This is a genomic window from Streptomyces aculeolatus (assembly GCF_020400605.1).
Lineage (GTDB): Bacteria > Actinomycetota > Actinomycetes > Streptomycetales > Streptomycetaceae > Streptomyces > Streptomyces aculeolatus.
Genome location: NZ_JAINRD010000037.1, coordinates 1 through 57671 on the forward strand (window position 1 = coordinate 1; position 57671 = coordinate 57671).

40 protein-coding genes and 2 pseudogenes (1 of these 42 running past the window's edge) are annotated in these 57671 nt (G+C 74.4%); 21 read left to right on the forward strand and 21 right to left on the reverse strand.

The annotated features are described in order from the left end of the window. Window positions 1-307: pseudogene (locus LG396_RS36675) on the forward strand (hypothetical protein); the annotation flags it as partial. 111 nt (window positions 308-418) lie between these two features. Here the strand turns inward: LG396_RS36675 and LG396_RS36680 are convergent. Next, the gene (locus tag LG396_RS36680; RefSeq protein WP_225798022.1) at window positions 419-1840 is read right to left on the reverse strand and encodes an NAD(P)/FAD-dependent oxidoreductase; all 1422 of its coding nucleotides are present in this window, start codon (window positions 1838-1840) and stop codon (window positions 419-421) included. Window positions 1841-2027: 187 nt separating this feature from the next. Here LG396_RS36680 and LG396_RS36685 point away from each other — a divergent pair, with 187 nt between their 5' ends. From LG396_RS36685 to LG396_RS36710, 6 genes are all read left to right on the forward strand, one after another. Next, complete coding sequence (locus tag LG396_RS36685) at window positions 2028-2279, forward strand: ferredoxin (RefSeq protein WP_225798023.1); 252 nt, start codon at window positions 2028-2030, stop codon at window positions 2277-2279. 104 nt (window positions 2280-2383) lie between these two features. Beyond that, on the forward strand, window positions 2384-3586 hold the full coding sequence (locus tag LG396_RS36690; RefSeq protein ID WP_145897961.1) for a cytochrome P450: 1203 nt from the start codon (window positions 2384-2386) through the stop codon (window positions 3584-3586). A gap of 4 nt (window positions 3587-3590) precedes the next feature. Then, the gene (locus LG396_RS36695) at window positions 3591-4631 is read left to right on the forward strand and encodes a 3-oxoacyl-ACP synthase III family protein (protein WP_225798024.1); all 1041 of its coding nucleotides are present in this window, start codon (window positions 3591-3593) and stop codon (window positions 4629-4631) included. A 293-nt stretch (window positions 4632-4924) separates the two neighbouring features. After that, window positions 4925-6826, forward strand: a complete 1902-nt coding sequence (locus LG396_RS36700) for an HAD-IIIC family phosphatase (protein WP_225798025.1) — start codon at window positions 4925-4927, stop codon at window positions 6824-6826. Next, the gene (locus LG396_RS36705; protein WP_225798026.1) at window positions 6823-7860 is read left to right on the forward strand and encodes an alpha/beta fold hydrolase; all 1038 of its coding nucleotides are present in this window, start codon (window positions 6823-6825) and stop codon (window positions 7858-7860) included. The genes LG396_RS36700 and LG396_RS36705 overlap by 4 nt, the downstream gene beginning before the upstream one ends. Window positions 7861-8317: 457 nt before the next feature. Further along, the gene (locus LG396_RS36710) at window positions 8318-9088 is read left to right on the forward strand and encodes an AfsR/SARP family transcriptional regulator (RefSeq protein WP_018837736.1); all 771 of its coding nucleotides are present in this window, start codon (window positions 8318-8320) and stop codon (window positions 9086-9088) included. 139 nt (window positions 9089-9227) lie between these two features. Here the strand turns inward: LG396_RS36710 and LG396_RS36715 are convergent, their stop codons facing one another. Further along, entirely contained in the window at window positions 9228-13754 is a 4527-nt protein-coding gene (locus tag LG396_RS36715) for a beta-ketoacyl synthase N-terminal-like domain-containing protein (RefSeq protein WP_225798027.1), read from the reverse strand. Between the two features lie 30 nt (window positions 13755-13784). After that, the gene (gene fabD, locus LG396_RS36730; RefSeq protein ID WP_308190156.1) at window positions 13785-21251 is read right to left on the reverse strand and encodes an ACP S-malonyltransferase; all 7467 of its coding nucleotides are present in this window, start codon (window positions 21249-21251) and stop codon (window positions 13785-13787) included. Between the two features lie 259 nt (window positions 21252-21510). On the opposite strand from fabD, the gene LG396_RS36735 reads away from it, so the two are divergent. After that, window positions 21511-23265, forward strand: coding sequence for a fatty acyl-AMP ligase (locus LG396_RS36735; protein WP_225798028.1), 1755 nt, complete (start codon window positions 21511-21513; stop codon window positions 23263-23265). Between the two features lie 40 nt (window positions 23266-23305). Here the strand turns inward: LG396_RS36735 and LG396_RS36740 are convergent, their stop codons facing one another. Together LG396_RS36740 and LG396_RS36745 are read right to left on the reverse strand one after the other, a co-directional pair. Further along, the gene (locus tag LG396_RS36740) at window positions 23306-24004 is read right to left on the reverse strand and encodes a TetR/AcrR family transcriptional regulator (protein WP_130455215.1); all 699 of its coding nucleotides are present in this window, start codon (window positions 24002-24004) and stop codon (window positions 23306-23308) included. Then, window positions 24004-25101, reverse strand: a complete 1098-nt coding sequence (locus tag LG396_RS36745) for an ABC-2 transporter permease (RefSeq protein ID WP_225798029.1) — start codon at window positions 25099-25101, stop codon at window positions 24004-24006. The genes LG396_RS36740 and LG396_RS36745 overlap by 1 nt, the downstream gene beginning before the upstream one ends. A 259-nt stretch (window positions 25102-25360) precedes the next feature. Here LG396_RS36745 and LG396_RS36750 point away from each other — a divergent pair. The 5 genes and pseudogenes from LG396_RS36750 to LG396_RS36770 form a co-directional block, all read left to right on the forward strand. Then, a pseudogene (locus tag LG396_RS36750) lies at window positions 25361-26233 on the forward strand (metallophosphoesterase family protein); the annotation flags it as partial. 168 nt (window positions 26234-26401) lie between these two features. Further along, window positions 26402-26953 (forward strand): 4'-phosphopantetheinyl transferase family protein, encoded by a 552-nt coding sequence (locus LG396_RS36755; protein WP_308190157.1) that lies wholly within the window; start codon window positions 26402-26404, stop codon window positions 26951-26953. 101 nt (window positions 26954-27054) lie between these two features. After that, entirely contained in the window at window positions 27055-28302 is a 1248-nt protein-coding gene (locus LG396_RS36760; protein WP_225798030.1) for an ATP-grasp domain-containing protein, read from the forward strand. A 101-nt stretch (window positions 28303-28403) separates the two neighbouring features. Beyond that, complete coding sequence (locus LG396_RS36765; protein WP_372483636.1) at window positions 28404-30404, forward strand: hypothetical protein; 2001 nt, start codon at window positions 28404-28406, stop codon at window positions 30402-30404. Window positions 30405-30489: 85 nt separating this feature from the next. Beyond that, window positions 30490-31197, forward strand: coding sequence for a hypothetical protein (locus LG396_RS36770; RefSeq protein ID WP_225798032.1), 708 nt, complete (start codon window positions 30490-30492; stop codon window positions 31195-31197). A 68-nt stretch (window positions 31198-31265) separates the two neighbouring features. On the opposite strand, the gene LG396_RS36775 is transcribed toward LG396_RS36770, so the two are convergent. Together LG396_RS36775 and LG396_RS36780 are read right to left on the reverse strand one after the other, a co-directional pair. Continuing rightward, on the reverse strand, window positions 31266-32294 hold the full coding sequence (locus tag LG396_RS36775; protein WP_372483637.1) for a chitinase: 1029 nt from the start codon (window positions 32292-32294) through the stop codon (window positions 31266-31268). A 236-nt stretch (window positions 32295-32530) separates the two neighbouring features. Beyond that, complete coding sequence (locus LG396_RS36780; RefSeq protein WP_225798033.1) at window positions 32531-33823, reverse strand: ricin-type beta-trefoil lectin domain protein; 1293 nt, start codon at window positions 33821-33823, stop codon at window positions 32531-32533. A 261-nt stretch (window positions 33824-34084) separates the two neighbouring features. On the opposite strand from LG396_RS36780, the gene LG396_RS36785 reads away from it, so the two are divergent. Further along, window positions 34085-35086: a glycoside hydrolase family 64 protein gene (locus tag LG396_RS36785; protein WP_225798034.1), complete on the forward strand. Its 1002-nt coding sequence runs from the start codon at window positions 34085-34087 to the stop codon at window positions 35084-35086. Window positions 35087-35135: 49 nt separating this feature from the next. Here LG396_RS36785 and LG396_RS36790 read toward each other — a convergent pair whose 3' ends face one another. Further along, window positions 35136-35990: an alpha/beta fold hydrolase gene (locus tag LG396_RS36790; RefSeq protein ID WP_037741249.1), complete on the reverse strand. Its 855-nt coding sequence runs from the start codon at window positions 35988-35990 to the stop codon at window positions 35136-35138. 196 nt (window positions 35991-36186) lie between these two features. Further along, entirely contained in the window at window positions 36187-36756 is a 570-nt protein-coding gene (locus tag LG396_RS36795; RefSeq protein ID WP_026276400.1) for a snapalysin family zinc-dependent metalloprotease, read from the reverse strand. A 383-nt stretch (window positions 36757-37139) separates the two neighbouring features. Here LG396_RS36795 and LG396_RS36800 point away from each other — a divergent pair, with 383 nt between their 5' ends. After that, window positions 37140-37853, forward strand: a complete 714-nt coding sequence (locus LG396_RS36800) for a response regulator (RefSeq protein WP_037741252.1) — start codon at window positions 37140-37142, stop codon at window positions 37851-37853. A 142-nt stretch (window positions 37854-37995) separates the two neighbouring features. After that, window positions 37996-38838: an alpha/beta fold hydrolase gene (locus tag LG396_RS36805; RefSeq protein WP_225798036.1), complete on the forward strand. Its 843-nt coding sequence runs from the start codon at window positions 37996-37998 to the stop codon at window positions 38836-38838. Between the two features lie 22 nt (window positions 38839-38860). Here LG396_RS36805 and LG396_RS36810 read toward each other — a convergent pair whose 3' ends face one another. Continuing rightward, entirely contained in the window at window positions 38861-42073 is a 3213-nt protein-coding gene (locus tag LG396_RS36810; RefSeq protein WP_225798037.1) for a glycosyl hydrolase 115 family protein, read from the reverse strand. Between the two features lie 132 nt (window positions 42074-42205). Between LG396_RS36810 and LG396_RS36815 the strand changes: the two genes are divergently transcribed. Further along, the gene (locus tag LG396_RS36815) at window positions 42206-43267 is read left to right on the forward strand and encodes a LacI family DNA-binding transcriptional regulator (protein ID WP_165440272.1); all 1062 of its coding nucleotides are present in this window, start codon (window positions 42206-42208) and stop codon (window positions 43265-43267) included. A gap of 55 nt (window positions 43268-43322) precedes the next feature. Here the strand turns inward: LG396_RS36815 and LG396_RS36820 are convergent, their stop codons facing one another. Next, window positions 43323-44198, reverse strand: a complete 876-nt coding sequence (locus tag LG396_RS36820; protein WP_100303231.1) for a hypothetical protein — start codon at window positions 44196-44198, stop codon at window positions 43323-43325. A gap of 259 nt (window positions 44199-44457) precedes the next feature. On the opposite strand from LG396_RS36820, the gene LG396_RS36825 reads away from it, so the two are divergent. Then, window positions 44458-44640, forward strand: a complete 183-nt coding sequence (locus tag LG396_RS36825; protein WP_225798048.1) for a hypothetical protein — start codon at window positions 44458-44460, stop codon at window positions 44638-44640. Between the two features lie 21 nt (window positions 44641-44661). Here LG396_RS36825 and LG396_RS36830 read toward each other — a convergent pair whose 3' ends face one another. From LG396_RS36830 to LG396_RS36850, 5 genes are all read right to left on the reverse strand, one after another. Next, window positions 44662-44832 (reverse strand): hypothetical protein, encoded by a 171-nt coding sequence (locus LG396_RS36830; protein WP_018837756.1) that lies wholly within the window; start codon window positions 44830-44832, stop codon window positions 44662-44664. A 118-nt stretch (window positions 44833-44950) separates the two neighbouring features. Then, entirely contained in the window at window positions 44951-45886 is a 936-nt protein-coding gene (locus LG396_RS36835; protein WP_225798038.1) for a cytochrome c oxidase assembly protein, read from the reverse strand. A gap of 108 nt (window positions 45887-45994) precedes the next feature. Further along, window positions 45995-46723, reverse strand: a complete 729-nt coding sequence (locus LG396_RS36840) for a type 1 glutamine amidotransferase (RefSeq protein WP_018837758.1) — start codon at window positions 46721-46723, stop codon at window positions 45995-45997. A 28-nt stretch (window positions 46724-46751) separates the two neighbouring features. Beyond that, entirely contained in the window at window positions 46752-47990 is a 1239-nt protein-coding gene (locus LG396_RS36845; RefSeq protein WP_018837759.1) for a MurT ligase domain-containing protein, read from the reverse strand. 181 nt (window positions 47991-48171) lie between these two features. Next, window positions 48172-48846 carry a TetR/AcrR family transcriptional regulator gene (locus LG396_RS36850; protein WP_037741276.1) on the reverse strand — a complete coding sequence of 225 codons (675 nt, stop codon included), beginning with the start codon at window positions 48844-48846 and terminating at the stop codon, window positions 48172-48174. 159 nt (window positions 48847-49005) lie between these two features. On the opposite strand from LG396_RS36850, the gene LG396_RS36855 reads away from it, so the two are divergent. From LG396_RS36855 to LG396_RS36865, 3 genes are all read left to right on the forward strand, one after another. Beyond that, a complete protein-coding gene (locus tag LG396_RS36855) occupies window positions 49006-50232 on the forward strand; it encodes an acyl-CoA dehydrogenase family protein (RefSeq protein ID WP_018837761.1) in 1227 nt (408 codons plus the stop codon). Window positions 50233-50319: 87 nt separating this feature from the next. Further along, a complete protein-coding gene (locus LG396_RS36860) occupies window positions 50320-51027 on the forward strand; it encodes a lysophospholipid acyltransferase family protein (RefSeq protein ID WP_018837762.1) in 708 nt (235 codons plus the stop codon). Window positions 51028-51055: 28 nt separating this feature from the next. After that, window positions 51056-51997, forward strand: a complete 942-nt coding sequence (locus LG396_RS36865) for a TIGR02452 family protein (RefSeq protein WP_225798039.1) — start codon at window positions 51056-51058, stop codon at window positions 51995-51997. Between the two features lie 78 nt (window positions 51998-52075). Here the strand turns inward: LG396_RS36865 and LG396_RS36870 are convergent, their stop codons facing one another. From LG396_RS36870 to LG396_RS36890, 5 genes are all read right to left on the reverse strand, one after another. Then, window positions 52076-52768 (reverse strand): response regulator transcription factor, encoded by a 693-nt coding sequence (locus LG396_RS36870; protein WP_037741282.1) that lies wholly within the window; start codon window positions 52766-52768, stop codon window positions 52076-52078. After that, window positions 52765-54048, reverse strand: a complete 1284-nt coding sequence (locus LG396_RS36875) for a sensor histidine kinase (protein ID WP_225798040.1) — start codon at window positions 54046-54048, stop codon at window positions 52765-52767. Before LG396_RS36875 ends, LG396_RS36870 begins: the two co-directional genes overlap by 4 nt. A gap of 7 nt (window positions 54049-54055) precedes the next feature. After that, window positions 54056-56293 (reverse strand): MMPL family transporter, encoded by a 2238-nt coding sequence (locus LG396_RS36880; RefSeq protein ID WP_225798041.1) that lies wholly within the window; start codon window positions 56291-56293, stop codon window positions 54056-54058. A gap of 192 nt (window positions 56294-56485) precedes the next feature. Further along, on the reverse strand, window positions 56486-57013 hold the full coding sequence (locus LG396_RS36885; protein ID WP_225798042.1) for a cupin domain-containing protein: 528 nt from the start codon (window positions 57011-57013) through the stop codon (window positions 56486-56488). A gap of 120 nt (window positions 57014-57133) precedes the next feature. Next, a protein-coding gene (locus LG396_RS36890; protein WP_225798043.1) for an NAD(P)-dependent alcohol dehydrogenase crosses the window boundary here: on the reverse strand, window positions 57134-57671 show its 3' portion. It continues 506 nt past the right edge of the window; only the last 538 of its 1044 coding nucleotides appear in the window; the start codon falls outside the window, past its right edge; it ends in the stop codon at window positions 57134-57136.

Sequence of the window (57671 nt, forward strand, 5' to 3'; positions counted from 1 at the left end):
CGCGATGGCCGCCCGGATCCTGGCGGACCTGATGCCGGAGGCGGTCAGCCCGTCGCGGCGGGTGATCGCCGATCTGGACGCGCTGGAGCTGGAGTTGAAGCAGCTGGCGGCGGACGAGGCGGAGCGGTCCCGGATCACATTGCGGCTGCAGACGCTGCTGTCGAACTGGAACGACGCGCGGCCGGTCCCGGCCGAGGACGTGAGCAACAAGATCCAGGAGTCGTCCACGGAGGAGATCTTCGACTTCATCGACCGGCAGCTCGGTCGTACGGACGGAGACGAGGCGCCTTCGGCGCCCGCCCGGTGACGGGCCGGTGAAAGCAGAACCGCCCGCCGTGGGAACGGCGGGCGGTTCTCTTGTCGGTCCTGTCTCGCGCGGGTTGTCTCTCCCGGATCGTTCTCGCCGGCGTCGCCTTCCCTACTTCGCCGCCCGCAGCACCGCGGCCTCCGCGTCCTTCAGCGGCGCCGCGGTCAGCGGCGGCCGGGCCGGCTGCCGCATCGCCGCGAGGAACTCGGGCGTCTCCAGGCTGCCCAGCGGTGCGGTGAGCGTGGTGACGGCCGTGAGGGCGTCGCAGACGCGCTCGTTGACGAGGGAGGCGCTGGTGACCATGTCGGCGAACCCCTGCCGCTGCGCGGCCTGGGTGGTCAGGCGCGGGTCGCTGACGGCGGCCTTGTTGTCGGGGTAGCACAGGTCCTGTGAGGCGGAGAGCAGCCACGGCGCGTCGGCGGCGGCGGCGATGGCCTGCTGCGCCGTGCGGGCCAGGCCGGGCTTCAGGCCGCCGGCGCGGCTCAGGCAGGCCTCCAGGGCCCTGGCGGACCGGGCGGCGACGCTCATGCCGTGGCCGTGGATGGGGTTGAGGGACACCACGCAGTCGCCGAGCGCGACGAGCCCTTCGGGGCGGTCGTCGAGGCGGTCGAGGTGCATGCGGCGGTTGAGGGTGCTGCGGGTGGTGCGCACCGGCGTCAACGGCTCGGCGGCCTCGATCAGGTCGGCGATGATCGGGTCGCGCAGGCCGCGGGCGAAGGTGGCGAAGCGCTCCTCGTCGGCCGTCGGCTCGCCGCCGCGGGTGCCGGAGAGGGTGATGATCCAGCGGCCGTCCTCGATGGGCAGGAGCAGGCCGTTGCGTCCCGGTTCGCCGCTGCGGTGGTCGGCGTAGACGCTGACGACGGGGAAGGCCCCGGGGGCGCCGGCGGGGGCGCGGAAGACGCGGGTGGCGTAGGTGAGGCCGGTGTCGACGCTCTCCTCGGCGGCGGGCGGCAGGCCGAGGTCGGTGAGCCAGTGCCGCAGCCGGGAGCCGCGGCCGGTGGCGTCGACGACGATGTCGGCGGGCAGCTCGCGCGTGGCGCCGTCGGAGGTGCGTACGCGTACGCCCGTGACGCTCGTGCGGTCGCCGAGCAGCCCGTGCGCCTCGGTCCGCGTCAGCACCTCGGTGTCCGGGTGGTCCAGCGCGGCCTCGCGGACCGTCCGGTCGAGGAGGGGGCGGCTGCAGGTGAGCGCGTAGTGGGAGCCGGGGAAGCGGTGCTGCCAGCCGTAGGCGCTGTAGAGGACCATGTCCTCCTTGACGCCGATGCGGTGGGCGCCGGCGGCGCGCAGCCGGTCCAGGGTGCCGGGGAGCAACTCCTCGATGGCCTCGGCGCCGCCGGACCAGAGGATGTGCGCGTGGCGGCCCTGCGGGACGCCCTTGCGGGGCTCGGTCAGATCCGGGTAGGTGTCGCGTTCGACCACGGTGACGTGGTCGACGTGGTCCCGCAGGGCCCGGGCGGCGAGCACGCCGGCGAGCCCGCCCCCGAGTACGACTCCGTGAACTCGGGTGTTCGGGCCACGGGTTGCTTCCGCCATTGCTGTTCCGCCCTTTCCGCATGGTCCGGTCCGGGCGGTTGCCGTATGCCGCCCGGCTCACCATGCGGGCTCCGGCTTGGGGGTGACTTGCCGGTTTCTAAAGTCTTTTCCGGCTACGAACGCGGCCGTGAATGGCCGTACGCTACGGGCCGGTTGAACGGATCCGAGTTTCCGGAAGGATGCCCTCATGCGGGATTCCTCCATGCAGGTCGAGACCGAGATCGAGCGGTGCGTGGCATCTGGCATGTGCACGCTCCTGGCGCCGGAGGTCTTCGACCAGGATGAGGTGACAGGTCAGGTCGTGGTGCTGGTGAAGCGCCCGGCCGAGGAGCAGTGGGAGGCGGTGGACGAGGCCGTGCGCTCCTGCCCGGGCCAGGTGGTCCGGTTCGAGGAGGCGGCCGAGCCGGCCGGCGCGGCCGAGCCCGCCGACGCGCCTTAAGCACGCCCAAGTCCGCCTTAAGGCGCGGCCCCGAGGGTGGGCGGAAAGGCGTGGACCGGCTGTGCCGGGCCCGCGGCTTCGCATGCGGAGGAAGGAAACGCGTCATGTCGGACACGCTGTCCACGCCGCCCCGGCGGTTGCCGACCGAGCGCCCGCGCCCGCTGGACCCGCCGGAAGAGCTGGGCCGGCTGCGTGCCGAGGAGCCGGTCAGCCCGCTGCTGTACCCGGACGGGCACGTGGGCTGGCTGGTGACGAGCCACGCCGCGGCCCGGAAGGTGCTCAGCGACCAGCGGTTCAGCGCCCGGGGCGACATCAAAAAGGTGCCGTTCGAGCTGCCCTCCGGCGGCCGGCCGTGGGAGAAGGTGCCGCCCGGCTTCTTCATGCACATGGACCCGCCGGACCACACCCGCTACCGGCGGCTGCTCACCGGCCAGTTCACGGTACGGCGGATGAAGGCGCTGGAGCCGCGGATCGAGCAGATCACCGAGGAGCACCTGGACGAGATGGAGCGGCAGGGTCCGCCCACGGACCTGGTTCCCTCGTTCGCGCTGCCGATCCCCTCGCTGGCCATCTGCGAGCTGCTGGGCGTTCCGTACGGCGAGCGCCAGCGCTTCCAGGACCACTCGACGACCGTGATGCGCATCGGCTCGACCGGCGAGGAGGTGGCGGCGGCCTTCGCCGCGATCTACGGGCTGATCCACGAGCTGGTGCAGCTCAAGCACAAGGAGCCCGAGGACGACCTGCTCAGCGGGCTGATCGCCACCGGCGAGCTGGACGACGCGGAGCTGACCGGCATCGGGATGCTGCTGCTGATGGCGGGGCACGAGACGACCGCCAGCATGCTGTCGCTCGGCACGTACGCGCTGCTGCGCCACCCCGGCGAGGTCAAGCGGCTGCGCGAGGACCCGAAGCTGTTCGCCAACGCGGTCGAGGAGCTGATGCGGTATCTGACGATCGCCCAGTTCGGCGTGCCGCGTACCGCGCTGGAGGACGTCGAGCTGGAGGGCAAGCTCATCAAGGCCGGCGACGGCGTGACGGTGTCCCTGGCGGCGGCCAACCGCGACCCGGGGCGCTTCGAGGACGCGGACGGCTTCGACGTCAGCCGCTCCACCTCCGGGCACATGGCGTTCAGCTACGGCATCCACCAGTGCCTGGGCCAGCAGCTGGCCCGGGTGGAGATGCGGATCGCGTACTCGGCGCTCTTCCGCCGGTTCCCCGAGCTGCGGCTCGCGGTCGACGCGGACGAGGTGCCGCTGCGCGCGGAGGCGACGATGTACGCCGCGAGTTCCCTCCCGGTGGCCTGGTGATCACGTGCTCGTTCTGAACCCGGAGCAGGACCTGCGGGTCGCCGGCCTCGGCACGGCGTCGCCGGGACCGCAGATCGACAACGCGACGCTGGGCCGCCGCATGGGCCTCGGCCCGATGTGGGAGCAGTGGGCGGAGGCGTTCGTCGGCACCAAGTACCGCCATCTCGCGGTGGATCTGGAGACCGGCGAGCCGCGGTTCTCGCTCGCCGACCTCGGCGAGACCGCCGGCCGGCGGGCGCTGGCCGCGGCGGGCATGGAGCCGTCGGACGTCGACCTGATCGTGATGGGCACGGCGATGCCCGACATGCTGATGCCGACGACGGTGAACGTCGTCGCGGACCGGCTGGGCATCGACCAGGTGCCCACGTACCAGCTGCAGTCCGGGTGCTCGGGCGCGGTGCAGGCGCTGTCGGTGGCGGCGGGGCTGCTGCTGTCCGGCAGCCACCGCACGGCGCTGGTGCTCGGCGGCGACGTCTCGGCGAAGCTCGTCGACCCGGACATGGACGCCGCCGCGCTGCCGCCCGCGCAGCTGGTGAACCTCATGCTGTTCGGCGACGGCGCCGGCGCGCTGGTGCTGACGGCGGAGCCGTCGCCCGGGCCGGCGCTGCGGGCGGTCTTCACCAAGCTGGTGGGGCTGGGCCGTCAGCCCGGGCAGACGCTCGACTGGTACGGCGCGAGCCGCCGGTTCGACGGCCCGCCGGTGAGCGAGGACTACAAGGCGATCGAGGCGGCCGTGCCGGAGATGGCCGCCGAGTCGGCCGAGGAACTCCTGGGCGGGCTGGACTGGAAGGCGGACGAGCTGGCGTACGTGCTGCCGCCGCAGCTCTCGGGCCGGATGACGGCGCTGATCCGGGAGCGGATGGGTGCGCCCGGGGCCCAGGAGGTCTCCTGCGTCGACGAGACCGGCAACAACGGCAACGCGCTGGTCTTCTTCCAGCTGGCGCGGCTGCTGCCGAAGCTCACCGCGGGCGATCGCGCGCTGGGGGTCGCCATCGAGTCGAGCAAGTGGATCAAGTCGGGCTTCGCGCTGGAGGCGACCGCCTGACGGATCGCCCACGTCGGTACGGCCGCCGTGCACCGCTGTCCACGCAGCGGTGCGCGGCGGCCGTGGCGTACCCGCGACCGGTGTCCCGGGGCGGGCACGCGGCCGGCGGGCCCCGGCCCTCCCCCGGGCCGCCGCGCCGCGGGCCCGGCCGCGACCGCTTCGTACGACCGCTTTAGCCGCCTCCAAGGCCCCGTCAAGCTCCGCTGGCGAGCCTGATGGCGGTCCGCCCGCGTCCCCTCCCGTCGCGCCGCCCGGCGGTCCGCCGCGCTGGTCCACCAGGAGGTGTGAGTTCCGTGTCCGCTGCCCCCGCTCCCCCGCCCGCCGCTCCGGATCCCGTCGCGGAGCTGCACCGGTCCGGCAGCCTGGTCGCGGAGTACCCGAGACTCCCCGCGCTGCTCCGGGACCTCGGCGAGGACGAACGGCAGCGCGCCGGGCGGCTGCTGTCCCGCCTGTCCCCCGACGAGGTGCTCGCGGCCCACCCCGGCATCCCGACGGTGTCCGTCGCGGTCACCGGGCACGGCACGGTCGCCGGCCTCGTGCCGCCGCTCACCATGGAGCTGGCCCGGCACGGCATGCTGCTGCGCCCCCACGTCGCGGACTTCGGCGGCTGGCTCTTCGACCTCGCGGACCCTGCCAGCGAGGTCTACGCCGCCGGCACCGACCTCGTGGTATGCCTCCCGGCCGCCGGGATCGTCTTCGACGAGGTGCCGCGTCCGTGGCGGCCCGAGGACGTCGAGCGGGTGCTGACCGAGAAGGTGCACCTCCTCGGCAAGCTCGCCGCCACCCACGGCACTTCGGGCTCCGGCACCCTCGTCTACACCACGATGCCGCTCCCCCGGGAGTTCACCTCCCAGCTCGTGGACCACCGCTCCCGCGCCCGGCTCGGCGCCGTGTGGCGCGAGGGCAACGCGCGGCTGCTCGGGCTCATGGACGAGCACCCCGGTCTCGTCGTCCTCGACCTCGACCCGGTCCTCTCCGGGCGCGCGGCCCTCGCCGAGCCCCGCCTGGAGACCTACGCCGGCACGCCCTTCGCCGCGGAGCTGACCGCCGCCGTCGCGCGCGAGGTCGCGCACCTCGCGCGCGGCCGGTCCGGGCGGGCGAAGAAGGTGCTCGCGGTCGACCTGGACAACACCCTGTGGGGAGGCGTGCTCGGCGACGACGGCCCGGAGGGCATCGAGGTCGCCGACGGCCGTACGGGGCGCGCGTTCCAGCGCATGCAGCGCGTGGTCAAGCAGCTCGCCTCGCGCGGGGTGCTCGTGGCCGCCGTCAGCAAGAACGACCTGGAGCCCGTGCGCGAGGTGCTCCGCGAGCACCAGGAGATGACGCTGCGCGAGGACGACTTCGTCCGGGTGGTCGCCAACTGGGCACCCAAGCACGACAACCTGCGCGCGCTCGCCGAGGACCTCAACGTCGGCCTCGACTCGTTCGTCTTCGCCGACGACAGCCCGTACGAGTGCGGCCTGGTGGCCAGTGAGCTCCCCGAGGTCACCGTGCTCCACCTCGACGGCGACCCGGCGCTGCACGCCGAACGGCTACTGGCCGACGGCTGGTTCGACGTGCGCGACCTCACCGACGACGACGTCCGCCGCCCCGAGCGCTACCGCGAGGAGCTGGTCCGCAAGGACTTCCTCGACTCCTTCTCGTCGCTCGACGACTACCTGCGGGAGCTGGACGTACGGGTCGAGCTGAGCGCCGCCGCGGAGGCCGACGTGCCGCGCGTGGCCCAGCTCACCCAGCGCACCAACCAGTTCAACCTGACTACACGGCGGCTCCAGCAGGACGAGGTCGCCTCCCTGGCCGGCTCGCCGGGGAACATGGTGCTGGCCATCCGCTGCGGCGACCGCTTCGGGGACAACGGACTGGTCGGTGCGGTGTTCGTACGGACCGACGGGCCCGTGTGGCACGTCGACAACTTCCTGCTGAGCTGCCGGGTCTTCGCCCGCGGCATCGAGCAGGGCTGCCTCGCCGCGCTGCTGGAGCACGCCCGGGCCGAGGGGGCCGAGGCCGTGACGGCGCGGTACGTGCCGTCGACGAAGAACGGCAAGGTCAGGGACTTCTATCCACGGAACGGCTTCGACGCCCGCGGGCAGTCCGAGGACGGGACGGCCGACTTCCGGCACGAGCTGCTGGAGATCGGCGCGGTGCCCGGCCACCTCGATCTGACGGTGCGCTGGGAGCAGGAGGGAACACGATGAACGACGTCACCGAGCTCAAGGAGTTCGCGCGCGTCCACGCCAAGGCGCTGCAACTGCCCGCCGAGCGGTACGACGAGGTGCTCGCCGGCATCACCAGCGACGAGGACGGCGCCCCCGGCTCGTGGACGGCCCAGTGGTCGGCGATGGCCGGGGAGCTGGAGGACGCCGGAGAGCTGCTGCCGGCGTTCCTCTGCTACACCCTGGCCCGCTTCCCCGTCGTCGACGGGCCGGCGCGGCAGGCGGCGTACCGGAAGTGCCGGTCGGTGTTCGACCGCTGGCGCGCCGGCCAGCCGGACATCCAGCGGGTCACGGCGTCGCCGGCCGGCGGCGAGGTGGTGGCCTGGGCCGGCGGGCTGTCGGCCGCGGAGCCCAAGCCGGTGCTGATGGTGGCGGGCGGCATCGTGAGCCTCAAGGAGCAGTGGGCGCCGGTGACGCTCCAGGCCACGGCGCTGGGGATGGCCGTCGTGGTCACCGAGCTGCCCGGCGTGGGCGAGAACACCCTCCCGTACGACCGGGAGAGCTGGCGGATGCTGCCCGCCCTGCTGGACGCGGTCGCGGACCGGGCGGACGTGTCCGACACGTACGCCCTCGCGAACAGCTTCGGCGGGCACCTGGCGCTGCGCTGGGCCGGGCACGACGCCCGGGTGCGCGGCATCGTGTCGTCGGGTGCGCCGGTCAGCGGGTTCTTCGGTGACGCCGACTGGCTGCGCGGCGTGCCGGGCATCACCCGGCACACGCTGGCCCGGCTGGCGGGTGCGCCCGAGGGGGACGACGACGCGCTGCACAAGAAGATCGCCGACTGGGCGCTGACGCCCGCGGAGCTGGCCGGGCTGGAGATCCCGGTCCGCTACAGGACCAGCCTGCGCGACGAGATCATTCCGGCCGGGGAAGCGGCGTTCCTCCAGCAGCACGTGAAGGATCTCGGCCTGAACGAGATCGACGACGTGCACGGCGCGCCGGCGCACGTGCAGCAGACCGTGGACTGGACGTTCGGCTCGCTGCTGGCGATGCGTCAGGGCCTCGCCCCCAGCTGACGCCGCCCGGCCCCTCCCGCCCGCGCGGGAGAGTCTGCCGGAGCCCCCGTGACGGCCGCTGCCGGTCTCCCTGGTACACCAGGGGGGCCGGCAGCGGCCGTTGGTCACGGCGAATTCCGCCGGCGGCGGGCGCCGCCCGTAAATCGGGCAGCGGATACGTGGCGGGAATACCGGGCATTTGCGAGAACGGCGGATGATCACGACGCCTCGCGCGGGGGCGCGAATGCGTCCCACACGCCCCTGTGCAGACTGCGCAATACCCGGGGCAGCACCTAGGGGGGACTTAGGGGTGGGTAGGGGTTTCGGCACCCCCTACCTCCTCCATAGCCTGCAAAGGTCTGTACAGCATCGCCGCGTGACATACAAGCTCCCCTGCCTGTAGCGGCAAGAGAAATTGAACAAAAGTGCCATAAAACCTGAGCACTTCGGCCTAGAAAAATTCATCGGGGGTTGAAAAGTGCAGTACGAAATACTCGGACCCGTCCGGGTCGTGGACAACCGCGGCAGCAGATTCGTGAGCGCCAAGAAGATGCAGGTGCTTCTCGTCCTGTTACTGATTCGCGCCCGGCAGGTGGTCTCGATCGATGAGGCCATAGCCGAGATCTGGGGGCAGAACCCGCCTCGCCGAGCGACTGCGGGCATCCACGTCTACATCTCGCAGCTCCGCAAGTTCCTCGGCGAGCCCGGCAGCCGGAACAACCCGATCCTCACCCGCCCGCCCGGCTACCTCCTGCACCTGGAGGACGACGAGTTCGACGTGGACCGCTTCCAGGAGCTGCTGCACCGGGGGCGGCTGCACCTGAAGGAGGGCCGGCCCGAGCAGGCCGTGATCGCCTTCGAGGACGGGTTGTCCCTGTGGCGCGGTCCGGTCCTCGGGGACCTCTGCGACGGGCCGATCATCGCGGGCTTCGCCACGTGGCTGGAGGAGACCCGGCTGGAGTACCTGGAGTGGCTGATGGAGGCGCGGTTGAGCCTCGGGCTGCACCGGGAGCTGATCGGCCGGCTGTCCGCGCTGACGGCGGAGTATCCACTGCGGGAGACGTTCTACCGCCAGTTGATGCTGGCCCTGTGCCGCTCGGAGCGGCAGGCCGACGCGCTGCGTACGTACCAGCAGGCCAGGAACCGGCTCAACGAGGAACTCGGCCTGGAGCCCTGCCGGGCGCTGCGTGATCTGCAGCAGGCCATCCTCGTCGCCGACGAGCGGCTGGAGCTGCCCGCGGCGGTGTGACCGGCACCCGGATCGGCGTACGACGAGGGGCGGGCGAAGCCACCGGCTTCGCCCGCCCCTTCGGCGTGCCTGTCGCGGGCCGGCCCGCGGGTCGGCCCGGGCCGGCTCCAGGCACGCACCGGATTCAGCCGCGGAGGGTTCAGGCGCGTACGGGCTGGCGCAGCCGCGCGGCCATCTCCGCCAGCACCCGCGGCCCGCTCTGGTCGCCGTGGACGAAGAAGTGGTCGCCCGGCACGACCAGCAGCTCGTACCCGCCGGCCGTCAACGGCCGCCACCCGTCGGCGTCCTGCTCGGCGACCACCGGGTCGGCCGCGCCGTGGAACGCGGTGACCGGCACCTGCAGCGGCACCTCCGCCGGGTCGTGCCGGTAGCTCTGCACCACCCGCAGGTCCGAGTAGCCGGCGCCGTCCATGGCCACGTCGGCCTTGCCCGCCAGGTGCTCGCCCAGCTCCGCGCGCAGCGCCGTGTCGTAGAGCCGCGGCTGCGTGCTGCGTACCCGGGCCAGCTCCTCGTGCTCCGGCATCTGCTCGAAGCCGAGCCGCTGGGTCACCGACCGCAGCCGGGCGCCGAGCGGGTTCTCCCCGCCGGTCGGCGCGCTGAAGGCGCCGACGAACAGGTGGCGCAGCAGCTCTCCGTACTCGGCGCCCAGCCGGTGGGCGAGGCGGTACGCGAGGAGGGCGCCCATGCTGTGCCCGTAGAAGGCGAACGGCCGGTCCAGGTAGGGCTTGAGCGCCTGCGCGACGGCGTCCACGGCCTCGTCGGCGTCGACGAGGCAGCGCTCGTCGGAGCGCTCCTCCCGGCCCGGCAGCTGCACGGGGACCACCTCGACACCGGCGGGCGCGCTGCCCGGCCAGTCCCGGTAGAGGGAGGCGCCGCGGCCGCCGTAAGGCAGGCAGAACAGCCGTACGGCGGCGTCGTCCTGCGGCGTGGCGGGCAGCCAGAGCCTGCCGTCGACGTCGTACGGGCGGGGCGCGGCGGGCCCTTCGCCCGCGACGGATCCGCAGAGGCGCTCCACCACCTCGTCCAGCGACGGCCCGGCGATGAGCAGGTCGACCGGCAGGTCGACGCCGGTCTCGGCGCGTACCCGCTGGCGCAGCTCCAGGGCGGCGAGGGAGTCGAGGCCCGTCTCGGCGAGCGGACGGCTGCTCGGCACCTCGGCGGGCGTCAGCTGCAGCAGCTCCGCGACCATCCCGGTGAGCAGGTCCCGCAGCGCGGCGGCACCGTCCGCGCCGCGCCAGCGCTGCTGTGCGGCACCGTCGCGTACGTCGTCGGCGGGTGCCTCGTACGTGCCGGAGCCCGGGCTGATGACGCGGATCTCGGTGCCGCGGCCCCAGCCGACCGCCGCGCCGTCCTCGGCGCACAGCAGGTGTTCGCCCACCAGCAGGTCGCCTACCGGCGCGGTCAGCCGCACGTGGCACCACAGGGTGCCCTCCGCGGGGGCGCCGAAGCCGACGTCGCCGAGACGGGCGGTCATGAACAGGTCCCGTTCGGCGAGCTGCGGGCCGGCGGCGAGTGCGTAAAGCTGGACGCAGGCGTCCAGCATGCCGGCGGGCACGGGAAGTTCGCGGTCCGGGCGGCCGGCGGCGGCGGCCGCCTCGGTGGGCGTCGGCAGGCGGAACCTCGCCAGCACCTCGCCCTCGCCGAGCCACACCTCGTCGACCCACTCGACGGACGGGCCCAGGGGCACGCCGCGTTCGGCCATCTGCCGGTAGAACTCGGCGCCTTCGAAGCGTACGGGGCAGCGCTCGCGGATCTCCGCCCGCGCCGCCTCGGGCAGCGTCGCCTCGGGCGGCACGTCACCCTCCGCTCCGCCGCCGTCGGGGCGCAGCCGGCCGGCGGCGTGCCGGTGCCAGCCCTCGTCGCCCGGCTGCTCCGCGGGCGCGCCGCCGGCGTCCCGGCTGTGTACGGAGAACTCCGCCCAGCCGTCGCCGTCCGCGGGGCCGACGGCCAGGTGCACGGTGCGCTCCTGGCCTCGGGAGAGCGTCAGGGCCCGTTCGAACCGTACGTCGTCCAGGCGCAGTCCGGCGCCCCTGCGCGCGGCGGCGGCCAGCAGTTCCTGGTAGTAGCCGACGTGCAGCACGCCGGCGGTGTCGCCGAGTTCCGGCAGGACGGCGCGGCTGACGGCGGTCGTGTACTGCCGCTGCGCGAGCGGGGACGCGACCTGCCGCAGCCCGAGGGTCCCCACGGGCGCACCGGCCGCGGACGCCGCGGGAGCGGCCTCCAGTGCCGCGGCGTCCGGGCGGTGCGTACGGCGTCGGAACGTCTGGCCCGGCAGGTCCAGCCGGGTCCGCTCGTAGCCGTCGTCGCAGGCGGACCAGTCGACGTCCTGCCCGGAGACGTGCCGGTCGGCGAGCCAGCCGAGGAGTTCGTGCCAGATGTCGTCGCCGGGCAGCCCCCGGATCTCGCCGTCGGCGGCCGTCGCCGGGGCGCCGCCGAGGTGGACGAGGGTGTCGTAGCCGTGCGCGGCGAGCGCCGCCGCGGCGGCCTCCGGCCGTACGCCGGTGCCGGGGTGCAGCCAGAACCCGGGGTCGGCCGCCTCCGCCCCGCCGGCCTCGCCGGCGTCGGATCCGTGCAGCAGCCGCAGCGTGCGCGGCCGCTGCGGCGGCGCGGCCGGCGGGGCCGCGGCACCGTGGCGGGCGGCGAGCAGGGCGCCGGCGGTGGGAGCGTCGAGGGCGCCGCTGAGGACGGCGGCGGCGAGGTCCCCCGGTGCGGCGCCGCCCGCGACGGCGCCGGCGGCGATGCCCCAGTCGGCGAGCGTGCGCACCAGCGCGACCTGGCAGGCCACGGTGCGTACGTCGGCGGCGAGGGCGGGGCTGTGCGGGACGTCCGGCTCGGCGGCCGGGGGCCGCAGTTCGGCGGTGCACCGGTCGAGGTGCGCGCGGAAGCCCGGGTGGGTGGCGGACAGCGTCGCGGCGATGCGTTCCGCGGCGGGCGCGGTGGCATCGAGGAGGAAGGCCACCGGCGGCGCGGGCGCCCTGTCGCGGGCGCCGACCGCCTCGGCCGCCGCGGTCTGCCGCCGGACCGCGGCCGGCCCGGCCCCCTCGCCCGAGGCGAGCGCCGCGAGCCGGCGCGCCAGGTCCTCGCGCGAGGCGGTGACGAACGCGGCGCGGTGGGCGAAGTGCCCGCGGCGCGCGGTGGCGGTGTGGCAGAAGTCGGCGAGGGCCGCGTCGGGGTGGGTGGCGAGCCACCGGCCGTGCCGGGCGGCGGACTCGCGCAGGCCCTCGGGGTCGCGGGCGGAGAGCGCGAAGACGTGCGCGGGGCGCTCCGGCCCCCCGGTACGCGGCGGTTCGGCGTCCGGCTCGGTGAGGACGACGTGCACGTTGGTGCCGGAGAAGCCGAAGGAGCTGACGCCCGCGGTACGCGGCCGGCCGTCGCCCCGGCGCGGCCACGTCGCCGTGCGGTCGCACAGCGCCACCGGCAGCCGCTCGACGCCGAGGCGCGGGTTGGGCTTGTTCAGGTGCAGCCCACCGGGGATCTCGCCGTGGCGCAGCGCGAGCACGGTCTTGATGAGGCCCGCCACTCCGGCGGCGGCCTCCAGGTGCCCGATGTTGGACTTGACGGCGCCGATGCGCAGCGGCGCCTCGGGGTCGCGGCCGGCGCACAGGACGTCGGCGGCGGCGCGCACCTCGATCGGGTCGCCCAGCGAGGTGCCGGTGCCGTGCGCCTCCAGGTAGTCCACGGCCCGCGGCTCGACCCCTGCCGCGGCCACGGCGTCGGCGATCAGCTCGCGCTGCGCGCGGCCGTTGGGCACGGTCAGGCCGCTGGTGCGGCCGTCGTGGTTGACGGCGGAGCCGCGGATCAGGGCGAGGACCGGGGCGCGCAGGGCGGCGGCGTCCGAGGCGCGCATGAGGGCGACCATGCCGCTGCCCTCGGAGCGTACGTAGCCGTCGGCGGCGGCGTCGAAGACCTTGCACTTGCCGTCCTCGGCCAGCGCCTCCATCCGGCACAGCGCGACCATCACGGCGGGCGACATCATGGCGCTGACCCCGCCGGCCAGCGCGGCGTCGCACTCGCCGCGGCGCAGGCTCTCGGCGGCCAGGTGCACCGCGAGCAGCGACGACGAGCACGCCGTGTCGACGGCGAGGGCCGGTCCGCGCAGCCCGAAGGTGTGCGCCACGCGGCCCGCCGCGACGCTGATCGCGGAGCCGGTCGCGGTGTACGGACCCGCGTCGCGCGGCGAGCGGGGCAGCAGGGTGTTCTCCGAACCGGAGACGCCGACGAAGACGCCGACGCGCCGTTCCGCGGCGGTGCCCGACAGCAGCCCTGCGCTCTCCAGCGCCTGCCAGCTCGTCTCCAGCAGCAGCCGGTGCTGCGGGTCCATGTCGCGGGCCTCGGCGTCGGTGATGCCGAAGAACCCGGCGTCGAACGCGTGGGCGCCCTCGGCGAGGAACCCGCCGCGGCGGGTGTACGAGGTGCCGGGCTCGCTCCGGTCGGAGGAGTACCAGCCCTCGGTGGGCCACCGGTCCTGCGGTACGTCCACGACGCCGTCGCGGCCCTCGCGCAGCAGCTCCCAGAACCGCTCCGGGCCGTCCGCGCCGCCCGGGAAGCGGCAGCCGAGGCCCACGACGGCGATGGGCTCCGCGGCCCGCGCGCGCAGCTCGTCGACCTGCTCGCGCAGGCTGCGTACGGCTTCCAGGGAACGCCTGAGCAGTGCCTTGTCCGTCATCGCCGTCTTCCTCTCCCCCGCGTCCGGGTGCTAGAGCCCCAGCTCGGCCAGGACGCCCTTCAGCTCGATCTCGACCGTCGAATCGCCCTTCGCCGGGGCGGACTTGCCGCCGCCGGTCCCGGTGGCCGCCGCGGCGGACGACTCCGCGGGGTCCGTCTCCGCTTCCTTCGTCCGCGCGGCGTCCGCCTGCGCGGCCCCGGCCGCCGGCGGCTCGATCCGCAGCACCCGCTGCAGCTTGTCCCGTTCGGCGTGCACCACGCCGAACTCCGGTGCGGCGTGGTGCAGTGCCGCGTCGAACGCCGCCACGCCGACCGCGTTCTCCAGCGGCGTCAGCCCCAGCCGGCGGCGCACGAAGCCTTCCGTGGCGTCGTCGACGCGCATGCCGCCGTCGCGCCAGAACGGCCAGACCAGCGCGATGCTCGCGCCGGACCGCCCGCCCGCGGCGCGCAGTTCCTCGCGGCGGCGGCTGAAGGCGTTCAGGAAGCGGCTGGCGAAGGCGTAGTCGACCTGGCCCGGGTTGCCCGCGAGCGCGGCCAGCGAGGAGAAGACCATGAAGAAGTCCAGGTCGTCGCCCGCGGTCGCCGCGTCGAAGTGGACGGCGCCGTCGACCTTGCCCGCGAGGACCAGGTCGATCTCGTCGGCGTTCTTGTTGGGCAGCAGCCCGTCGCGCAGCACGCCGGCGGAGTGGACGATGCCGTGCACGCTGCCCCAGCGGTCGCGGGCGGCGGCCAGGATCCATTCGACGTCGCCGCGGTCGGCGACGTCGGCGCGCTCGTAGCGGACGTCGGCGCCGAGGGCGCGGATCCGCTCCAGCGCCTCCCGGCGTTCCGCGGTGAGCGCGGAACGGCCGACGAGGAGCAGGTTCACCCGCGCCTGGCGGGCGAGGTGTTCGGCGAAGAGCAGGCCGAGGCCGCCTCCGCCGCCGGTGATCACGTACGTGCCGCCCGGCCGGACCGCGACGCCGGCCGGCGCCTCGGCGCGTACCGCGGGCAGCTCGCGGAGCCTGCGCACCCGGCGGCCGTCCACGTCGTGGCGGACCTCGGCGTCGGCGCGGGCGTCCGCGGCGAGTTCGGCCTCGCAGGCGCGCAGCAGGGCGTCCGCGTGCTCCTCGCCGGCGGCGGTGCGCACGGTCACGGCCTGCTGGACGAGCCGCGGGTTCTCGTGGTCGACGCTGCGGGCGAAGCCGCCGAACGCCTCCGCGAGGGGATCGGGTCCGCCCTCGGCGTGGGCGTGCACGCGCAGCAGCCTCACGGGTGCGCGCAGTCCCTGCCGCAGGAGCGCCTGGCTGAGGTGGAAGACCGAGGTGAGCGCGGTGCGCGGGTCGCTCCAGGCGTGCAGCACGGTCACGGGCGGGGCGTCGAGGCCGGCGAGGAGCGCGGCGTGGTCCTGTCCGGACTCAACCCGTACGGTACGGCCGTCGCCGGCCACCTCGTACGCCTCGCCGGGCCGGACGCCGACGACGGGTGCGCCGCCGGTGTGCCGGGCGCGTACGCGCTCGGTGAGGGCGCCGTCGTCGTCGAAGACCAGCACGGGGCCGGTGAGCCAGGAGGCGGGGCCCTCCGGGGCGGCGGCCGGCTCCCAGCCCGCGGTGTAGTGCACGACCTGGAGGTCGTCGGCGGGCGCGGGCTCCGGCGTCTGCGCGGCGGGCGCGGGGGCGGCCGGGGCGGGGGCGTCGTCGAGGCTCAACTCGTCCAGCAGGTACGTGGCGAGGTCGTCGATGCTCGGGTAGTCGAAGACCACCCCGGCGTACAGGACGAGGCCCAGCGCCTCTTCGAGCAGGTTGCCGAGGCGTACGGCCATCACCGAGTCCATGCCCAGCTCGAAGAAGCCGCGCTGCCGGTCCGGCGGGCTGCCGGGCGGGAACTCCAGCAGCTCGCCGAGCGTGCGCTGCATCCGCGTGGCCAGCGCGGTGTGGCGTTCGCTCGCGGGGGCGGCGGCCAGCGACGCGAGCAGGTCCGTCGCGGTGTCCGCCTCCCGCGCCGCGGGAGCCGCCGCGGAGGCCGTCGCCTCCGGGGAGGTCCGCGGCGCGGGGACGGGGGTCGGCACGGCCGGTGCGGTCGGCCGTGCCGGGTTCGTGGCGCTCGGCTCCAGCCAGTAGCGCTCCTGGGAGAAGGGGTACGTCGGCAGCGAGACCCGGCGGCCACCGGTGGGCCGGGCCGCCCAGTCCGCGTCGCCGCCCGCGGCCCACAGCGCGGCGGCCCGCTCCGGCGCGGCGTCGGCGGGCACCGCGGGGGCGGCGCCGGAGCGGCCGGGGCGGCGGCCGATGCTGACCTGCCCGTCCGCGTCGCCGCCGGCGGCCAGGTGCGCGAAGCGCTCCGCGGCCTCGGGGAGGGTGCGGGCCGCGAACGCGGCGCGGTGCTCCATCGCCTCCCTGCCGTGCTGCAGGGTGTACGCGACGTCGGCGGCGCGCGGCGCCTCCGGGTCGTCGGCGCCGGGCTCGGCGGGCAGCTCCCGCAGGAACGCCGCCATGCGGGCCGCGTACGCGCGCAGGTTCTCCGGCGTACGGGCCGACAGCGGGAACACCAGCGGCCGGCCGGCGCCGGCGGCCGGGGCGGGGCGGGCCGGGGCCTCCTCCAGGATCAGGTGGACGTTGACGCCGCCCGCGCCGAAGGAGCTGACCCCGGCGCGGCGCGGACCGGCCGCGCCGCCGGAGCCGGGCAGTGCGGGCCGCTCCCAGGGTGCGGACGCGCGCTGCACGGCGAACGGCGTGCTGTCGAGGTCGAGGTTCGGGTTGAGTTCGGGGGTGTGCAGCAGCGAGGGCACGAGCGTGCCGTGGCGCAGTTGCAGGACGACCTTGGTGACCTGGGCGATGCCGGCGGCCGCCTCGGCGTGGCCCATGGTGGCCTTCACCGAGCCGATGGCGCACGCCGGCCGCCCGTCGCGGCGGTGCGGGGCGGCGGCGTCCGCGTACGCCTCGGTGAGGCCGCGGACCTCGATGGGGTCGCCGAGGCTGGTGCCGGTGCCGTGCGCCTCGACGTAGCCGATGGAGCCGGCGTCGACACCGGCGTCGGCGAGTGCGGCGCGGACCAGCTCGGCCTGTGCGACGGGGTTGGGGACGCCGTAACCGTAGGTGCGGCCGTCGCTGTTGACCGCCGAGCCCTTGACGACGGCGTGGATCCGGTCCCCGTCGGCCAGCGCCCGGTCCAGCGGCTTGAGGAGCACCGCGCCGACCGCCTCGGCCGGTACGTAGCCGGTGCCGCCCTCGGCGAAGGCGCGGCACCGGCCGTCCTCGGCGAGGAACCCGGCCTCGGCGAGCATCACGTACTTGCTCGGGTGCAGCGACAGGTTCACCCCGCCGGCCAGCGCCATGGCGCACTCGCCGCGGCGGATGGCGGCGACGGCCAGGTGGATGGCGTAGAGGGAGGAGGAGCAGGCGGTGTCCAGGGTCAGGCTGGGGCCGCCGAGGTTGAGCAGGTGGGAGATGCGGTTGGCGACGGAGAAGGTCTGCGAGCCGACGATGCGCCAGACGCCCTCGTCGAGGTCGCCGCCCGCGAACATCTGGTAGTTGTTGTACGTCACCCCGGCGAAGACGCCCACCGAGCCGCGCTCGTCGCCGAGTTCGGGGTCCGCCAGCGATGCGGGGGTGTAGCCGGCGTCCTCCAGCGTCTCCCACGCGGTGGTGAGGAAGAGCCGCTCCTGCGGGTCGAGCAGCCGGGCGTCGCGCGGCGAGATGTGGAAGAACTGCGGGTCGAAGGCGTCCACGTCATCCAGGAAGCCGCCCCAGCGGGGCCACTGGTCGCCGAACTTCTCGCGCGCCAGCTCCGCGTAGCGGCGGTAGCCGGGGCGGTCGAGGGGTATCTCGTCCACGCAGTCGTCGCCGGCCAGCAGCCGGTCCCAGAAGTCGGCCAGCGTGGGGGCCTTGGGGTAGCGGCCGCTGATGCCGACGATGGCGATGTCCGCGGTGCCGGCACCCGCAGGGGCGGGCGGGACGGCGGCAGACGGGACGACTGCGGGCAGGACGGCGGCCGCCGGTACGGGCGCCGTCACCGCGGGCAGGGTGCGTACCCGGCCGGTCATGTGACGGGCGAGCGCGTCGAGGTTCTTGTACGTGAAGAGCGTGGCGCTGTCGACCGGCCCGTAGTGCTCCTCCAGCCGCCGGCGCAGCTTCTCCACCAGTAGCGAGCTGAGGCCCAGGTCGTCGAAGCCGGCCCGCGGGTCGATCTCCTCCGGCCGCCACTTCAGCTCCTCGGCGAACAGCCGCACCAGGTCCGCCAGTACGTCGTCCTGCGTGGCGCCCGCACCGCTGGGCAGCGCGGCCGGCGCCGCCGCGGCGGCGAGGGCAGCGGGCACCGGCGCGGCGGCGAGGGACGGCTGCGCCAGGCCGGGGGCGAGCAGGACGTGCGGGACGAGGTCCTGCGGGCGGATGCGGCGGCGCTCGAAGGGGTACGTCGGCAGGGGCGTGCGGCGTACGGGCCTGCCGCCGCGCAGCAGCGCCCAGTCGAAGTCCGCGCCGGCCGCCCAGAGCCGGGCCAGGGCCGCGGTCTTGCCGGCGGTGGCGAGCGCGTCGAGGTAGGTGTTGCCCTCGGGGCCGGCGAGCAGCGCGCGCGAGAGGTCCGCGGCGCCGGCGGCCTGCCCGCTCCACCAGGTGTCGCCCTGGTCCTCGCCGCGCAGGAACTGCACGAGCGCGTCGTACAGTTCGTCGACGTCCTCGGCGACGACCGCAAGCCGCGCCTCCATCGGCTCCCGGCCGAGCTGGAGGGTGTCGGCGAGCGCGGTGAGCGCGAAGTCGGCGCCGCCCTCGGCGGGCGCGTGCAGGTCGAGGTGGCGGACCAGTTGGCGGGCGTAGCCGCGCAGCGCCTCGGGCGTACGGGCGGAGAGCGGGATCAGCAGCGGGGCGCTCGGCGCCTCGTCGGCGGCGGGCTCGCGCTCGTACTCCTCCAGTACGACGTGCGCGTTGCTGCCGCCGAAGCCGAAGGAGCTGACGCCGCAGCGGCGCGGGACGGCGGGGCCGTCCGGCGCGGCCTGCCGGGACCAGTCGCCGGCTCGGTCGCCGATACGGAAGGGGCTGCCGTCCAGGCGGATGTACGGGTTGAGCTTCTCGAAGTGGCGCAGCGCTGGCAGCTTCCCGTACCGCAGCGCCTGCACCATCGTGACCAGCCCCGCCAGCCCGGCCGCGGCCTCCAGGTGCCCGATGGCGGTCTTGACCGAGCCGATCGTGCAGTGCGGCTCGGCGGGGGCGTCGTGGCCCCAGGCGGCGTAGAGGCGGGCGAACGCCTGCTTCAGCCCTTCGATCTCGATGGGGTCGCCGAGGCTGGTGCCGGTGCCGTGGGTCTCCACGTGGGTCGCGGTCGCCGGGTCGAGGCCGGCGGCGCGCCAGGCGTCGACGATGACGTCGGCCTGCGCCTCGGGGCTCGGTGCGGTCAGCGACGCGGCGCGGCCGGAGTGCCCGACGGCGCTGCCGCGGATCACGGCGTGGATGTGGTCGCCGTCGGCCTCGGCGGCGGCCAGCGGTTTGAGCACGACGGCGACGACTCCCTCGCCGCGCACGTAGCCGTCGGCGGACTGGTCGAAGGTCTTGCAGCGGCCGTCCGGGGCGAGCATCCCGGCCAGCCCGAAGCACTCGAACGGGGTGGGGCTGAGCATGAGGTTCACGCCGCCGGCGATGGCGAGCCCGCACTCGCCGGCGCGCAGGCTGCGGACCGCGCGATGGACGGCGACGAGCGAGGACGAGCACGCGGTGTCGATCGCCTCGCTCGGGCCGCGCAGGTCGAGCTGGTACGAGACCCGGTTGGGCAGCACGGCGTGCGCGAGCCCGGTGGCGGTGTGCGCCTGGGGGCCGGCGGTGCTGTGGCCCAGCACCTCCGCGTAGTCCATCGAGGAGAGCCCGACGAACAGGCCGGTGCGGCTGCCCGCGAGGGCGTCGGGGCGGCGGCCGGAGTCCTCGACGGCCTTCCACACGGTCTGCAGGAAGAGGCGCTGGTGCGGGTCCATCAGCTCGGCCTCGTGCGGCGAGATGCCGAAGAACGAGCAGTCGAAGGAGTCGACCTCGTCGAGGAAGGCGCCGTGCGCGCGGCGGGCGCGCTCCGGGCCCGCCCAGTCGCGCCAGCGGTCCTCGGGCACCGGGGAGACGAGTTCGTCGCCGGCCAGGAGGCGCCGCCAGAAGCCCTCCAGGTCCGCCGAGCCCGGCAGTACGGCGCTCAGGCCGACCACCGCGACGGGGTACGGGTCCGGCAGCGGGGCGTCGTCCTGCGCGCGCCCGGCGCCGCCGGCGACGGTGCGGGGGGTGTCGTCGCCGGCGTCGGGGTAGCGGGCGGAGACGAGGTCGTGGTGCTCGGTGAGCAGGTGGCGCGCGAACGCCTCCAGGGTGAAGTGCTCGAAGAACACCGAGGGGGTGAGGTCGACGCCGAGGTCGCGGCGGAGCAGGTCGGCGAACTCGATGAGCCGGATCGAGTCGAAGCCCAGCTCGCTCAGCTCCGTCTCGCTGCGGACGACGGCGGGCTCGACCTTCAGCACCTGGGCGACGGTGGTGCGCAGGTCCTTCAGGAGTGCCTGGTGCAGCTGGACGGCGGGGGTGCCCTCGGGGCGGGTGCGGTCGCGTTCGGGGCGGCGCAGGCGCAGTTCGCCGTCGTCGGCCGCTGCCGGAGTCCGCCCGGCGGCCGCTTCCTGCGCGGCCCGCGCCTCCTGTGCCTCCGCCGCTTCCTGTGCGCGGCGCTCCTCGTCGCGCCGGGTGGCCTTGATCAGCCCGCGCATGGCCCGGCCGGGCCCGACGGGTTTGATGTCCGCCACGCCCTGCGCGATGAGGTAGCGGACGGTGTCGGTCCAGCGCACGGGGTGGTCGAGCTGGCGTACCAGCGCGGCGGCGACGTCGTCCTCGTACGGCAGGGCGGTCACGTTGGAGATGACGGGCACGGCGGGCGGCGCGAGCGTGCAGCCGCCGAGGAACTCGGCGAACTCGTCCTGGATCGCCGACATGTACGGGGAGTGGAACGCGCCGCTGACGCGGAGCACGGTGAACAGGCCGGCGCCGGCCTCCTCGAAGACGGCGCGCGCGCCCGCCACGTCCTCGCGCGGGCCGGCGACCACCGTCTGCGTGGGGTTGTTGTAGTTGGCGATCGACAGGTTCTCCAGGCCGGGCCGGCCCAGGAGTTCGGCGACCTGGTCCGCCGTCAGCCCGACGACCGCGGCCATCCCGCCGTCGGCCACCCGGGACATCAGCTCGCCGCGCTTGGCGACCAGGCGCAGCCCGGTGGCGAAGTCGAAGGCGCCGGCGGCGTGCAGCGCGTTGTACTCGCCCAGGCTGTGCCCGGCGAGGTAGTCGGGCTCGGCGCCCCCGTCGGCGCGGTGGGCCAGGTGGCTCAGCGCGTTGACGACGAAGAGCGCGGGCTGCGTGTACTCGGTGTTCTGCAGCCGTCCGTCGACGTCGTCGCGGCACAGCTCCTCGATCGAGTAGCCGAGAATCTCGTCCGCGCGGGCGGTCTCCTCCGGGAACCTGCCGAAGAGCTGCGCACCCATACCTTTGTGCTGCGAACCCTGGCCTGGGAATGCGAGCGCAAACATGTCGAGTCGTTCCTTCAGTATGCGTCGGTGAAATCCCGGTAAGGGACCGCGGGGACTTTTCCGCTACGTGTCGGGAACACGCAGCACTATTCTGGCGAGTCCATCGTGGCCGAACCGACTAAGGAGGCTCTAGCGGCCCGCTAAAGCCCCGACCTGGAATTACCCGACTTGACGGCGCTGTTGCCCGCCGCGCATCATGACCCTACCTCAGCCGGCCCATTTTATGCCGCGACCGCGGCAGTCAATTCGGGGGTATGGAATGACAATTGCCGTTTCGACCGAGGAAATCCACGGCGACCGCGCGGGATTTCAGCCCGAGACGGACCCGGCACCGGTCGCGATGACGCCGGCCGCCACGATAGGCGCCGCACTGCTCGACCTGGCGGACAGCGACCCCGACCGCCCGCTCGCGTACGTCGAGGGCTCCGGCGACCCCGTGCGGCTGACGGCGGCGGAGCTGGCGGAGCGCGCGGGCGCCGCCGCGACGACCCTCGCGGAGCACGGCGTACGGCGCGGTGACCGCGTCGGTGTCTGCATGGACACCAGCGCCGACGCGTACGCCACGCTGCACGGCTGCTTCCTGCTGGGCGCCATTCCGTTCGTCAGCGAGCCGCCGCTGGCGACGATGCGCCGGCAGCGCTGGGCCGACCGGCTGCGGCTGCTGATCAGCCGCGCGGAGCCGCGCGCCGTGGTCGTCGCGCCGGAGTTCCTCGACGCGGTGACGGAGCCGTGCAAGGAGGCGGGCGTCGCGATCGTCGAGCCGCCGTTCGAGGGCGGCCTCGACCTCGCCACCGCGCAGGCCAAGCCCGACGACATCGCACTGCTGCAGTTCACCTCGGGCACCACGGGCGACAGCCGGGGCGTGACCCTGACGCACGAGTCGATCTTCGCGAACGCCACGGCCATCGGCGAGCGCGCGTACCGCGCCGGCGACCTGATCGTGAGCTGGCTGCCGATGCACCACGACATGGGCCTGATCGGGCTGAACCTCGCGCCGCTGCTGCACGGACTGCCGGTGGCCAGCATGCCCCCGCTGTCCTTCGCGGTACGGCCCGAGCGGTGGCTGTGGGCGATGCACCGCTACCGCGGGACGTTCACCTCGGCCCCCAACTTCGCCTACCGCATGTGCGCCTCGAACATCCCCGACGCCAAGCTGGCCGGCCTCGACCTGAGCGCCTGGCGGGTCGCCGGCAACGGCGCGGAGGTCGTGCAGGCGAACACCCTGCGCCTGTTCGCCGAGCGCATGGCCGCGTACGGCTACCGCGAGCGTTCGATGATGCCCTGCTACGGCATGGCGGAGATCACCCTGGCCGCGACGATGTGCGAGCCCGGCGAGCCGCTGACCACGCTCACCGTCAGCCGGGACCGGCTGGCCGCGGACGGCGAGGTCGTGGAGGCCGAGGCCGGCGCCGCCGACGCGCAGGAACTGGTGTCCTCCGGCACTGCGCTGACGGGCATGGACCTGCGCGTCGTGGACGACGAGGGCGCCGACCTGCCGGACCGCAGGCAGGGCACCATCCTGCTGCGCACCGACTCGATGATGTCCGGCTACTACCGCCAGCCCGAGGAGACCGCGAAGGTCCTGGCCGACGACGGCTGGCTGAACACCGGCGACCAGGGCTTCACCGACGCCGGGCAGACCTACGTCACCGGCCGCATCAAGGACGTCGTCATCATCGCCGGGTCCAACTACCACCCGTACGCCTTCGAGTCGGCCGCCGCCTCGGTGGAGGGCCTGCGGGCGAACTCCATCGCCGCGGTCGGCTGCCCCGACGAGGAGCGCAGCACGGAGGCGCTGGTGCTGGTGGTCGAGTCGAAGAGCCACGCGGACGCCGACGCCGTCGCCCAGATCCGCGAGGGCGTCATCCAGGCCGTCTCCGCCGAGACCGGGCTGCGTCCCGACCGGGTGGAGGTGGTGCCGCGGGGCACGCTGCCGAAGACCCCGAGCGGCAAGCTCCAGCGGCGCCACGTGGTGGACGCGCTCGTCGATGGCACGCTGCCGACGAGCCACTGACGACGGCTCCGGCCCCGCGGCGGTGAAGCCCGCCGCGGGGTCACCCGCCAGGCCGGCCGGGCGGCGGGGAGCCGCCCAGCCGGCCGAGCAGCATGTCGTCCGCGTACGGGCCGTAGAGCCCGACGACGGTGTCCAGCTCCATCCCGGCCAGCGGTTCGATGGGCACCACGTAGCGGCCGGTGACCAACCCGACGAGCAGCGAGGCGACCAGTGCTGCGCGCAGCTCGGGGTCGGGGGCCGGGATGCGCCGCGCCAGCGGCAGCAGCAGTTCGCCGCCGGCGACCTCGCGGAAGAGCTGCGACGCCTCGGGGTGCTCCATCGCGGAGCGGAAGACCACGAGCAGCGAGGGGCGGGTGGCGGCGTCCTCCCAGCGGGTGAGGAAGCCGCGCAGCAGCCGGCTGCCGGGCCCGCCGGGGCAGGTGCCGTCCGCGGCGGGGTCGTCGGCGCTGTCGGTGTCGGCGACCTCGTCGAGCAGCCGGGGCAGCTCGGGCAGCAGCTCCTCGGCGCGCATCGTCTCGCGGATCACCGTGGAGAAGACGTTCTCCTTGCTGCCGTAGTGGTACATCACCAGCGCCGGGTCCACCCCGGCGCGTTCGGCGATGGCCCGCACGGTGGTGCCGCGGTAGCCGTGGCGGGCGAACAGCTCGACCGCCGCGAGCCGTATCAGCTCGCGGCGGTCCTGCCCGGCGTCCGGCGGCTGCTCCGCCGGCCGGTCGCCGGGCACGTCGTGCCGTGCCATCAGGCCGCCCGGGCCGCGGCGGGGCCCACGGCGGAGGCGGGCACGATGACCATCAGCGGCTGGAAGGGCCTGATCCGCTCGCTCACCAGCGTGACGAGCCAGGCGCCGGCCGCCCACAGCAGCAGCGTGAGCAGCGGTCCGCCGACCGCGTTGCCGTCGAAGTACAGCACCCGGCGCAACAGCGAGACCGCGCTGCCCGTGGGCAGGTACTCCGAGACGACGCCGTAGAAGGCGGGCTGGAAGTGCGGGTCGACGACGCCGCCGGAGGAGGCGAGGCCGAGCGGGAGGACGAGCAGCGCGCCGACGGCGATGCCGAGTGCGCCCAGGAGCGCCTGGCAGGCGGCGACGATGCCGACGACGGTCAGCGACAGCAGGGTGGCGATGCCCAGCAGTTCGAGGAAGTGGCCGTCGAGGGTGCCGGTGACGGGTCCGGCGAAGAGGGCTCCGGCCGCGCCGGCGACGACGGCGTAGCAGAAGCAGGACAGCCATCGCCTGGCGGCGCCCACGTGGGCGGCGGCCAGGCTGAGGACGAGCTGGAAGATCAGCGCGCCGATGGTGAGGGCGACGCACAGCAGCACGGCGCTGACGCCGCGGGTGTCGCTCTCCGGCAGCGGGGCGACGTCGTCCACCTGCTGCGGGGTGCCGAGTTGCTCGGTCAGCTGCTCGTACGCCGTCGTGGCCGCGGTCGTCGGGGCGTCGCCGGCGGCGCTCGCGATGAGCAGGCCGGGCGGCTGCTTCGGCGACGGCCCGATGACGATGGCGCCGAGCACGTCCTGCTCGCGCAGGGCGGTGCGGGCCTCGGCCTCGTCCGCGTACCGCTTGACCTCGAACGCGTCGGGGGCGGCGGCGGTGAGCTGCGCCTCGACCTGCTGGACGGCCGGGCCGGGGCCGGCCAGGCCGAGGGGCATGTCGGTCGGGGCGGGGCTGCGCAGTCCGGGGATCATCAGCCCGGCGAAGGCGAGGACGAGGAAGAGCCCGAGGACGGCCGGGACGACGAGCACGCCGTAGGTGCCGGAGCGGCCGGCTTCCGGGGGCGGTCCGGTCGGTGCCGGGGCCGGCGCCGCGGCGTGGGGGGACCCTGCGGCCGGTGTGGTCACGATCTGCTCCCTGTCACTCGCAAACAGAACACTTCTGTTCAACGGATGTTGAGGATCCAGAATGACGCGGCTGCGGTCCCGTCCGCAACTCCCCCGGGTAGCCCGGGCATTGCCGCTGTGAAAGCGCCGGTCAGCGGTCTTTTGGCGGGAATTTAGGTGGTGGCAGCAATCTGTCGGCACGCCTCTGGTGCGCAACTTCCGTACGGGAGGCACCATCAGGCCCTTGACACCACCCTTTCCGCCGTCGCCGAATGATCGAATGTCCCTGATGCACGGAAGACTGCTGGCCGTCAGCGACCTGCACGTCGCCTACGAAGAGAACCGCGACATCACCGCCGGGCTGCGCCCGACCGCGGCCGATGACTGGCTGATCGTCGCCGGTGACGTCGGCGAGCGCGTCTCGGACATCGAATGGACCCTCGGGCTGCTCGCCGAGCGGTTCGCCAAGGTCGTCTGGGCACCGGGCAACCACGAACTGTGGACGCACCCCGACGACCCGGTGAAGCTGCGCGGTGAGGAGCGCTACCGGCACCTGGTCGAACTCTGCCGCGGACTGGGGGTCGTGACCCCCGAGGACCCGTATCCCGTCTGGCGCGGCGAGGGCGGCCCCGTGACCGTCGCGCCCCTTTTCGTGCTCTACGACTACTCCTTCCGCATGCCGGGCGTGGCGACCAAGGAGGAGTCGCTGCGCCTGGCCCACGAGGCCGGAGTCGTCTGCACCGACGAGTACTTCCTGCACCCCGACCCGCATCCCTCGCGCGATGCCTGGTGCCGGGAGCGGGTGGCCCTGACCGAGCGGCGGCTCGCGGACGTCGACCCCGCTCACCCCACGGTGCTGGTCAACCACTGGCCGCTGGTGCGGCAGCCGACCGACATCCTGCGCTATCCGGAGTTCGCGCAGTGGTGCGGTACGACGCTGACCGCCGACTGGCACCGCCGCTTCCGCGCGGCCGCCGTCGTCTACGGCCACCTGCACATCCCCCGGGTCACCTGGTACGACGGCGTCAAGTTCAGCGAGGTGTCGCTCGGCTACCCACGCGAGTGGAAGCGCCGCCCGCCGCGCGACCTGCTGCGCCCGGTCCTGCCGCCGGCGCCGGCGAGCGCCGCGGCGCGGGCCGCGCGGCCACCAGCGCCCGCGGCGGCCGAACCGGCCCGGCTGCTCCAGCAGTTACTGCCCGACGCGGTGACCGCGGCGGAGGCGTTCAGCGACCCGCCGGAGCCGCCCGCAGAGCGGCTGTACCCCGAGGAGGCGCAGGCCGTCGCCAGGGCCGTACCGCACCGCCAGGCGGAGTTCGCCACCGTGCGGCAGTGCGCCCGCCGCGCCCTGGGCACCCTCGGCGTCGAGCCGGCGCCCCTGCTCCCCGGCCGCCGCGGCGCGCCGCAGTGGCCCGCCGGGATCGTCGGCTCCATGACGCACTGCGCCGGCTACCGCGCCGCCGCCGTGGCCCGCCGCGGCGACGTGCTCGGCGTCGGCATCGACGCCGAGCCCAACGAGGAGCTCAAGGACGGCCTCCTGGAGGCCGTCGCGCTGCCGGAGGAGCAGGAGCTGGTACGCGCCCGCATGCGCGGCACGTCCGGGGTCTGCTGGGACCGGCTGCTGTTCAGCGCCAAAGAGTCGGTCTTCAAGGTCTGGTATCCGCTGACCGGCAGGGAGCTGGACTTCGACGAGGCCCGTATCGACGTGGACCCAGAGGACGGGACGTTCACCGCCGGGATCCTGGTCGACGCGCCCACGATCGACGGCACCTCCCTGGCCCGTATGCAGGGCCGCTGGCTGTGCCGCAGCGGGCTGCTCGTCACCGCCGTGTCGCTGACCGCGGGAGCCGGCGGGCGCGCCGGGAACGGCGAGTAGGTGCGGGCTGTGCGGGACGGGACGACGTGACGGTCCGGATGTCCCGGTCCTTACCGTATGCGCCGGGCGACGGCGCGAGCACGGTGGGCGGGGAGCGGACGGTGGGCGTCCTGTACGACGCGGGCTCGGCCTGCGCCGCGGAGGTCGCGGCGGCGGCACGCTGCTGCGACGCCGAGCTGTTCCTCGTCGTGGACCGGGCCTCGGAACACGTGCGGGCGCGGCTGCCGGTGCTGACGCGGCGGTTCGCGCTGTGCGACATCACCGGTCTCGCCGCGCGGGACGCGGCGCGGGCGGTCTCCGAGTTCGTACCCGACGGGCTGCTGACGTTCAGCGAGCACCGGATGGAGATGACCTCCGCGATCGCCGCGGCGATCGGCATCCCGTACTGGCACTCCCCCGCGGTCGCCGGGCGGCTGGTGGACAAGCTCCAGCAGCGCCGGGCGTTCGCCGAAGCGGGCCTGGACGACCTGCCGTTCGCACCGGTGGCCGATGCCGCGGACCTCGACGCCGCGCTGGACGCGGTGGGGCTGCCCGCGGTGCTGAAGCCGCGGCGCGGCGCCGGCGGCCGGCTCGTACAACGCCTCGACACGGTCTCCGGCGCCCGGGCGGCGGTCGCGGCGTGCGCGGACGCGGCGCCCGGCACGGACCTGCTGGTCGAGGCGCTGCTCCCGGGCGACCCCGAGGCGGCCGGGGCGCAGTGGGGCGACTACGTCTCCGTGGAGACGGCCGTGCACCGCAGGGAATGCCAACCGCTCTGCGTGACGGGGAAGTTCCCCCTCGCCGCGCCCTTCCGGGAGCGCGGCTCCTTCGTCCCGCACACCCTCGACGCACCGCTGGCGGAGCGCGCCGAGACCCTGGCGGAGGCGGCGATAGGCGCGCTGGACATCAGCGACGGCATCGTGCACACGCAGCTGAAGCTCACCGCGGAAGGGCCGCGGCTGGTCGAGGTCAACGGCCGGCTCGGCAGCCTCGTCGGCGACGTCGTACGGCGCGGGTCGGGCTTCGACATGGTGGCGGCGGCGATGCGGCTGGCGCTGGGGCTGCCGGTGCCGGACGCACCGCGGTTCGACGAGGTCACGTACCAGTACTCGCTGCTGCCGCCGGTCCTCGGTGCCGCGCACGCGCCCGCGGCCGGCCCGCCGGACCTGTCCGCCCGGCTCGACGGGCTGCGCCACCTCCCCGGCGTCGACCTCGCCGTCCTGCTCGACGCACCGGCCCCGCCCGGCCTCCAGGACCTGGCGGCCGCGCGCCTCGGGCGGCTCCAGGGACGTACGGCGGACCACGCGGAACTCACCCGGCTGGCAACGGCGATCGACGAACTGTGCGGCCCGGTGCTCGGCGCGGTCTGAGGTCCCCACCAGGCGGCGCGCAGCGCGGCGGGATCGTGCCGTGACTCGGCCGGAGGTCGTTCGTTTGGCGGTACGAGCCCCGCCCGCACGAGCCCCCGTGGATGGTCCCCATGCCGACGAGCAGCCGCCCGCACCTCCGCGACGGCGGACTCCCCCGCGGCGGGACCCCCGCCGCCGCGCCGGCGCCGCCGCTGGAGCACTACGCGCCGCTCGCCCGGCTCGCCTACCTCACCCTGCCGCCGGCCCTCGGCAGGCACCGGCGCGTCCTCACCGCCCACACCGCCGCGCAGCGGGCGCTCCCCGCGGCGCGGGAGCGGCGCCGGCTGCGCGTCCCGGCGCAGCGCGCGGCGGCGGTGCGCGAGCCGGAGACGGACGTCGGACTCGACGAACTGCGGGTGCGGGTGCTGCGGTCGGCCCTGCGCCACGACGGCGCGGCACGCCGCGTGCCCGGGTGGCTGCAGGCGGGGCGGGGGCTGCCCGTCGTGCTGGGGCTGCGGATGGCGACGGCGGCCGGCGGCGCCGACGAGCTGAGCGTCGAACGGTCGCTGGCGCGGCTGTCGGCGCCGGAGCGCGCAGCCTTCGCGCTGCTGACGGTCGAGGGTCTGGATCCGGCCCGTACGCGGGACCTGCTGGAGCGGGCGGGCGTGCGGGAGCCGGGGGCCGCGCTGCGCAGGGCGGAGGGCGTCGCCGCCGCGGTGCCGGAGGCGGAGGCGCTGCTGCGCTCCGGCGAGTTCGACCCCACGGCGGTGCAGCTGCGGCCGACGGACCTGGTGCGCCGGCGCCGCCGGCGGCGGGTCGCGGCGGCGCTGGCGGCCGCGGTCGTCGTCGGCGCGGTCGGGGCGGGGTCGGCGATGCTGCCCGGCGACGGAGGCGGGCGGGGCGGCGCGGGCGCCGCGGGGGCCGCCGGCGTACCCGCCGCTCTGCTCGACCCCGGCCGCCTCGTGCAGGCACAGCCGGAGGCGTGGGCGGACACCGCGCGCGTGGACTTCACCGCCTGGCCCGCGCGCGGCGGGCTGACGGGGGACGACGCGTTGCTGGGCCGGGCGCTGTCCGCGTGGGCCGCGCCGGCACCGGACGTGGGGCTGACCGGGACGCCGGGCACCTCGGCCGCACCGCCGGCCGCGCCGCCCCGGCTGCTCTACGCGGGCGAGGTCTCCGGCGCCGCGGTAGTCCTGCTGTACGAGGGCGAACGCCTCGTACGCTACGCCGAGTCCGCGGACGGCTCCGACGACCCGCCCGCCGTCGACGTCGCGCGCGTCGACGACGCCGACGTGACGACCGCCGCGGCGGTTGCGGTGAGCCGCGGCCGCGACGGCGTCCGCTACCTCCTCGCGCCCTGGGTGGACGAGGCCGCCACCCGCGACCTGCTCCGCCCCGACGAGCCCGCGCGCGACCTGGGCGTCGCGGACGACGGGGTCACCGACCCGGTGCCGGCGAGCCCCGTCGAGGGCTGCGACGCCTGGCCGGCGCTCCGGCTCCGGTCCTCCGCGCGGATCGTGGAGGACCACTCGTTCCTCGTCACCGACCTCGGGGACCTCACCCCGGTCCACCTGACGTACACGCCGCCGCCCGGCGAGGGCGCACCGGCCCGCCAGCCGCGCGAGGCGACCTCCGGCCCCGCCCTCGCCGGCTGGGCCCGCTCGGCCTGCCGGCTGGACGGCTGGCGCGGTGAGGGCGTACGGGCTGTGAACAACTGGGTGTTCGCCCAGCAGGAGTTGCCCGAGGACGCCGGCCGGGCCGACTGGGTGTGCAGCAGGGCCGGTACGTGGCGCGGGCCCGGCCGGGTCCTGGTGCAGTTGCAGCCGCCGGCCCGCTCGGCCGCGACGCCGGGCCGCGTGGTCGCCGCGGAGAGCGACGGGGAGGACTCGGCGGCGTGCAGCCGCTTCGGCCGGCACGTCCTCGCGTCCACCGACTGGCGCGCCCCTTCGGGCCATTGGTACCTGCTGGCGGCGGGCAGCCGGGACGTACGGGGCATCGAGGCCACCGGCGACGTCGAGGCCACCGCCGCGGGACCGACGCTGGCGAAGCGGGCGGAGAAGGGCGTACGCGCCCGGGTGACCGGCAGCATCGAGGGCGGCGGCAGCCTCGCGACGGGGCGCTGAACGGCCATCCGGCGTCGACCGGATGGCTTCGCGCAGCTTCCCCGCTCGGGGACCCCTACCGGCCCGTGCGCGGTACAACAGAGCCATGAAGCGAACGGTGGTTCCGGTCGCGGCGGTCGCCGTGGCACTGATCGGCGGCTGCGCCGGGGAGGCGAGCGGTTGCGACGCCGAGTACCGGCTCGCCGAGGTGAAGGGCGAGAAGCGGCCGGTCCGGATCGAGCCCGGTCAGCACCACCCCGGGCTGACCGACCGCGAGTTGGAGAAGGCTCTGCCGACGCCGGAGCAGGAAGCCGCGACGAACGACAAGGTGCTCAACCATCTGCGCCGGGAGACCGTGCGGATGGCCGGCGTCATGGGCGAGACGGGACGCGGCCGGTGTGCGGGCGAGGTCGACCGGCCGCGCGGCGAGACCGTCCGCTGCACGGTGACGTACGAGGGTGTGACCGTGCCCTGGCTGGTGACGAGCAAGGGGACGACGTCAGGCATGGCCGCCTTCAGCCAGGATTTCATCTATACGGCCAAGCCGCTCAAGACCCTGCACACGGCCCGGTCCGTCTACGACTGGTACGCCTGGGAGACCGGCAAGAACGGCACGACGGAGGGCCCGCTGGCCCCGGTCGATCCGCGGTGCGACCGGCTGCCGGAGGTCTTCACCGCCGAGCCCGGCGAGGAGACCGGCTACTTCTGCCAGGACGTCTCGAAGACCTGCACCGACGACGTCCAGCACGTGGAGTGGGGCGACCGGCCGATCCGGTCGGAGGAGAACGGCGCCCTGTCGTTCCTCGCCGGCTGAGCACCGCCGCGTGCGTGGCACCGGGGGGCACGGTGGCGAGGGAGGGGCCACCACCGTGCCCCCGCACCTCAGCCCTGGTACTGGGCGAGGATCGAGGTGAACTCCCACGGCTCCTGCGGGATCCCGCCGCAGGTGTCGGCGCCGCCACCGCCGCAGGGGCGGTCGCGGTTGGCCGACCAGAAGGTGAGCCGGCCCAGGCCCTTGTCCTGCGCGTAGCCGAGCATGGTCCGGAAGTCGTCCTGGTCCACGACCTCGCCGACGTCGGTGTTGCCGTTCATCGAGGAGATGCCCATGCGCGGGTACACCTCCTCCTCGCCGTAGCCGTACGCCTTCTGCAGCGAGCCCTTGAGCCCCTCCGAGGCCTGGACGGACAGCCGGCCCATGTCCCCGCCGTTGCCGCCGAAGTTGAACGGCATGATCGTCCAGACGTCCACGTCCAGCCCGGACTGCGCGGCCCGGTCGATGAGGCTGGTGTCGGGGCCGTTCTGCCCGGTGCCGATGGTGAAGACGACCTTGAGCCCGGGGTTGGCGGCCTTGACCGCCTTGAGCGCGTCGACGGTGCGCTGCTGGACCTCGGGGCTGTCGTACGCGTCGGCTTCGAGGTCGATGTCGATGGCCGTCAGGTCGTACGCGTCGATCACCTTCTGGTACGCGCCGGCGAGTGCGTCCGCGCTGCCGCAGGAGCTCTCCAGCTTGTTGCCGCTCCAGCCGCCGAACGACGGGACGACGTCGCCGCCCGCGGCGCGGACCGCGGCGACGGTCTCCTCGTCGACGCCGCCGGTGAGGGGGCGCTGGCCGTCCCACTGCGGGTCGCAGGTGCCGTTGCTGAGGACGAAGGCGAGCGTGAACCCGCCGACGCCGGTGGCGTCCATGACCTCAGCGGGGTCGGGCGGGCTGCCCCAGCCGTTGTAGAGGTAGGGCGCCACGGCCATCGACGCGGCGGCCGGCCGCGCGGCGGCGGTGTCGGCGGCGGGCTGCCCGGCGTCCGAGGCGCCGGCGGCGGGCATCAGCGCCCAGCCGCCGGCGACCGCGGCCGCCGCCGCACCCGCGACGAGTGCGCGGCGGACGTTCCTTCGGTCGGTCCGATGTGTTCCCATGTGCTGTCACCGTCCTCTTCTCGCCGGCACCCGGCGCCGCCGGGCGCCGCGTCCGGGCATGCGAGCGCACGGAATCCGGGGACGGCGGGCTGCGGCGGCCGGGCGCGGCGGTGAAGTCGTGTGGGGGGTCCGGCTATTTCACGTGTTGAAGTTAAGGGGGCGCCGGGAAGCGGTGTCAAGGCTTTGGTCCGTACCTGTGAGAGCGCTTTCCCAGCGCCCCGGCGAGGGGCGCGATGCTAGGAGTTGAGCGTCCACTTCTGGTTCGCTGCGCCCGTGCAGGTCCAGAGCTGCGTCGGCGTCCCGTTGGCCGTCGAGCCGCCCAGCGCGTCCAGGCACTTGTCCGCGGCCAGGTTGACGATGTCGCGGGTGGCGGAGTTGTACGACCAGCGCTGGGCGCCCGTGCCGTTGCAGTCGTAGAGCTGCACCCGGGTGCCGTTCGCGGTGCCCGCGGCGGCGGCGTCGAGGCACTTGCCGAGGGCCCGGATGGTGCCGTCGGTACCCACGGTCCAGCGCTGTGCGGTGGTGCCGTTGCAGTCGTAGAGCTGGACGGCGGTGCCGTTGGCGGGACTTGCGCCGGCCACGTCGAGGCACTTGCCGCCCGCGCCGGTGAACGTACCGGAGTTGCCGCCTCCGCCGTCGGAGGTGCTGACGCGGACGTAGTCGACGACGAGCTGCTGCGGGAAGGTCGTGCTGCCGTCCGGGTCGCCGGGCCAGTAGCCGCCGACCGCCAGGTTGAGGATCAGGAAGAACGGCTTGTTGAACACCCACTGCCGGCCGCCGAGGTCGGCGGGCGTGCGCCGCTGGTAGACGTTGCCGTCGACGGACCAGGTGATCTCGTTCGGCGACCAGTCGACGGCGAAGGTGTGGAAGCCGTTCGCGAACTGCTGGCCGCCCGGCAGCGTGTACCCGCCGCCGATGCCGCCGGAGCCGGAGTAGCCCGGCCCGTGCAGCGTGCCGTGGACCGTGCTCGGCTCGAAGCCGACGTTCTCCATCACGTCGATCTCGCCGCTGGCGGGCCAGCCGACCTGGCCGATGTCGTTGCCGAGCATCCAGAACGCGGGCCACATGCCCTGCCCGCGCGGCAGCTTCATCCGGGTCTCGACGTGGCCGTACGTGGTGGTGAAGCGGCCGGAGGTGTTGAGCCGGGCGGAGGTGTACTCGCACCGGCCGTACCAGCACTGGTAGTTGCCGGGGTTCTCCTTGCGCGCGGTGATGACCAGGTTGCCCTGGCCGTCGAGCGCGGCGTTGGCGTTGCCCGCGGTGTAGTACTGCCGCTCGTGGTTGTTGACGTTGTCGCCGGTCTCGATCAGCCACTTGCCGCCGTTGACCGCCGAGCCGGCCGGGCCGTCGAAGTTGTCCTCGAACGTGACGGCGTAGGGCGCGGCTTCTGCCTTGCCGCCGGTGCCGCCGGTCCCCGGTGCCGGTGCCGCGCCGGCGGCGCCGGGCAGCGGCACGGCGAGCGCGGCGGCGAGGGCCGTCGCGACGAGCACGGCCTTGCGGAGCGGATGTCTGCGTCGTCGTAGGAACATGGAAGCTCACCTCGATGCGTCGTGGGGTCGAGCGTGGAGCATGGTCCATACCTTTGCGCGAGGTGAGTGAACTCCCTTCATGTCATGCAGTCAATGGGTCCGGCGGGCACCCTCGGTGTTCAACTCCCGGCGGCCGTACTGCCGGACCTCTTGACAACGCACCCGCCCCTCACGACGCTCTGAGAGCGCTCTCTGTACGCCCGGCCCGCCGGGCAGCTCCCGCCTCGGGCCGTGTACGCCCCCACAGCGAAGGAGCACCGCATGTCCCCCGCGCACCCGACGTGGTCCAGACGCCGCCGCGGCCTGCTGACGGCTGTCACCGCCCTGCTGCTGCTCGTCTGCTACGCGCTCGCCGACCGCACCGGCGCCGCCGCTCAGGGCGCGGTGCCGCCCGCACCCGACCCGGCACCCGCGACCGCCGCGGCGGCGGGCGACCCGCCGCCGGACTCCTTCTGGGGCGACACGGGCGCCATCCCGCCGGCGCAGAACGTGCTGACGGTGCAGATCCTCAACCGGACCAACGGCCAGTACCCCGACGACCAGGTCTTCTGGTCCTTCGGCGGGCAGACCCGCTCGATCGCGGAGCAGCCGTACCTGGACATGCCCGCCAACTCCGCCGGCCGGATGTACTTCCACCTCGGCTCGCCCGACAGCCAGTACTCCGACTTCATCGAGTTCACCGTCGGCCCCGACGCCTTCCACGGCAACACCACCCGCGTCGACGCCTTCGCGCTCAAGCTCGCGATGCGGGTGCACGGCCACGACGGCACCGACAAGCAGGTCGGCGAGGACTACGCGACGTTCCAGGAGTCCCGCGAGGCCACGTGGCAGGCGTTCGCGGCCGCCATGCCGCCGGAGTTCGCGTCGCTGTCCGAGGTGCAGGCGCCGTACCGCATCCCCTCCCCGGGCGGCGTGCCGGACTTCCGGCCGGGCGGGCAGCACGCCGCCTACATGAGCGACTACGCCCGGTCCGTGGGCATGACCGCCTCGACCCAGGAGATCTTCGGCTGCTCCGGCCCGCTCGCGGGCGACGCCCCCGGCTGCGCGGCGCTCAACCGGCACGTCGCCGAGCTGCCGCGGGACCAGTGGAACGACCCGGGCCGCTTCTACCGGCAGGGTCCGGCGAACTACTACGCCGCGTTCTGGCACGAGCGCGCCATCGGCAACCTCGCGTACGGCTTCCCGTACGACGACGTCGCCGAGCAGTCCTCCTTCGTGTCCGTCCAGAACCCGCAGTGGATGGTGGTGGCCGTCGGCTGGTGAGGGCCCGCGGCGCCTCCCCCGGCGGCCGGCCCGGGCCGGCCGCGGCCGGTCAGCCCGCCGCGAGGCCGGCCAGGACGTCGGCGGCCGGTTCCGGGTGCACCAGCCAGCGCAGGTGGCCGCCGGGCACGGTGTGCACGTCGAACGGGTTGCCGGGGGTCAGCGCGTCGGCCTCGCGGATCAGCCGGTCCTGCATGGCGGGCGGCATGCTGACGTCGTCCGCCAGCCGCACGTAACTGCGCGGGATCCGGCCCCAGGTGGCCGCCTGCGCGCGGTCCGCGGACGAGCCGACGTCCAGGTTCTCGTCGGGCTGGAAGGTGTTGAGGAAGGTCCGGAACTCGTCGTCGGTGAGGTCGGCGGCGAACGCGTGCCGGAACGCGGCGAGCGCTTCGGGGTCCGCGGTGCGGAAGTTGGTGCGGATCAGGCCGAGCGCGGCCGGGTCGCCGGCGAGGGCGCGCGCGAGGCCGGAGGCGTCGATGCCGGCCATCTCGGGCTCGCCGTAGTAGTCGTTCACGTCGAGTTCGACGGGGCACCAGGCGGAGACGTAGACGACGCGGTCGATCAGGTCGGGGCGGGCGTTGCCGGCGGCGGTGGCGGTGATGCCGCCCCGGCTGTGCGCGACGACGATCGCCGGGCCGTGCCGCTTCGCCCGCTCGAGGACGCCGATGAGGTGGGCCGCGTTGTCCGCGAGTGTGACGCCCTTGATGCCGCCGGGCGCGGTGGCGAGCGCGTCGGGGTCCTGCGGGGCCTGATAGGCCGCGGGGAACGTGGCGCCGAATCCGTGGCCCGGCAGGTCGACGGCGAGGGAGCGGTGTCCGCGCAGAGCGAGTTCCGCCTGCAGGGGCGCAAAGGAGAAGGAGTTCGCGAACGCCCCGTGGACGAGGACGAAGGTCGGCGTGTTCGGCATGGGGACACCCTCACACACGACGATCAAGCAGGCGCGGAGGGGTTGTGGCGCAGGGCTCGCGAGGCCTGTGGTATTCGGAAGGGGGAATTCCCCGGGCTTCCGGGAGGCGAATACGCGCGTACGGATCCGCCCGCGGCCCCGTGGCCGGGAAGTCGCCTTCCCGGCCACGGGGTGTGTCGTACGTGCGGTCCGGTGCTCAGGGCGCGTCGACGACGATGCGTCCGTCCATCGGGGCGAAGCCGGCGAAGCCGCCGCCGTAGTTGGCTTCCACCTGCGCCCGCTCGGTCGCGTTCGGGACGGGGTTGGTGCAGCTCACACCGGCGGTCGAGCCGGACATCAGCGACGAGCACGGTCCGGGCTTCATGTCGGGCAGCCCGAGGCTGTGGCCCAGTTCGTGCGAGGCGATACGGGTGGTGTCGTAGCCCTCGTTGACCGCCTGGCGGCCGAACCAGACCGTGGCGCGCCCGCCGGGGCGGACCGGGCCGAGAGTGGCGCGCGGCCAGCCGTCGTCGGCGATGACCGTGATCTCGGCGCGGGTGCCCGCCGGGGCCTTCGCCAACTTGACGTTCTGCACGGTGGAATTCCATTGTTCGGCGCCTGCGGCCACCGCGCTCTTGAATTCACCGGCCTGGCTGTCGTCGTAGTACAGCGTGGTTGCGGCCGTGCGCTCCGGTGCGGGAGCGGGGGCGGCGGTGGCCCCTGGGGCCGAGGACAGAGTGACGATTGCGGCAGCGGCCATAACGCCGATACCCAACTTTCGCAGCATGCGGGGAGCCCTCCTCTTGGTGTGAGAATCGAGCACTACTGCGCGAACCCTGATAAGGGTCGGCCCGAGTGTAGGAGCGCGCTCCGGGGGCCACAAGGGGCGGCAATGGCCGTAGATTTCACCTTTCTGCGGCATCTCGGCGCCGCCCGCGGTATTCGGCGCAGCGGGGTTCACGGCCGATTTCGTACAGGCGGAATCCGGCCGCGGGCCGCGAGTCATTCTTCCGGCGTAGTCGGGAAGTTGAGACGTATTGCGCCTCCCGGCCGATCCGCCGCGCCGGACGTCTTGTCAGACTGCACGGGTACGCTGACCGCGGGCGGGCGCGGGTCCGCGGTCCCCGCGAGGACGGCCGTGGAGGGGACGTGGGCACGCAGGCAGGACCCGTGGAGGCGGACCGGCCGCCGCGGGTGGTGATCGCCGACGACCAGGCGCTGGTGCGCACCGGCTTCCGGATGATCCTCGCCGCCGACGGCATCGACGTCGTCGGCGAGGCGACGGACGGCGAGGAGGCGGTGGCCGCGGTCCGCCGCTCCCTGCCCGACGTGGTGCTGATGGACATACGCATGCCGGGCACGGACGGCCTGGAGGCCACCCGCCGCCTCCTCGGCACGGACGGCCGGGAGCCCGGGCCGGGGCCGGGCGCGCCGCGGGTCATCATCCTCACCACGTACGACCTCGACCAGTACGTGTACGCGGCGCTCGCCGCCGGCGCCAGCGGCTTCCTGCTCAAGGACGTCACCCCCGAGCACCTGGCCGCCGCCGTCCGCCTCGTCCGCTCCGGCGACGCGCTCCTCGCGCCCTCCATCACCCGCCGCCTCGTGGAGCGCTTCGCCGTCCGTGACGACCGCGCGGCGACGCTGCACCGCGACCTGTCCGCGCTGACCCGGCGCGAGCTGGAGGTGCTGGAGTCGCTGGCGCGCGGCCACAGCAACGCGGAGCTGGCCGCGCGGTTCCATCTCAGCGAGGCGACGGTGAAGACGCACGTGGCCCGGATCCTCGCCAAGCTCCAGCTCCGCGACCGCGCCCAGGCGGTGATCGCCGCCTACGAGACGGGCCTGATCACCCCCGGCTCCCCGCAGTCCCCGACCCCGCCGTGACCGGCAGCCGCGGGCCGCCCGCGACGTACTTCTTCCCGGAGCGATGAGTTTCGGCGGCGGAACCGGTCTGCCCTGGCATGACCCTCTTCAACGTTGACCCCCTGTACGGTGCCGCCGCCTGCGAACGACTCCCGGTGATCCGATGACCACCGTCGACGTCAACGGGATCACCCTGGGCATCGAGTCCTTCGGTGCCGACGACGCGCCGCTCGTCCTGCTCGTGGGCGGGACGACGATGCTCTCCTGGCCCGACGCGCTCTGCGAGCGGCTGGCCGCCGGCGGGCGCCGCGCCGTGCGCTACGACCTGCGCGACAGCGGCGCATCGACGACGGCGGACCCGCAGGCACCCGCCTACACCCTGCGCGACCTCGCCGCCGACGCGGCGGCCCTGGCGGGCGCGCTCGACGGCCGGCCCGCGCACCTCGCCGGGATCGGCGTCGGCGGGATGGTCGCCCAGGTGGCCGCACTCGACCACCCGGCCGCCTTCTCGGCGCTCACCCTGGCCGGCACCCGCGCGGTCGCCCCCGGCCCGCCCGACGACGACCTCCCCGACCACGACGAGGCGGCGATGGGCCGGCTGTTCGCGCAGGCGATGCCCGACTGGGCCGACCGCGCGGCGGTGGCGGAGTCCGCCGCCGCGGGCGCGGAGATCCTCGGCGACGACCCCGGCGCCGCGCGGGCGACCGCGGCGCGCGTCTGGGACCGCACACCGGGCAGCGACCCCGAGGTCCACATGGCCAACCAGCTGGGCATGGTGTTCTCCCGGCTGGACTGCGCACCCCGCTGGCGCGAACGCCTGCCCGGGCTCGGGGTCCCCGCGCTCGTCGTCCACGGCCGCCGCGACCTGTTCTTCCCCGTCGGCAACGGCGAGGCGCTCGCGCGCGAGATCCCCGGGGCCCGGCTGCTGGTCCTGGAGGAGGCCGCGACCGCGATCCCGGACGCGGCTGCCGGCGAGGTCGCGGAGGCGATGCTCATGCTGGGCTAGGGACCTCCGGACGGCTGCGGGCTCACCGCTTCACGAACTTGCTGGGCGGCGGGCCGAGATAGCTGTGGCGTACGCCGCCGGTGTCGACCACCAGCTTCTGCACCACCACCGTCGGATCCACCATCCACAGCTTCAGCACGTGCACGCCCGGCCTGGACACCCGGTGCCCGGTCACCGTGACGGCGGCGTTGTCCGAGGTGTTGCGCTCCCACTGGCGGTTCATCAGGCCGTCGTCCGCGCCCGTGGCCCGGGTGACGTTCACCGTCTGCGGGGCGTCGTCGTCGAAGGCGACGGCGTAGCGCAGCCCGTCCGGCGTGAGGACGCTGTTGCGCGGCGACAGGTACACCGCCACGCGCAGGGTGCCGGTGGTGAACAGCGTCATCGTGTACTCCAGTCGCGGCCCCTGGCCGGCCGGCCGTGGCGCGGCCGTGACCGGGAACGGCGCCATGCCGCTGCCGGTCCGCCCGATGTCGGGGATGCGGCGCCAGGCGACGCCGGCGGCGGGGACGGCGCGGGTGTGGCGGTCGGCCTCCACCGAGACGCATCCGCCCGCCTCGACCGAGCCGGCGAGCGCGGAGTGGCGCACGGACGGGCGGTACACCCGGGCGTGCACCTCCACGGTCCGGCCGGCGCCGCGGACGACGACGGGGACGGTCGTGGCGCCGCGGGGGGCGCGGGCGAAGTCGACGCGCAGCCGGGCGCGGATCTGGCTGGTGACGCGGCCGCGCGGGCGGTCGACGCGCAGCCAGGACACGGCGGGCTCGATCTCGTAGCCGAAGGGGGTGCGGCCCCGGTTGAAGACCTCGATGTACGGGGCGGGGCCGCTGTCGTACGGGCTGACCACCGGCAGCACCGCGGGCCCCGCGGCCTCCGGCCACCACTGCTCGGAGCCCTCCACCGCGACGCCGAGCACCGCGCCGGCGGCGGGGTCGATCCGTTCGACCGCGGGGAAGACCTCGTCGGGCAGCGCCTCGTTGTCCTTCTCGGGCTGCTGCCAGGGCGCGTTGGGTCCGTAGCGCTCGACGTCGCCGTAGCCGATCTTCGGCTGCGTCTGGAAGCCCTGCCACTTCCCGCCGGAGAGGGTGTGGTTGTAGTAGTCGGCGAGCGCCTGGTCCTCGGCGAACAGGGCGTCGGTCTCGGCGGCGAGCTGGTTGGCGGCGGCGCGGCCCTGCGCGGCGTAGAGGAGGTTGGTGAACTCGGCGCGGCGCAGGGCGTAGACGACGGCGGTGCCGCGCACGGCGTAGCGGACGAGCTGGAAGTACGCCGCCCGGTCGGCCCGGTCGAGGCGGGCCTCGATGCGGTCCGCGGTACGCGCCAGCTCCTGCCACTCGTCGGTGACCCGGTCCAGCTCGCCGTAGTTGACGCGGCTGAAGGGGGTGGCTTCGTCGTCGTAGACGACCGCGGCGGAGTCGTCGGCCGGGTCCTTGGCAGGGTCGAGGGTGATGCGGCGGTTGAGCAGCTCGGGCTTGCGCCGGGCCTGGAGGCGGCCGTACTCGTGCAGCACCTCGGCGATCTCGGCCGCGTGCCGGGGGCCGAAGTTCTCGGCGGCGTAGCGCCGTTCCCACTCGGGGAGGTCGCCGGCCTGCCAGCGGTCCGGATCCCAGGCGTAGTCCAGGAAGAACTGGGTCGGCAGCTCGTTGGACTTCAGGTCGCCGACGTTGGCGACCCACAGCTGCCGGATGCCGTACGCGTACGTCTGGTGCAGCTGCTCCCAGGTGCTCGCCAAGTTGGCGGTGTCGACCCACTTGTAATTGCGGCCGCCGCCGACGTAGTCGAAGTGGTAGTAGAGCCCGTAGCCGCCGGTGCGCGGCGGCAGCGAGGCGTCCGGTACGCGCCGCAGGTTGCCCCAGTTGTCGTCGGTGAAGACGACGGTGACATCGTCGGGCGCCTGCATGCCGCTGTCCCAGTAGTGCTGGACCTCCTTGTACATGGTCCACACCTGCGGCACGGCCGCCGCGTCGCCCAGTTCCTCGGCGAGGATGCCGCGCTCGGTGGCGATGATGCGCTCCATCAGCTCGATGCCGTCGCCGTCGGGCAGCGAGGTGTCGCCGTTGCCGCGCATCCCGAGGGTCACCACGCCCTCGAAGCCCTCGGTGGCCAGCCTGCGGATGCCGTCGCGCCAGTAGGCGCGGATGGCGTCCTCGTTGCGTACGAAGCTCCACTCCCCCGTGCCGCCGTACGGGTCGTGGCCCTCGGTGACGATGTTCCCGTCCGGATCCCGCACGGCGGGCACGGCGTGCCGGTTCCACTCCTCGATGCCGCGCATCATGGGCGCCTCGTGCGAGGTGCCCATGACGATGCCGTACTCGGTGGCGGTGGCGTGGTTGGCGGGGTCGTCCTCGGCGAAGGCGCGGCCCCAGACGGCCGGCCAGAGGTAGTTGGCCTTGAGCCGCAGCACGGCCTCGAAGACCTTGGCGAAGAAGGCGCTGTTGAAGCCGCCGGGGTGGCCCTCGGCGTGGCCGGGGCCGAAGAACCCGGGGGCCCAGCGGCCGAGGGCGGGGTTCTCGTCGTTGATGAAGATGCCCCGGTACTTCACCGCGGGGGTGCCCTGCGAGAACCGGCCGGGGAGCACGTAGAGCGCGTCGTGGCGGCGGGGCGGGACGTCGGCCCAGAAGTGCCAGGGCGAGACGCCGATGCCGCGGGAGACGTCGTAGATACCGAAGATGGTGCCGCGCTGGTCGCTGCCGGCGATGACGAAGGCGCTGTCGAGGCCGGGCAGCGGGTCGGCCACGACCTGCTGCAGGGATGTCTCCCACCGGCCCTCGACGCCGGTCGCGTCGAGCTTGCCGGCGGCGATCAGGCCGTCGATCAGCGGGCTGCGGCCGATGGTGCCGACGAGGACCGCGGTGCGCCCCGCGGGCGCGCGGCCGCGGGTGAGCGCGGGGCGTACGCCTGTGACCCGCTCCAGGTCCGCGCGCAGGTCGCCCAGCGCGCGCAGCACGCCGGGATGGTCGCCGCCGTCGGCCACCAGCGGCGCGGCCCGGCCGCCGGCGACGAGCGGGAAGCGGCCGGGACCCGGGTCGTGGGCGATGTACGCGCCGGGGTCGGTGGGGCGCGGAGCCCTCGGCGGCGGCGCGGCGGCGGCCGCGGCCGGCAGGGCGATGAGGCCGCCTGCGGTGCCGGAGAGCGCGCCCAGGCCCAGTCCCGCGCCGAGTACGAGGCGCCGGCTGACGCCGTCACCTGGCGGGGAGTCGGACGCGGGAGACGGGTCGTGCCGGGGGTCGCTGCTGTCCATGCCGGGCCTCTCTTCACCGAGCAAGCGGCAATGTTTCGTAAAGCATCGCGAATATTTCTGCGCAACCTAGGGTGAGGCCATGGGAAGGTCAAGACATCGCGCAGCGGCGGGCGGCGGGGCTACCATCCCGGCATGAGTGGTGCTGGAGTCCAGTTCGACGGGGAGGCCCCCGTGGCCGACGAGGAGCCGCAGGCCACCGCCACGCTGGCGGCGATCGCGGAGGCCGCCGGGGTGTCGGCGTCGACAGTTTCGAAGGTCCTCAACGGCCGCTCCGACGTCTCCCCCGGCACCCGCGCCCGGGTCCAGGACCTGCTGCGCGAGCACGGCTACCGGCGCCGCGGCGGCGGCGCGCGCCAGGCCCCGCTGCTCGACCTGGTCTTCCACGAGCTGGAGAGCGCGTGGGCGATGGAGGTCATCCGGGGCGTGGAGAACGTGGCCAGGGTGGAGCGGCTGGGCGTGGTGCTCTCCGAGAGCGCCGGACGGCTGACACCGGGGCAGACGTGGGTGGAGGACGTGCTCGCCCGCCGTCCGGCGGGCGTCATCCTGGTGCTGTCGGACCTCTCCGCCGACCAGCGGGCGCAGTTCACCGGGCGCGGCATCCCGTTCGTGGTGCTGGACCCGGCGGGCGACCTCGCCGAGGACGTGCCGTCCATCGGGGCCACCAACTGGCAGGGCGGGCTGGCCGCCACGCGCCACCTCGTGGGCCTGGGCCACCGCCGGATCGGCGTCGTGGGCGGACCGCCGGCGATGATGTGCAGCCGGGCCCGCATCGACGGCTACCGCGCGGCGCTGGGCGTCGCGGGACTGCCGGTGGACCCCGAGCTGATCCGGGAGGGCGACTTCCACCACGAGGCGGGCTACGCCGCCGGACGCGAGCTGCTCGCCCTGCCCGACCGCCCCACCGCGGTCTTCACCGGCAACGACCTCCAGGCGCTCGGCCTGTACGAGGCCGCCCGCGAACTGGGCCTGCGCATCCCCGACGACCTCAGCGTCGTCGGCTTCGACGACCTGCCGGTGGCCCGCTGGATCGGCCCGCCGCTGACGACCGTGCGGCAGCCGCTGACGGAGATGGCCGAAGCGGCGGCCCGGCTGGTGCTGGACCTCGGCCGCGGCCGCGAGCCGGTGACGCGCCGCGTGGAGCTGGCGACGAGCCTGATCACCCGGAACAGCACGGCACCGCCGCCCGAGCGCTGACGTACGCCGCCCCCAGGGCGCCGAAACTTTCGAACCCGCCAACGTCGCCTGTCCGTCACCGCCGGACGGCGGACTTCCGGCACTCCGGACCGCGCGCGGCACCCGGATCGTGCAGTGCGGTCGGCACCGGCCCCCGCCGGGCGGCGGGCGCCGGCCTGCGGCGGCCCGGGCTCACCGCGAGCGTGTAGCCGACGAGCACCCCGACCGACAGGACCGCCAGCCGCCCAGCGGCCGGCGGGCTGTCCGGCGGCGGGTCGTAGCCCCCGTCCTCCAGGCCCGCCGCCTGCTCGAAGTGGTTGTACGCACCGGGGAAGAACACCTCGTCCGCCGCGTACAGCGCGGGGAACGCGGCGGGACCGGCCAGCAGCGACCCCAGCGCCCACTGGTCGGAGTGGCGCGCCTCGTGCTCCGACAGCTTCCGCATCCGGGGCGACTGCGTCTCCGCCCGCTGGTCGGTGAGGAAGACGGTGCCGTACATCGTGCCCGCGCGGGCGAACCCGTCATCGAGGACGACCGCAGTCGTGCCGTTCGCCGCGCAGTGGTACATGTCGCCGCCCTCCCCCGCCGCGTACAGCAACGCGGCACCGGAGACGGGCGCGTTGAGGACCGTACGCGCCGTCTGCCACACCCCGCCGCCCTCCCCCGCCCCGGCGCACGGCCGCATCTGGGCGCCGGGGCCGAGGACGGCGAAGGCGAGGGCGAGCACCGCCTGCACCACGGTGCACCACACCACGATCAGCACCCGGCGCCGCGACGGCCGCGCGCCGCGCAGCGTGCCGACGACCGCGAGGGCCAGCCCCGTGAGCCCGCCGCAGATCAGGCAGGCCGCCCACCAGACGGCTCTGCGCTCGACCCGTCCCGCCGGGGCGGCGCGTGGGGCCGGGGCCGCCGGGGAGGTCGGTCGCTCCAGAGTCGCCGTGCCGCCCGCCATCCGTCACCCCTGTCATCGCGCCGACGCACTGGGCTCTGCGCACCGACGCGGACCGGGCCACAGTCGAACCCCGCCGTCGCCCGGCGGGGTTCGGCAACCTGAGTCGTTGCATGCAGTCGCAGACAAGTTCTCAGATTACGGTACCGTAACGAATTGACGTCGAACTGGCCTCGAATTCCGGCCGCTTACGACGGGAAGGGTGTGAATGGCTGGAGACGGGATCCGGCAGGTGATCCCGTACGGAACCGGAAGGGTGCAGATGGGAGACCGGGACGAGAAGGAGCCCGCGCCGCCGGCCGAGCCCGCCGCCACCGGCCCGGCCGGGCCCGAAGGCGGTGAGTCGGTGTGCTGGCTGGAACGCGTCTGCCCGGAGTGCGGGCGGCTCGCCGACACCGCACCCCCGGTCCGCTGCACCCGCTGCGGCACCCTGCTCACCGGCTGACGGGTGCGCGGACCTGCGCCGCTATCTCCAGGAGCCTCCGGTCAGCACCACACCCACCGCGGCCAGCCCCAGGACGACCCAGCCGAACCAGAGCCATCCGTTGCTGCCTACTGCCGCCGTGTACGCCGTGATGACCACGAGACCGGCCACGGTGCTCACGACCATGGCCTTCGCAGAACCGGGCTTCTCCATGCCGCCTCCACCAGCCGCCGCCGACGGCCGTCCCCGCGCGACCGCACGCAACCTTCCCTCCATCGTCCCCCGCCGGGGGCCGACGCGGTAGTCGAAGGAGCGCCGGGTGTCCGCGCGGCTACTGTTCGCGGGCCTGGAGCGAGGCCAGATAGGCGTTGTACGCCGCCAGCTCCTGGTCTCCGTCACGATCGGCGGTACGGTCGCTGCGCTTCGCGCGGCGCTGCTCGGAGTTGTACCACTGGTAGACCAGCGCGATGAGGACGAGCACCGAGGGGATCTCGCTGAACGCCCAGGCGATGCCGCCCGCGGCCTGCTGGTCGTCCAGGGCGTCGATGCCGAGGGAGGCGGGCGGGTTGCTGTAGACGTCCACCATGGGCTCGCTGCCCATCATCAGCGCGATGCCGAAGAAGGCGTGGAACGGCATGCCCGCGAACAGCGTCAGCATGCGCATCACGTACGTGGGCCGGTTCGGCCCCGGGTCGACGCCCATGATGGGCCAGAAGAAGACCAGGCCCACGGCCAGGAAGTGGATCATCATCCCGACGTGCCCGGCCCTGCTCCCCATGAGCGTGTCGAAGAGCGGGGTGAAGTACAGCGCGTACAGGCTCGCGATGAAGAGCGGGATCGTGAAGACGGGGTGCGTGATCACCTTCAGGTATCCGCTGTGCAGCACCGTGACCACCGCGGAGCGGGACCGGCCCGCCGGCAGGGCGCGCAGCAGCAGCGTCACGGGCGCGCCGAGGAGCAGCAGGATCGGCGACAGCATGCTGATGACCATGTGCTGCACCATGTGCACGCTGAACATGACCATGCCGTAGTCGTTCAGGCCCGTGCACATGACGAGCACGATGGTCAGCACACCGGCGGTGAACGCGACGGTCCGCCCCAGGGGCCAGTCGTCCCCGCGGCGGCGGAGCCGGAAGACCCCGTAGCCGTAGAGCGCGAGGGCCGCGAGGCTGCCGATGAGGAAGACCGGCTCGCCGGTCCACTCCAGCCCGCGTCCGAGGGTGAACGGCGGAAGGTCCAGGTGGCCGCCGTGCCCGCCGTGGTCCATGTCGGTGGTGCTCCTTGTGCCGGTGATGCCCTCACTCAGGCTAGACCCGGCACGTCCGGCCGCTCCGCCGGGGTACCCCGGCGGGGCTGGCCGGGGTTCGCGGCGGCGTCAGCGGGAGGCGCTGGCGGCGGCGATGCGCTCGTTGCGCAGGGCCTCGTACCAGCGGTCGTCGACCGGCGGCAGGCCCTGGGACTCCAGCGCCAGCCGGATCAGCAGGTCGGCGATCTGCGGGTTGCGGGCGAGCACGGGGCCGTGCATGTACGTGCCGAAGACGTTGCCGTTCCAGGCGCCCTCGGTGCCGTCGCCGGTGCCGTTGCCGTGGCCGAAGCGGACCCGGGCGAGCGGCTTGGCGGTCGGGCCGAGGTGGGTGACGCCCTGGTGGTTCTCGAAGCCGGTGAGCTGGGGCAGACCGAGCTGCGGGTCGATGTCGGCGAGCACGTCGCCGACGCAGCGGCCGGCCTGGCCGCGGCCGCTGGTGACGTCGAGCAGGCCGAGGCCCGGCTCCTGCCGGTCGAGGTCGTTGATGAACTCGTGGCCGAGGATCTGGTAGCCGGCGCAGACGGAGAAGATGATCGCGCCGTTGCCCGCGGCCCGGCTCAGCCCGCCGTCGCGGCGCAGCCGCTCGGCGGCGAGCCGCTGCGGGCGGTCCTCGCCGCCGCCGATGAGGTAGATGTCGGCGGAGGCGGGCACGGGCTGGTCGGAGCGGACGTCGACGCGCGTGACGTCGTAGCCGCGCTGCCGGGCACGGCGCTCGACGACGAGGGCGTTGCCCTGGTCGCCGTACGTCGACAGCAGGTCGGGGTAGACCCAGACGAGGCGCAGGCTGTTGTCGTTCATGCGGTCGCTCCTTGGCGTCTCGTACGGGTCAGTTGCCGACACGGCGGCGCAGGTCCTGGAACGCGGTGTAGTTGGCGATGACCTCGATCCGGCCGGGCGGCGCGGCGGCGACGGCCTCGTCGACGTGCTCGCAGACGCGGAAGCTCTGGTTCGCCACCTCCAGCCGGACGGCGAGGTCGAGCTTGCGGTCGCCGATGACGTACAGCGGGTGGCCGGTGAGGCGGGTGTAGTCGACGTCCCACAGCCAGGAGGTGTCGGTGCCGTCGGCGCCGCGGGCGTTGACGGAGAGGACCACGGGGGTGGGCGGAGGGTCGATCAGGGAGAAGGTCTCCAGCCAGCCGGCCGGGTTCTTGGCCAGCAGCAGCCGCAGGTCACGACCGCCGAACTGGACGGTGTCGTACCGCCCGGCGACGGCGGTGACCTCCCACATGCGCTCCAGCGCCGTCTGCGGATGGACGCCGAAGGCGGCGGCCACGGCCGCGGCGGTGGTGGCGTTCGCCCGGTTGGCCCGGCCGGGGAGCTGCAGGCGGATCGGCCAGGCGGCGCCGTGCGGGTCGAGGACGTGCTCGCCGGACAGGGCCCAGCTCGGTACGGGGCGGCGGAAGCCGCACTCGGCGCAGAGCCAGTCCTCGCCGGGGCGCTGCAGGACGCCGCCGCACGAGGGGCAGGACCAGGCGTCGTCCTTCCACTCCTGGCCGACCGCAACCCAGACGACGTTCGGGCTGGAGGAGGCGGCCCAGACGACGAGGGGGTCGTCGGCGTTGGCGACGACGAGCGCCTTGTTGCCGGCGAGGCCCTCGCGCCAGCGCTCGGCGAGCATGCGGGTCTCGGCGGCGCGGTCGAGCTGGTCGCGGGAGAGGTTGAGCAGCGCGATGGCCTTGGGGGTGACGTCGCGGGCGACGCCGGAGAGGTACTTCTCGTCGACCTCGATGACGCCGTAGCGTGCGTCGGAGCCGCCGGCGAGCGCCGAGGTGATGCCGGCGGGCATGTTGGCGCCGAGCGCGTTGGAGACGACGGGACCGGAGGCGCGCAGGGCCTCCGCGATCAGCCGGGTGGTGGTCGTCTTGCCGTTGGTGGCGGAGACCAGGACGACGTCGAGGTGGCCGGCGAGCCGGCCCAGCAGGTCGGGGTCGAGCCTGAGTGCGACCTTCCCGCCGATCACGGAGCCGCTGCCCTTGCCCGCGGCGCGGGACACCGCTGCTGCCGCCCTGCCCGCCGTGACGGCCAGCTTGGACCGTGGCGACAGCGGTTCCGTGTTGCCTGCCATCGTCGTAGCTCCTCCTCGCGTGCCCGGGCCCGTGCGCGGTGCGCCGTCGTCCGCGGGCTCCGGTGTCCTTCGTCCGCTGCCCGGCCTGCGGCGCGGCGCGTAGCGGCCAGCCTATCGAGATCCGCGCCCGGCCCCGAATCCCGGCACGTCGCGGCGCTCGGGAGCCGGGACCGTAGCGGCCCTAGAGGCCCGGTCCGCCGGCCTTGTCCGCGGCGGCGGCGAGCCGGCCCCAGAGCAGGTCGGCCAGGCTCTGCACCAATTCGGCGCGGCTGCAGGGCCGTTCGTGCAGCCACCAGTCGCCCGCGGCGTGCATCATCCCGACGATGCCGTGGCCCCAGGCGCGGGCGATCACCGCGCCGCCCGGGCCGAAGTCGATGCGGTCGGCGATGACCTGCGCCAGTTCCTCGCCCAGGCGGCGGAGCAGCGGGGCGGAGTGCCGGCCGACCTCGAAGTCGCGCTCGGTGGCCTCGCCGGACGCGGGCGGCTCCGGGACGTCGGCGGCGCCGCCGTCGGCGGGGTGCATGAGGAACCGGTAGACCTGCGGGCGGGCCTCGATGGCGGAGAGGTAGGTGTCGAGGGTGGCCTCGACGCGCTCGCGGCGGCCGGTGGGGGCGTCGAGCGCGGCGCGCAGGGCGGCGAGGAGGGCGTCGGTGTGGCGTACGGCGAGCGCGCGGTAGAGGCCGCCCTTGTCGCCGAAGTGGCGGTAGAGGATCGGCTTGGTGATGCCGGCCTCGGCGGCTATCGCGTTCATCGAGGCGCCCGGCCCGTCGCGCAGGACGACCCGGTCCGCGGCTTCGAGCAGTTCGCGGCGCCGGTCCTCGGTCGCCTGCTCCCTCTCGCCGCGCCGGTTGTCCATGGAAACCGCTCCCCTGCCTGGTCGATTGCCCGAATGCCTGCGCAACCTAGCACCCCCGTCGCGGGGTCCCCGCGGGCGTACGGGAGTTGACAGCGTCTACTCGCGGGTAACAGACTTACGTTACCGACGGTAACGATTTGCGAGGGCTGCGGAGGCGCAATGTCCGAGTTCACATTCGAGCTCAACGAGGACCAGAAGTCCGTCCAGGAGTGGGTGCACGGCTTCGCCGCCGACGTCATCCGCCCCGCCGCCGCCGAGTGGGACGAGCGCGAGGAGACCCCCTGGCCGGTGATCCAGGAGGCGGCCAAGATCGGCCTCTACTCCCTGGACTTCTACGCCCAGCAGTACTTCGACCCCACCGGGCTGAGCATCCCCATGGTCATGGAGGAGCTGTTCTGGGGCGACGCCGGCATCGCGCTGTCGATCGTCGGTACAGGGCTGGCGGCCGTCGGCGTGCTGGCCAACGGCACCGAGGAGCAGATCGGCACCTGGATCCCGCAGATGTACGGCGACGTCGACAACGTCCAACTGGCCGCCTTCTGCTCCTCCGAGCCGGACGCGGGCTCCGACGTCTCCGCGATGCGCACCCGCGCCGTCTACGACGAGGCCAAGGACGAGTGGGTGCTCAACGGCACCAAGACCTGGGCGACCAACGGCGGCATCGCCGCCGTGCACGTCGTCGTCGCCGTCGTCGACCCGGAGCTGGGCACCAAGGGGCACGCCTCGTTCATCGTCCCGCCCGGCACGCCCGGCCTGTCGCAGGGCCAGAAGTTCAAGAAGCACGGCATCCGCGCCTCGCACACCGCCGAGGTGGTGCTGGAGGACGTGCGCGTACCGGGATCGTGCCTGCTGGGCGGCCGGGAGAAGCTCCAGGAGCGCCTCGCCCGGGCCCGCGAGCGGGCCGAGTCGGGCGGCGCGCGGGTCAAGAACGCCGCGATGGCGACCTTCGAGGCGTCCCGCCCGGCGGTCGGCGCGCAGGCGGTGGGCATCGCGCGCGCGGCGTACGAAACGGCGCTGGAGTACGCCAAGACCCGCGTCCAGTTCGGCCGCCCGATCATCGACAACCAGGGCGTCGCCTTCCAGCTCGCCGACATGCGCACCCAGATCGACGCCGCCCGGCTGCTGGTCTGGCGGGCCTCCTGGATGGCCAGCGCCGGCAAGGGGTTCACCTCGGCGGAGGGCTCGATGTCGAAGCTGTACGCGGGCGAGGTGGCCAAGGACGTCACCGCGCGGGCGATGCAGATCCTCGGCGGCAACGGCTTCACCCGCGAGTACCCGGTGGAGCGGATGCACCGCGACGCCGCCATCTACACGATCTTCGAGGGGACGAGCGAGATCCAGCGGCTGGTGATCGCCCGGACCCTGGCGGGTGTCCCCATCCGCTGACTTCGCCCGGCCCCCTCCCCCCGGCGGGCGGCGCGCGGCTACTCTGCGAGGCGCACGACGACGACCGGGGGGAAAGGCGAGGCCGCGGTGTTCTACCACCTGCTGAAGTACTTGTTCTTCGGGCCGCTGCTGCGGCCGCTGTTCCGGCCGCGTATCGAGGGCCTGGAGCACATTCCGGAGGAGGGGGCGGCGATCGTCGCGGGCAACCACCTGTCGTTCGCCGACCACTTCCTCATGCCCGTGATGCTGAAGCGGCGCATCACCTTCCTCGCCAAGGCCGAGTACTTCAACGGCCCCGGCCTCAAGGGGCGGCTGACGGCCGGCTTCTTCCACAGCATCGGCCAGATCCCCGTCGACCGCCGGGGCCGCAAGGCGGCGCAGGCGGCTATCGAGGAGGGCCTCGGCGTGCTGGCCAAGGGCGAGTTGCTGGGCATCTACCCGGAGGGCACGCGGTCGCACGACGGCCGGCTGTACAAGGGCCGGGTCGGGGTCGCGGCGATGGCACTGAAGGCGGGCGTGCCCGTCATCCCGTGCGCGATGCTCGGCACCCGCGAGGTCCAGCCGCCCGGGCAGAAGATCCCCAGCCTCGGCCGGGTCACGATCCGCTTCGGCGAGCCGCTGGAGTTCTCCCGGTACGAGGGGATGGAGGACCACAAGGCCGTGCTGCGTGCCGTCACCGACGAGATCATGTACGCGATCCTCACCATGTCGGGCCAGGAGTACGTCGACCGCTACGCGCAGGAGGTCAAGGCCGAGCAGGAGGCCGCGAAGAAGAACCCGCCGGCCGCGGCCTGAGCCGCGCCGCCCGCCGCCCGGAAACCCGGTGGTGGCGGCCCGCCCCCGGTGCGTACGGTCCTGCCATGACGAGCACGGCACGGCACGCCGCCGCGGTGGCCCGCGGCACGGCACGGACCGGCCTGGGCGGTGCCCGGTGAGCGCGCGGCTGCGCCAGGTGGCGCGGGACAACGAGCGGATCATCGCCGACGGCGGGTACGCCGCCGGAGGCGGGTGGGTGCCCCTCGGTGAGGCGGCCGCACGGGCCGCGGACGGCACGCGGATGTACGGGCCTGGGCCGGTCGCCGGCGCCCACAGCACCCCCGCGCCCGCGCCGGGGGGCACGCCGGCCGAGGTCACCGCGGAGACCTCCCTCGCCGCCGCCCGGCGGCTCGCCGCCGACGGGGCCGCGCGCGTCGGCGTGCTCAACTTCTCCTCCGCACGCAACCCCGGCGGCGGCTACGTCAACGGCGCCCGGGCGCAGGAGGAGGAGCTGTGCCGGGCCTCCGCGCTCTACCCCACTCTGCTGCGCGCCCCGGAGTTCTACGCCGCCCACCGCGCAGACCGCAGCCCCTTCTACACCCACCGCGTCATCCACTCCCCCGCCGTCCCGGTGTTCCGCGACGACGCGGGCGCGCTCCTCGCCGAGCCGTACGCCGTCGACTTCCTCACCTCCGCCGCCCCCAACGCGGGCGTCATCGCCCAGCGCACGCCGGCCGACACGGACCGGATCCCCGCCGCGCTCACGGAGCGCGCGCGACGGGTGCTGGAGGTGGCGGCGCTCGCAGAGGTGACGGCGCTGGTGCTGGGTGCCTGGGGCTGCGGGGTGTTCCGCAACGACCCGGCGCAGGTGGCGGCGGTGTTCCGTACGCACCTGGAGCCCGGCGGGCGCTTCGCCGGGCGGTTCCCCCGGCTGGTGTTCGCCGTGTGGGACCGGCAGCGGGTATCGGCGAACCGGGCGGCGTTCGAGGCGGCGTTCGCCACCGGCTGACCGGCGCAGCAGTGCCGCCCGGAGCCGTGGTGCGTGGACGCCGGGGCGCTGCCGGGGTTCACCGCCCCGCCGTGGAGTTCACGACGGGCGGTCGCCGTCACCGTCCGGGGCGGCGTGCACCAGCCCCGTGCGGTACGCGATGACGACGAGCTGCGCCCGGTCGCGGGCCTCCAGCTTCGTCATCGCGCGCTGCACGTGGGCCCGGACGGTGAACGGGCTGAGGAACATCCGCTCGGCGATCTCCTGGTTGGACAGGCCGGTGGCGACCAGCGCCACCATCTCGCGTTCGCGCGGGGTGAGCACGGCGAGCCGTTCGGGGTGGTGGCGCGGGGCGTCGTCCGGGGTGGCGAGGAACCGGGCGACCAGCGAGCGGGTCGCGGCGGGCGACAGCAGGGTGTCGCCCGCCGCGATCGTACGGACCGCCTCGACCAGTTCCCCGGCCCCGATGCCCTTGCCGATGAAGCCGCCGGCCCCGGCGCGCAGCGCCTGCGCGACGTACTCGTCGGTCTCGTACGTGGTGAGGATCAGAATGCGGCTGCCCCGCAGCTCCGGGTCGGCGGCGATCTCCGCCGTGGCGGCGAGGCCGTCGACCTCGGGCATGCGGATGTCCATGACCACGACGTCCGGGCGCAGTTCGCGGGTGAGGCGCACCGCCTCCCTGCCGTCCTCGGCCTCGCCGACCACGGTGATGTCGTCGGCGGTGTCGAGGAGCATCCGGAACGCACTACGCAGCAGTGCCTGGTCGTCGGCGAGCAGCACCCGTAGCGTCACTGCTCCTCCCCCGTCCCTTCCGTCTTCGCCGTCTCCTCGCCCTCCGCACCGCCGCCGTCGCCCGCGCCGTGCGCCCTGTCCCTGGCGGCCGGGAGGGGCAGTTCGGTGGAGACGAGGAAGCCGCCCTCGGGGCGGCTGCCCGCGGTCAGGCGGCCGCCGACCGCGGTGGCGCGTTCGCGCATCCCGATCAGACCGTAGCCGGGCGCGCGCTCCGACCCGGTGCCCGCCGGTCGAGTACGGGCGCCGCCGCCGTCGTCCGCGACGGTGAGGGTGAGGGTGTCGCGGTTCCAGACGAGGCGCACCCGCGCGCTGCCGGTGCCGGCGTGCTTGGTCACGTTGGTCAGGGCCTCCTGGACGATGCGGTACGCGGTGAGGTCCACCCCCGGCGGCAGTTGCCTCGCCGTGCCCTCCTCCTCCAGCGAGACCCTGAGGCCCGCGCGGCCGAAGGACTCCAGCAGCGTGGGCAGCCGGGACAGCCCGGGCGCCGGCTCCGCGGGCTCGGCCGTGTCCCCGGACTGGCGCAGCAGCCCGACCGTGGCGCGCAGGTCGTCGAGCGCGTCGCTGGTCGTCCTGACCAGCTCCGTGAGGCTCTTGCGGGTCTGTTCGGGGCGGGAGTCGAAGAGGTGGGCGGCGACCGTGGCCTGCGCGTTGGCCAGGGTGATCTGGTGGGCGACCAGGTCGTGCAACTCGCGGGCGATGCGCAGCCGTTCCTCGCCCACCCGGCGGCGCGCCTCGCTCTCCCGGCTCTTCTCCGCCCGCATGGCCCGCTCCTCGACGGCCGCCAGATAGGCCCGCCGGTTGTGCGCCGAGTACCCGAGCACTCCGGCCACCAGCGGGAACGCGGCCACCGACCCCATCCGGCTCGCGTCCTGCCACGACATGTCCTCGAACCAGGGGGTGGCGGCGAGCAGCAGCGCCGCGGCGGCGAGCGACACCACGGCCGCCGCCCGCCGCTCGCTGCGGGCGTGCAGCGCGTACGCATAGGCGGCGATCACGGCGGGCGCCATGATGGGCGGGCTCAGCAGCAGCCCCAGCGGGGGCACCAGCACGCCGGCCGCGGTGGTGGCCGCCAGGGCGGCCAGGGGCGCCCTGTGCCGTACGGGCAGCACGGCACAGGACACCGCGGCGATCAGGTAGGCGGCGGGGGGCGGCGGTGCCAGCGTGTCGTCGACCTGCACCACGCCGCCGAGCAGGCAGAGCGTGAACGCGGTCGCCGTGACCGCCGCCTCCCGCCACCGCGTACGGCGCGGCCGCCGGCCGCCGTCGCCCGGGTTCGCCATGGCCGGGTCAGTACCGGCCGGCCGGGAGCCGCGACACCGTCGTGCCGGGCCCGCCCGCGGGCGCCCGCCCGGTCAGCGCCTCGCCCTCGATGTCCACGTTCGGCAGCACACGGTTCAGGATACGAGGCAGCCACCAGGCCCGGCGGCCGAGCAGTGCCAGCACCGCGGGCACGATCGCCATCCGGACCACGAAGGCGTCGAAAGCGACGGCGGCGGCCAGGCCCACGCCCATCGTCTGGATGGTCGGGCTGCTCATCCCGATGAACCCGGCGAACACGCTGATCATGATGATCGCCGCGGCGGCCACCACCCGGCCGCTGTGCCGGAACCCCTGGACGATCGCCTCGCCGGGGGACGCGCCGTGGGCGTAGGCCTCCCGCATCCGGGTGAGGAGGAAGACCTCGTAGTCCATGGCGAGGCCGAACACGATGCCGATGATGAGGATCGGCATCAGCGACATCACGGGCCCGGTCTGCTCGATGCCCAGCAGGTCGGCTCCCCAGCCCCACTGGAAGACGGCGACGAGGACGCCGAAGGCGGCGCCGACCGACAGCAGGAAGCCGAGGGCGGCCTTGAGCGGCACCAGGACCGAGCGGAACACCACCGTCAGCAGCAGCACCGCCAGGCCGATGACCACGGTCAGATACGGCAGCAGGGCGTCCGACATGGCTTCGGAGATGTCGATGTTCATCGCGGTGGTGCCGGTGACCAGGACACCGGCGCCCGTGTCGGCCTCGACGCCGGCGGCCTCGTCCCGGATCGAGTTGACGAGGTCCTTGGTCTCGCCGCTGTTCGGCGCGGTCTCCGGGACCGCCGTGAAGACGGCCGTCCCACCGGCCTCGTCGAGCACGGGGTCGCCGACCGACGCCACGCCGTCCAGGTCCCGTACGGTCGCGGCGACCGATGCGGTGGCGGCCTCGGCGTCGGCGGACTCCGTGGTGTCCACCACCACGGTCAACGGGCCGTTGAAGCCCGGGCCGAAGCCCTCCGACAGCAGGTCGTAGGCCCGCCGCTGGGTGGTCTCGACCGACTTGGACTCGTCTCCCGGCAGCCCGAGTTCGAGGCCCAGCGCCGGTACGGCCACGGCGCCGAGGCCGAGTCCGGCGGCCAGCAGCACGGCCACGGGGCGCCGCAGGACGAACCGCGCCCAGCGGACGCCGAGACCGGGGCGGCCGGAGGCGCCGGGCACCGCGTGCGGGCGCTCCCCGGCCCGCCGGGCGGCCTTGCGGGCGGCCCGGGACAGCACCCGCCGGCCGGCGAAGCCGAGCATCGCGGGGACCAGGGTGAGCGCGACGAGCACGGCCAGGGCCACGGCGCCCGCGCCGCCCATGCCCATCTTGGTCAGCTCGGGGATCCCGACGACGCCCAGACCCACCAGGGCGATGAAGACGGTCGCGCCGGCGAAGACCACGGCGGACCCGGCCGTGCCGACGGCCCGGCCCGCGGCCTCCTCCGGCTCGCTGCCGCGGGCGAGTTCGTCGCGGAACCGGGAGGTGATGAAGAGCGCGTAGTCGATGCCGACCGCGAGCCCGAGCATCAGCGCCAGGATGGCGACGGTCGACGTCAGGCCGAGCGGTACGGCCAGCGCGGAGACCAGGCCGAAGGCAATGGCGACGCCCGCGAAGGCGGTCAGCAGGGACAGCCCGGCGGCGACGAGCGAGCCGAGGGCGAGGACCAATACCACGGCGGCCACGGCCACGCCGACGATCTCCGTCGTCCCGCCCGGCTCCTCCTCCGCGTCCAGGGCGGAGCCGCCGATCTCCACGGTCAGCCCCGCGTCCCTGGCCTGGTCCGCGGCGCCCTCCAGGGCGCTCTTCGTCGGCCCGGTCAGGTCCACGGCGTCGGCGGTGTAGGTGATCGTGGAGTACGCGATGGTGCCGTCGTCGCTGACGTCGCCGCCCTCGTACGGGTCGGAGGCCGACGCGACCTGGTCGCCGCCGGCCAGCGAGTCGAGCGCGTCCGCGACGGCCGCCCTGTGCTCCCGCGCCGTCACCCGCTGCCCGTCCGGGGCCTGGAACACCAGGCGGGCCTCGGCCCCCTGGGCGTTGTTCTCGGGGAAGCGCTCGTCGAGCAGGTCGAACGCCTCCTGCGACTCGGTGCCGGGCATGGAGAGGTCCTCTTCCTCCCCGGCCGGCGCCACCGCGGCGGCGACCCCGGCCAGCACCAGGGCGGCCAGCCACGTACCGCCGACGAGCCGGCGCCGCCGGAAGGCCCACCGCCCGATCCGGTAGAGCAAAGTCGCCACTTCTCGATCACTCCAGACACCGCTAGGAAGGGAAGAGCGCGGGCATCCCGCGCTCTTTCCACACTCCCGGGCGGCGCCCGGCGGGACATCGTCCGCCGTGACCGTCTTCGTCTGGTGCACCCGGACCAGGCGGCGTGTCCTTCTGGTGCCTGCGCACCACGCACCGCCGGGCCCCGGGCCGTCCCGGGCCGGCTACCCCGCTCCGCCCGCCCCCTCCTCGAAGTCCTCCACGAAGAAGCTGTCGTGCCGGACGCGGAACTCCTTCAGCTCCTCGCCGCCGCGCTGCGACATCTCCGCCACCCGCTCGAAGTACTCCTCGCGCGGCGCGCCCGGGGCGAAGAGCATGAGCACGCGGACGGGGTCGTCGGTGGCGTTCCTGAAGGCGTGCAGCCCGCCGACGGGCACGTACAGGAAGTCCCCGCTGCCTCCCGTCACCCAGCGGTCGCCGTCGTACAGCTCCAGCTCGCCGGAGATCACGTAGAAGGACTCCGACATCGCCTTGTGGAAGTGCGTCTTGGCGCCGGGCGAGCGCGGGCCCAGCTGCACGTCGTACAGCCCGAACTCACCGCCCGTCGACTCCCCCGTGGCGAGGTAGCGGGTGAAGCCGCCGGGCGAGGTGAGGTCCGGCGGGCCGTCCGCCGGCCGGAACGTCGCGTTCACCTCGCCCCTGTCACCGTGGTAGCGGGGCTCGGGGTAGACGAGGTCTTCCGGGTACGACATGGGTGTGCTCCTTCTTGCAGGTCCACCCGCATCCTGTCCCGGACGCCGCCCGCGCGGCATCGGGCAACCGGATGATCCCCGGCCGCCCTAGGTCCGGGGTCCACGGACCTAGACCGCCGGTCAGTCCAGGTCGGACATGTCGAGCACGAACCGGTGGCGGACGTCGTTGCGTTCCAGGCGTTCGAGCGCGGTGTTCACCTGGGACGACGGCAGCAGTTCGATGTCCGCGGCGATGCCGTGTTCGGCGCAGAAGCGCAGCATGGCGGCGGTGGACGGGCGGCCGCCGCTCCCGGCGGAGCTGAGCTTCTTGCGGCCGATGAGCAGGTCCATGGCGTCCACGGTGACGGGGCCGAGGTGGCCGAGGCGGCTGAGGGTGCCGTCCATCGCGGTCATCCGCAGGTACGGGGCCGGATCGTGCGGCGCGGAGATGGTGTCGACGACCACGTCGAACCGGTCGCGGACCGCTTCCATCTGCGCGGAGTCGGTGGACACGACGAATCCCCGCGCGCCCAGGCCGCGCGCTTCGCCGGCCTTCTCCGGGGTCCGGCTGACGACGGAGGTCGTGGCGCCGAGCGCGGTCGCCATCTTGACCGCGAGGTGCCCCAGGCCGCCCAGTCCGGCCACGGCGACGGTGCTGCCCGGACCCACCCCGAGCGCC

Excerpts from the sequence above, each read along its gene's own strand:
- LG396_RS36715 (WP_225798027.1), bottom strand. The coding sequence starts at position 13,754 with ATGACGGACAAGGCACTGCTCAGGCGTTCCCTGGAAGCCGTACGCAGC.
- LG396_RS36805 (WP_225798036.1), top strand. The coding sequence starts at position 37,996 with ATGACCACCGTCGACGTCAACGGGATCACCCTGGGCATCGAGTCCTTC.
- LG396_RS36680 (WP_225798022.1), bottom strand. The coding sequence starts at position 1,840 with ATGGCGGAAGCAACCCGTGGCCCGAACACCCGAGTTCACGGAGTCGTA.
- LG396_RS36685 (WP_225798023.1), top strand. The coding sequence starts at position 2,028 with ATGCGGGATTCCTCCATGCAGGTCGAGACCGAGATCGAGCGGTGCGTG.
- LG396_RS36840 (WP_018837758.1), bottom strand. The coding sequence starts at position 46,723 with ATGAACGACAACAGCCTGCGCCTCGTCTGGGTCTACCCCGACCTGCTG.
- LG396_RS36810 (WP_225798037.1), bottom strand. The coding sequence starts at position 42,073 with ATGGACAGCAGCGACCCCCGGCACGACCCGTCTCCCGCGTCCGACTCC.
- LG396_RS36875 (WP_225798040.1), bottom strand. The coding sequence starts at position 54,048 with ATGGCGAACCCGGGCGACGGCGGCCGGCGGCCGCGCCGTACGCGGTGG.
- LG396_RS36740 (WP_130455215.1), bottom strand. The coding sequence starts at position 24,004 with ATGGCACGGCACGACGTGCCCGGCGACCGGCCGGCGGAGCAGCCGCCG.
- LG396_RS36790 (WP_037741249.1), bottom strand. The coding sequence starts at position 35,990 with ATGCCGAACACGCCGACCTTCGTCCTCGTCCACGGGGCGTTCGCGAAC.
- LG396_RS36775 (WP_372483637.1), bottom strand. The coding sequence starts at position 32,294 with ATGGGAACACATCGGACCGACCGAAGGAACGTCCGCCGCGCACTCGTC.
- LG396_RS36825 (WP_225798048.1), top strand. The coding sequence starts at position 44,458 with ATGGGAGACCGGGACGAGAAGGAGCCCGCGCCGCCGGCCGAGCCCGCC.
- LG396_RS36855 (WP_018837761.1), top strand. The coding sequence starts at position 49,006 with ATGTCCGAGTTCACATTCGAGCTCAACGAGGACCAGAAGTCCGTCCAG.
- LG396_RS36845 (WP_018837759.1), bottom strand. The coding sequence starts at position 47,990 with ATGGCAGGCAACACGGAACCGCTGTCGCCACGGTCCAAGCTGGCCGTC.
- LG396_RS36815 (WP_165440272.1), top strand. The coding sequence starts at position 42,206 with ATGAGTGGTGCTGGAGTCCAGTTCGACGGGGAGGCCCCCGTGGCCGAC.
- LG396_RS36705 (WP_225798026.1), top strand. The coding sequence starts at position 6,823 with ATGAACGACGTCACCGAGCTCAAGGAGTTCGCGCGCGTCCACGCCAAG.
- LG396_RS36785 (WP_225798034.1), top strand. The coding sequence starts at position 34,085 with ATGTCCCCCGCGCACCCGACGTGGTCCAGACGCCGCCGCGGCCTGCTG.
- LG396_RS36835 (WP_225798038.1), bottom strand. The coding sequence starts at position 45,886 with ATGGACCACGGCGGGCACGGCGGCCACCTGGACCTTCCGCCGTTCACC.
- fabD (WP_308190156.1), bottom strand. The coding sequence starts at position 21,251 with ATGTTTGCGCTCGCATTCCCAGGCCAGGGTTCGCAGCACAAAGGTATG.
- LG396_RS36830 (WP_018837756.1), bottom strand. The coding sequence starts at position 44,832 with ATGGAGAAGCCCGGTTCTGCGAAGGCCATGGTCGTGAGCACCGTGGCC.
- LG396_RS36850 (WP_037741276.1), bottom strand. The coding sequence starts at position 48,846 with ATGGACAACCGGCGCGGCGAGAGGGAGCAGGCGACCGAGGACCGGCGC.
- LG396_RS36765 (WP_372483636.1), top strand. The coding sequence starts at position 28,404 with ATGGTCCCCATGCCGACGAGCAGCCGCCCGCACCTCCGCGACGGCGGA.
- LG396_RS36770 (WP_225798032.1), top strand. The coding sequence starts at position 30,490 with ATGAAGCGAACGGTGGTTCCGGTCGCGGCGGTCGCCGTGGCACTGATC.
- LG396_RS36795 (WP_026276400.1), bottom strand. The coding sequence starts at position 36,756 with ATGCTGCGAAAGTTGGGTATCGGCGTTATGGCCGCTGCCGCAATCGTC.
- LG396_RS36885 (WP_225798042.1), bottom strand. The coding sequence starts at position 57,013 with ATGTCGTACCCGGAAGACCTCGTCTACCCCGAGCCCCGCTACCACGGT.
- LG396_RS36735 (WP_225798028.1), top strand. The coding sequence starts at position 21,511 with ATGACAATTGCCGTTTCGACCGAGGAAATCCACGGCGACCGCGCGGGA.
- LG396_RS36690 (WP_145897961.1), top strand. The coding sequence starts at position 2,384 with ATGTCGGACACGCTGTCCACGCCGCCCCGGCGGTTGCCGACCGAGCGC.
- LG396_RS36820 (WP_100303231.1), bottom strand. The coding sequence starts at position 44,198 with ATGGCGGGCGGCACGGCGACTCTGGAGCGACCGACCTCCCCGGCGGCC.
- LG396_RS36780 (WP_225798033.1), bottom strand. The coding sequence starts at position 33,823 with ATGTTCCTACGACGACGCAGACATCCGCTCCGCAAGGCCGTGCTCGTC.